The sequence below is a fragment of the Acinetobacter sp. N1-1 genome, from assembly GCF_056711485.1.
In genome coordinates, this window is the sequence record NZ_JBWXUO010000021.1 from 1 (window position 1) to 53,005 (window position 53,005).

Annotated in this window: 52 protein-coding genes and 9 pseudogenes; 16 read left to right on the plus strand and 45 right to left on the minus strand. The window is 32.6% G+C overall.

From position 1 onward, the window contains the following. The 10 genes and pseudogenes from AC1MPL_RS12150 to AC1MPL_RS12195 form a co-directional block, all read right to left on the minus strand. Positions 1–349 (minus strand): annotated as a pseudogene (locus tag AC1MPL_RS12150) (transposase); the annotation flags it as partial. A gap of 53 nt (positions 350–402) precedes the next feature. Further along, positions 403–624, minus strand: coding sequence for a hypothetical protein (locus AC1MPL_RS12155; protein WP_479766291.1), 222 nt, complete (start codon positions 622–624; stop codon positions 403–405). Positions 625–869: 245 nt separating this feature from the next. Beyond that, positions 870–2,035 (minus strand): IS3 family transposase gene (locus AC1MPL_RS12160; RefSeq protein WP_479764079.1). Its coding sequence is split into 2 segments (ribosomal slippage): positions 870–1,777 and positions 1,777–2,035, totalling 1,167 coding nucleotides; the frame shifts between segments, so codons are not numbered across the junction. Next, a complete protein-coding gene (locus AC1MPL_RS12165; protein ID WP_479766292.1) occupies positions 1,998–2,510 on the minus strand; it encodes a hypothetical protein in 513 nt (170 codons plus the stop codon). The genes AC1MPL_RS12160 and AC1MPL_RS12165 overlap by 38 nt, the downstream gene beginning before the upstream one ends. Before the next feature lie 189 nt (positions 2,511–2,699). Continuing rightward, a pseudogene (locus tag AC1MPL_RS12170) lies at positions 2,700–3,392 on the minus strand (IS6 family transposase). A 99-nt stretch (positions 3,393–3,491) separates the two neighbouring features. Beyond that, entirely contained in the window at positions 3,492–3,845 is a 354-nt protein-coding gene (locus AC1MPL_RS12175; RefSeq protein ID WP_479766293.1) for a hypothetical protein, read from the minus strand. A 2-nt stretch (positions 3,846–3,847) separates the two neighbouring features. Next, positions 3,848–4,165, minus strand: a complete 318-nt coding sequence (locus AC1MPL_RS12180) for a type II toxin-antitoxin system Phd/YefM family antitoxin (protein ID WP_479766294.1) — start codon at positions 4,163–4,165, stop codon at positions 3,848–3,850. A gap of 73 nt (positions 4,166–4,238) precedes the next feature. Then, positions 4,239–4,832, minus strand: a complete 594-nt coding sequence (locus AC1MPL_RS12185) for a recombinase family protein (RefSeq protein WP_479766295.1) — start codon at positions 4,830–4,832, stop codon at positions 4,239–4,241. A gap of 145 nt (positions 4,833–4,977) precedes the next feature. After that, positions 4,978–6,137 (minus strand): annotated as a pseudogene (locus tag AC1MPL_RS12190) (IS3 family transposase). A 130-nt stretch (positions 6,138–6,267) separates the two neighbouring features. Next, positions 6,268–6,513, minus strand: coding sequence for a helix-turn-helix domain-containing protein (locus AC1MPL_RS12195; RefSeq protein WP_479766296.1), 246 nt, complete (start codon positions 6,511–6,513; stop codon positions 6,268–6,270). A gap of 144 nt (positions 6,514–6,657) precedes the next feature. Here AC1MPL_RS12195 and AC1MPL_RS12200 point away from each other — a divergent pair, with 144 nt between their 5' ends. The 4 genes from AC1MPL_RS12200 to AC1MPL_RS12215 all read left to right on the plus strand — a co-directional run bounded on the left by AC1MPL_RS12200 (position 6,658) and on the right by AC1MPL_RS12215 (position 12,113). Next, on the plus strand, positions 6,658–6,900 hold the full coding sequence (locus AC1MPL_RS12200) for a hypothetical protein (RefSeq protein ID WP_479766297.1): 243 nt from the start codon (positions 6,658–6,660) through the stop codon (positions 6,898–6,900). A gap of 1,035 nt (positions 6,901–7,935) precedes the next feature. Then, entirely contained in the window at positions 7,936–8,907 is a 972-nt protein-coding gene (locus AC1MPL_RS12205; RefSeq protein ID WP_479766298.1) for a replication initiation protein, read from the plus strand. A gap of 513 nt (positions 8,908–9,420) precedes the next feature. Further along, a complete protein-coding gene (gene mobC, locus AC1MPL_RS12210; protein WP_479766299.1) occupies positions 9,421–10,011 on the plus strand; it encodes a plasmid mobilization relaxosome protein MobC in 591 nt (196 codons plus the stop codon). After that, positions 10,011–12,113, plus strand: a complete 2,103-nt coding sequence (locus AC1MPL_RS12215) for a hypothetical protein (protein ID WP_479766300.1) — start codon at positions 10,011–10,013, stop codon at positions 12,111–12,113. The genes mobC (AC1MPL_RS12210) and AC1MPL_RS12215 overlap by 1 nt, the downstream gene beginning before the upstream one ends. Positions 12,114–12,281: 168 nt before the next feature. Here the strand turns inward: AC1MPL_RS12215 and AC1MPL_RS12220 are convergent. Together AC1MPL_RS12220 and AC1MPL_RS12225 are read right to left on the minus strand one after the other, a co-directional pair. Continuing rightward, positions 12,282–12,908: pseudogene (locus AC1MPL_RS12220) on the minus strand (IS6 family transposase); the annotation flags it as partial. 188 nt (positions 12,909–13,096) lie between these two features. Next, complete coding sequence (locus AC1MPL_RS12225) at positions 13,097–13,801, minus strand: 4'-phosphopantetheinyl transferase family protein (protein ID WP_479766301.1); 705 nt, start codon at positions 13,799–13,801, stop codon at positions 13,097–13,099. Between the two features lie 96 nt (positions 13,802–13,897). Here AC1MPL_RS12225 and AC1MPL_RS12230 point away from each other — a divergent pair, with 96 nt between their 5' ends. Then, positions 13,898–15,133, plus strand: coding sequence for a beta-ketoacyl synthase N-terminal-like domain-containing protein (locus tag AC1MPL_RS12230; RefSeq protein WP_479766302.1), 1,236 nt, complete (start codon positions 13,898–13,900; stop codon positions 15,131–15,133). 65 nt (positions 15,134–15,198) lie between these two features. Here AC1MPL_RS12230 and AC1MPL_RS12235 read toward each other — a convergent pair whose 3' ends face one another. From AC1MPL_RS12235 to AC1MPL_RS12265, 7 genes are read right to left on the minus strand one after another with little or no spacing between them, the layout of a single operon-like run. Beyond that, complete coding sequence (locus tag AC1MPL_RS12235; RefSeq protein ID WP_479766303.1) at positions 15,199–16,098, minus strand: metal-dependent hydrolase; 900 nt, start codon at positions 16,096–16,098, stop codon at positions 15,199–15,201. Between the two features lie 59 nt (positions 16,099–16,157). Next, positions 16,158–17,084 (minus strand): hypothetical protein, encoded by a 927-nt coding sequence (locus tag AC1MPL_RS12240; RefSeq protein ID WP_479766304.1) that lies wholly within the window; start codon positions 17,082–17,084, stop codon positions 16,158–16,160. After that, on the minus strand, positions 17,078–17,803 hold the full coding sequence (locus AC1MPL_RS12245; protein ID WP_479766305.1) for an SDR family NAD(P)-dependent oxidoreductase: 726 nt from the start codon (positions 17,801–17,803) through the stop codon (positions 17,078–17,080). The genes AC1MPL_RS12240 and AC1MPL_RS12245 overlap by 7 nt, the downstream gene beginning before the upstream one ends. 7 nt (positions 17,804–17,810) lie before the next feature. Next, the gene (locus AC1MPL_RS12250; protein ID WP_479766306.1) at positions 17,811–18,563 is read right to left on the minus strand and encodes a MaoC/PaaZ C-terminal domain-containing protein; all 753 of its coding nucleotides are present in this window, start codon (positions 18,561–18,563) and stop codon (positions 17,811–17,813) included. Continuing rightward, complete coding sequence (locus tag AC1MPL_RS12255; protein WP_479766307.1) at positions 18,557–19,816, minus strand: beta-ketoacyl-[acyl-carrier-protein] synthase family protein; 1,260 nt, start codon at positions 19,814–19,816, stop codon at positions 18,557–18,559. Before AC1MPL_RS12255 ends, AC1MPL_RS12250 begins: the two co-directional genes overlap by 7 nt. A 5-nt stretch (positions 19,817–19,821) precedes the next feature. Beyond that, the gene (locus tag AC1MPL_RS12260; protein WP_479766308.1) at positions 19,822–20,058 is read right to left on the minus strand and encodes an acyl carrier protein; all 237 of its coding nucleotides are present in this window, start codon (positions 20,056–20,058) and stop codon (positions 19,822–19,824) included. Between the two features lie 21 nt (positions 20,059–20,079). Beyond that, positions 20,080–20,751: a flavin reductase family protein gene (locus tag AC1MPL_RS12265; protein WP_479766309.1), complete on the minus strand. Its 672-nt coding sequence runs from the start codon at positions 20,749–20,751 to the stop codon at positions 20,080–20,082. A gap of 603 nt (positions 20,752–21,354) precedes the next feature. On the opposite strand from AC1MPL_RS12265, the gene repM (AC1MPL_RS12270) reads away from it, so the two are divergent. From repM (AC1MPL_RS12270) to AC1MPL_RS12280, 3 genes are all read left to right on the plus strand, one after another. After that, positions 21,355–22,299, plus strand: a complete 945-nt coding sequence (repM, locus tag AC1MPL_RS12270) for a replication initiation protein RepM (protein WP_479766310.1) — start codon at positions 21,355–21,357, stop codon at positions 22,297–22,299. A gap of 164 nt (positions 22,300–22,463) precedes the next feature. Next, positions 22,464–23,105 (plus strand): AAA family ATPase, encoded by a 642-nt coding sequence (locus AC1MPL_RS12275; RefSeq protein WP_479766311.1) that lies wholly within the window; start codon positions 22,464–22,466, stop codon positions 23,103–23,105. Continuing rightward, positions 23,105–23,413 (plus strand): hypothetical protein, encoded by a 309-nt coding sequence (locus AC1MPL_RS12280; protein WP_479766312.1) that lies wholly within the window; start codon positions 23,105–23,107, stop codon positions 23,411–23,413. Before AC1MPL_RS12275 ends, AC1MPL_RS12280 begins: the two co-directional genes overlap by 1 nt. Before the next feature lie 304 nt (positions 23,414–23,717). On the opposite strand, the gene AC1MPL_RS12285 is transcribed toward AC1MPL_RS12280, so the two are convergent. The 13 genes and pseudogenes from AC1MPL_RS12285 to AC1MPL_RS12345 all read right to left on the minus strand — a co-directional run bounded on the left by AC1MPL_RS12285 (position 23,718) and on the right by AC1MPL_RS12345 (position 33,230). Further along, positions 23,718–24,131 carry a TIR domain-containing protein gene (locus AC1MPL_RS12285; RefSeq protein ID WP_479766313.1) on the minus strand — a complete coding sequence of 138 codons (414 nt, stop codon included), beginning with the start codon at positions 24,129–24,131 and terminating at the stop codon, positions 23,718–23,720. Beyond that, the gene (locus AC1MPL_RS12290) at positions 24,107–24,949 is read right to left on the minus strand and encodes a RipA family octameric membrane protein (protein ID WP_479766314.1); all 843 of its coding nucleotides are present in this window, start codon (positions 24,947–24,949) and stop codon (positions 24,107–24,109) included. Before AC1MPL_RS12290 ends, AC1MPL_RS12285 begins: the two co-directional genes overlap by 25 nt. A gap of 71 nt (positions 24,950–25,020) precedes the next feature. Next, positions 25,021–25,860 (minus strand): annotated as a pseudogene (locus AC1MPL_RS12295) (IS3 family transposase); the annotation flags it as partial. Positions 25,861–25,900: 40 nt separating this feature from the next. Beyond that, positions 25,901–27,066 (minus strand): IS3 family transposase gene (locus AC1MPL_RS12300; RefSeq protein ID WP_479764079.1). Its coding sequence is split into 2 segments (ribosomal slippage): positions 25,901–26,808 and positions 26,808–27,066, totalling 1,167 coding nucleotides; the frame shifts between segments, so codons are not numbered across the junction. A gap of 53 nt (positions 27,067–27,119) precedes the next feature. Beyond that, a complete protein-coding gene (locus tag AC1MPL_RS12305) occupies positions 27,120–27,341 on the minus strand; it encodes a hypothetical protein (RefSeq protein ID WP_479766291.1) in 222 nt (73 codons plus the stop codon). Between the two features lie 245 nt (positions 27,342–27,586). Further along, positions 27,587–28,752 (minus strand): IS3 family transposase gene (locus AC1MPL_RS12310; RefSeq protein WP_479764079.1). Its coding sequence is split into 2 segments (ribosomal slippage): positions 27,587–28,494 and positions 28,494–28,752, totalling 1,167 coding nucleotides; the frame shifts between segments, so codons are not numbered across the junction. Then, positions 28,715–29,227 (minus strand): hypothetical protein, encoded by a 513-nt coding sequence (locus AC1MPL_RS12315; protein WP_479766292.1) that lies wholly within the window; start codon positions 29,225–29,227, stop codon positions 28,715–28,717. The genes AC1MPL_RS12310 and AC1MPL_RS12315 overlap by 38 nt, the downstream gene beginning before the upstream one ends. A 189-nt stretch (positions 29,228–29,416) precedes the next feature. Beyond that, positions 29,417–30,109 (minus strand): annotated as a pseudogene (locus AC1MPL_RS12320) (IS6 family transposase). A 99-nt stretch (positions 30,110–30,208) separates the two neighbouring features. Beyond that, positions 30,209–30,562 carry a hypothetical protein gene (locus tag AC1MPL_RS12325; protein WP_479766293.1) on the minus strand — a complete coding sequence of 118 codons (354 nt, stop codon included), beginning with the start codon at positions 30,560–30,562 and terminating at the stop codon, positions 30,209–30,211. Between the two features lie 2 nt (positions 30,563–30,564). Further along, positions 30,565–30,882 carry a type II toxin-antitoxin system Phd/YefM family antitoxin gene (locus AC1MPL_RS12330; protein ID WP_479766294.1) on the minus strand — a complete coding sequence of 106 codons (318 nt, stop codon included), beginning with the start codon at positions 30,880–30,882 and terminating at the stop codon, positions 30,565–30,567. Between the two features lie 73 nt (positions 30,883–30,955). Continuing rightward, the gene (locus tag AC1MPL_RS12335; RefSeq protein ID WP_479766295.1) at positions 30,956–31,549 is read right to left on the minus strand and encodes a recombinase family protein; all 594 of its coding nucleotides are present in this window, start codon (positions 31,547–31,549) and stop codon (positions 30,956–30,958) included. A gap of 145 nt (positions 31,550–31,694) precedes the next feature. Next, a pseudogene (locus AC1MPL_RS12340) lies at positions 31,695–32,854 on the minus strand (IS3 family transposase). Between the two features lie 130 nt (positions 32,855–32,984). Continuing rightward, positions 32,985–33,230: a helix-turn-helix domain-containing protein gene (locus tag AC1MPL_RS12345; protein ID WP_479766296.1), complete on the minus strand. Its 246-nt coding sequence runs from the start codon at positions 33,228–33,230 to the stop codon at positions 32,985–32,987. A 144-nt stretch (positions 33,231–33,374) separates the two neighbouring features. Here AC1MPL_RS12345 and AC1MPL_RS12350 point away from each other — a divergent pair, with 144 nt between their 5' ends. The 4 genes from AC1MPL_RS12350 to AC1MPL_RS12365 all read left to right on the plus strand — a co-directional run bounded on the left by AC1MPL_RS12350 (position 33,375) and on the right by AC1MPL_RS12365 (position 38,830). Beyond that, the gene (locus tag AC1MPL_RS12350; protein ID WP_479766297.1) at positions 33,375–33,617 is read left to right on the plus strand and encodes a hypothetical protein; all 243 of its coding nucleotides are present in this window, start codon (positions 33,375–33,377) and stop codon (positions 33,615–33,617) included. 1,035 nt (positions 33,618–34,652) lie between these two features. Beyond that, positions 34,653–35,624: a replication initiation protein gene (locus tag AC1MPL_RS12355; protein WP_479766298.1), complete on the plus strand. Its 972-nt coding sequence runs from the start codon at positions 34,653–34,655 to the stop codon at positions 35,622–35,624. 513 nt (positions 35,625–36,137) lie between these two features. Next, entirely contained in the window at positions 36,138–36,728 is a 591-nt protein-coding gene (gene mobC, locus AC1MPL_RS12360) for a plasmid mobilization relaxosome protein MobC (RefSeq protein WP_479766299.1), read from the plus strand. Continuing rightward, positions 36,728–38,830, plus strand: a complete 2,103-nt coding sequence (locus AC1MPL_RS12365; protein ID WP_479766300.1) for a hypothetical protein — start codon at positions 36,728–36,730, stop codon at positions 38,828–38,830. The genes mobC (AC1MPL_RS12360) and AC1MPL_RS12365 overlap by 1 nt, the downstream gene beginning before the upstream one ends. A gap of 168 nt (positions 38,831–38,998) precedes the next feature. Here the strand turns inward: AC1MPL_RS12365 and AC1MPL_RS12370 are convergent. Beyond that, positions 38,999–39,625, minus strand: a pseudogene (locus AC1MPL_RS12370) (IS6 family transposase); the annotation flags it as partial. Between the two features lie 188 nt (positions 39,626–39,813). After that, positions 39,814–40,518, minus strand: coding sequence for a 4'-phosphopantetheinyl transferase family protein (locus tag AC1MPL_RS12375; protein WP_479766301.1), 705 nt, complete (start codon positions 40,516–40,518; stop codon positions 39,814–39,816). Between the two features lie 96 nt (positions 40,519–40,614). Between AC1MPL_RS12375 and AC1MPL_RS12380 the strand changes: the two genes are divergently transcribed. Next, entirely contained in the window at positions 40,615–41,850 is a 1,236-nt protein-coding gene (locus AC1MPL_RS12380) for a beta-ketoacyl synthase N-terminal-like domain-containing protein (RefSeq protein WP_479766302.1), read from the plus strand. A gap of 65 nt (positions 41,851–41,915) precedes the next feature. Here the strand turns inward: AC1MPL_RS12380 and AC1MPL_RS12385 are convergent, their stop codons facing one another. Genes AC1MPL_RS12385 through AC1MPL_RS12415 form a run of 7 tightly spaced genes read right to left on the minus strand, consistent with a single transcriptional unit; the run spans position 41,916 to position 47,468 of the window. Beyond that, positions 41,916–42,815 carry a metal-dependent hydrolase gene (locus tag AC1MPL_RS12385; protein ID WP_479766303.1) on the minus strand — a complete coding sequence of 300 codons (900 nt, stop codon included), beginning with the start codon at positions 42,813–42,815 and terminating at the stop codon, positions 41,916–41,918. Between the two features lie 59 nt (positions 42,816–42,874). Next, positions 42,875–43,801 carry a hypothetical protein gene (locus tag AC1MPL_RS12390; RefSeq protein ID WP_479766304.1) on the minus strand — a complete coding sequence of 309 codons (927 nt, stop codon included), beginning with the start codon at positions 43,799–43,801 and terminating at the stop codon, positions 42,875–42,877. Then, positions 43,795–44,520 (minus strand): SDR family NAD(P)-dependent oxidoreductase, encoded by a 726-nt coding sequence (locus AC1MPL_RS12395; protein ID WP_479766305.1) that lies wholly within the window; start codon positions 44,518–44,520, stop codon positions 43,795–43,797. The genes AC1MPL_RS12390 and AC1MPL_RS12395 overlap by 7 nt, the downstream gene beginning before the upstream one ends. A gap of 7 nt (positions 44,521–44,527) precedes the next feature. Continuing rightward, positions 44,528–45,280: a MaoC/PaaZ C-terminal domain-containing protein gene (locus tag AC1MPL_RS12400; RefSeq protein WP_479766306.1), complete on the minus strand. Its 753-nt coding sequence runs from the start codon at positions 45,278–45,280 to the stop codon at positions 44,528–44,530. Further along, the gene (locus AC1MPL_RS12405) at positions 45,274–46,533 is read right to left on the minus strand and encodes a beta-ketoacyl-[acyl-carrier-protein] synthase family protein (RefSeq protein ID WP_479766307.1); all 1,260 of its coding nucleotides are present in this window, start codon (positions 46,531–46,533) and stop codon (positions 45,274–45,276) included. Before AC1MPL_RS12405 ends, AC1MPL_RS12400 begins: the two co-directional genes overlap by 7 nt. A gap of 5 nt (positions 46,534–46,538) precedes the next feature. Continuing rightward, on the minus strand, positions 46,539–46,775 hold the full coding sequence (locus AC1MPL_RS12410; RefSeq protein ID WP_479766308.1) for an acyl carrier protein: 237 nt from the start codon (positions 46,773–46,775) through the stop codon (positions 46,539–46,541). 21 nt (positions 46,776–46,796) lie between these two features. Beyond that, positions 46,797–47,468 carry a flavin reductase family protein gene (locus tag AC1MPL_RS12415; protein ID WP_479766309.1) on the minus strand — a complete coding sequence of 224 codons (672 nt, stop codon included), beginning with the start codon at positions 47,466–47,468 and terminating at the stop codon, positions 46,797–46,799. Positions 47,469–48,071: 603 nt separating this feature from the next. Between AC1MPL_RS12415 and repM (AC1MPL_RS12420) the strand changes: the two genes are divergently transcribed. From repM (AC1MPL_RS12420) to AC1MPL_RS12430, 3 genes are all read left to right on the plus strand, one after another. Then, complete coding sequence (gene repM / locus AC1MPL_RS12420) at positions 48,072–49,016, plus strand: replication initiation protein RepM (RefSeq protein ID WP_479766310.1); 945 nt, start codon at positions 48,072–48,074, stop codon at positions 49,014–49,016. 164 nt (positions 49,017–49,180) lie between these two features. Then, a complete protein-coding gene (locus AC1MPL_RS12425) occupies positions 49,181–49,822 on the plus strand; it encodes an AAA family ATPase (protein WP_479766311.1) in 642 nt (213 codons plus the stop codon). Further along, positions 49,822–50,130, plus strand: coding sequence for a hypothetical protein (locus AC1MPL_RS12430; RefSeq protein ID WP_479766312.1), 309 nt, complete (start codon positions 49,822–49,824; stop codon positions 50,128–50,130). The genes AC1MPL_RS12425 and AC1MPL_RS12430 overlap by 1 nt, the downstream gene beginning before the upstream one ends. Before the next feature lie 304 nt (positions 50,131–50,434). On the opposite strand, the gene AC1MPL_RS12435 is transcribed toward AC1MPL_RS12430, so the two are convergent. The 4 genes and pseudogenes from AC1MPL_RS12435 to AC1MPL_RS12450 all read right to left on the minus strand — a co-directional run. After that, positions 50,435–50,848 (minus strand): TIR domain-containing protein, encoded by a 414-nt coding sequence (locus tag AC1MPL_RS12435; protein ID WP_479766313.1) that lies wholly within the window; start codon positions 50,846–50,848, stop codon positions 50,435–50,437. Beyond that, the gene (locus tag AC1MPL_RS12440) at positions 50,824–51,666 is read right to left on the minus strand and encodes a RipA family octameric membrane protein (protein ID WP_479766314.1); all 843 of its coding nucleotides are present in this window, start codon (positions 51,664–51,666) and stop codon (positions 50,824–50,826) included. The genes AC1MPL_RS12435 and AC1MPL_RS12440 overlap by 25 nt, the downstream gene beginning before the upstream one ends. 71 nt (positions 51,667–51,737) lie before the next feature. Further along, a pseudogene (locus AC1MPL_RS12445) lies at positions 51,738–52,577 on the minus strand (IS3 family transposase); the annotation flags it as partial. Between the two features lie 40 nt (positions 52,578–52,617). After that, positions 52,618–53,005: IS3 family transposase (locus AC1MPL_RS12450; protein ID WP_479766315.1), on the minus strand; the 388-nt coding region annotated here is incomplete at its 5' end.

Sequence of the window (53,005 nt, forward strand, 5' to 3'; positions counted from 1 at the left end):
AGCCATCAAAATAATAGGAAATAAGTGTCTTTGCGATTTCATATAGGCGTACCTTACTGACTTTCTTTGGCAAAGTACGCTGCTGCCTTTTTTCGAAATTCACGTTCCATTTCGGCTGTTTTAAGCTGCTGTTTAAGTTTTTTATTTTCTTCGAGTAAAGCATTTAGATCAGGTGAATACTGTTTTTAGTCAAAGTCCCTGCCTTTGCCTTTGTATTCCAGTTCGAAAGGGTTTGCATGGAAATGCCGAGTTCTCTAGCTGTTTGGGATACATTGCCTTGATTGGCTTCTATTGCTTTGATCGCTTCAGCTTTAAATTCTGCCGTATACGTCTTGTGTTTCTTGCTCATGGTAAACTCCTGATGAGTATGTATAGTTTACCAAGTTAAACCCTCCTGTTTTTTCAGCAGACATCATTTAAACGTCTTACCAGTATTTTTAATTTTTCATCATACTTATAATGATATAAAAAAACAGCATCTCTATGTGTAAGACCCTTGGGTAAAATCACAAATTTTAATATGTTTTTTTCTTTTGCGATGTCAATAATTTGCTGGTCATGTGGAAGTAATTTTTTATTAATATCGTCAATTGAATATCGGCAAAGAATTCTTTTAATATCCATGCTATACCCATATAGTGTAATGAATAATAGAAGTGGATGTACTACGAAATCTTTATTATCATATTTAATGTTGATTAATTGATTCCGATCTTTTTCAGAAATTTGATTAAAGTATGATTTAAAATCAAAGGGAGTAGAATGAATTGTACTGTTATAATCAGGGTTTTTTGCAAGCTTTTGAGTTGTTAGTGCTTTATAAATAGTGATGTGTGCTGAATTATCAGGAGACTTTCACTTGGGAGATTTTAGGCAGCCAACTTGCAAAAGTCCTCTGCCATTTGATTTGGTGTCTTAAAATCCAAACCTTTTTGAATTCTTCGTTGATTATAAAATAACTCTATGTATTTTGTAATCTCCGCTTTGGCTTCTTCCCTCGTTTTATAGCTATGATGATGCACCAATTCGTTTTTGAGTATGCCCCAGAAGCTTTCAATCGGTGCATTATCGTAACAATCGCCACGCTTGCTCATTGAACCCTGAAAGCCACATTTTTCAAGTAAGTTTCGATATTCATGACCGCAATATTGGCTGCCTCTGTCTGAATGCACAATGAGGTCCTTAGTTGGTTTTTGATTGCGAATAGCCATATTCAATGCATCACAAACAAGCTTGGCTGTCATACGCTCATTTAAGCTGTAGCCAACCACTTGTTTCGTGTAAAGGTCTTTTACAGCTGCTAAGTACAACCAGCCTTCAGTTGTCCATATATACGTAATATCACTCGACCACGCTTGATTTGGTTTAATCATTGAGAATTGTTGTTCAAGCAAATTTGGATAGATCGCTCGGTTATGGTCACTGTTCGTTGTTCTTTTGAAACGCTTGTGGCGCTTACAATACAGCTGATTTAACTTTTTTATCTGACGAACGGCATAGGCACTAATTTTTACGCCCTGAGCCTGTAAATGCTTGGTTAAACGAATATAGCCATAGCTCTGTTTCGTTTCCTCATGTGCTATTTTGACCAAAATTGCTTGTTGATTTCGCTGAATTGATTGTTTACTCACACCTTGTTTTAGCCAATCATAAAAGCATGAAACTGATACGTGAAGTAAGCGAGCCATCAAAATAATAGGAAATAAGTGTCTTTGCGATTTCATATAGGCGTACCTTACTGACTTTCTTTGGCAAAGTACGCTGCTGCCTTTTTTAGAAATTCACGTTCCATTTCGGCTGTTTTAAGCTGCTGTTTAAGTTTTTTATTTTCTTCGAGTAAAGCATTTAGATCAGGTGAATACTGTTTTGTACCGGCTAAAGTCCCTGCCTTTGCCTTTGTATTCCAGTTCGAAAGGGTTTGCATGGAAATGCCGAGTTCTCTAGCTGTTTGGGATACATTGCCTTGATTGGCTTCTATTGCTTTGATCGCTTCAGCTTTAAATTCTGCCGTATACGTCTTGTGTTTCTTGCTCATGGTAAACTCCTGATGAGTATGTATAGTTTACCAAGTTAAACCCTCCTGTTTTTTCAGCAGACATCATAGAATATATCTCATAATTTTCTGTAACATTTATATCAAACGTTTCTATAGAAAACCTTTCTGTTGATTGTCCATCTTTCCAAATACTACCAAATGGCATTTTATGTAAAAAATTAATAGGAATTGAAATAGTAATATAAGAGTCATATATATTATCTCCTGTAGCATTCATATATATAGGTGCAGTCAAGTCAGCAAGGACTATATCAATATGAACAAGTGAATTATCAGAATTTGTATAAGTTTGTATTTTATGTTTATACCAAAGGACAACATATTCATGTTTAGGATTGTAGTAATAATTTGACTTATATCTTGATATGTTTTCTGTATTTTCCAGTAATTTAGAAAAATTAAAAGAATTTTTATAATATTCACGCTCGTATGCGTTCTCTGCAAAAAAATGCATAATTATGTTCTCGTTAGATTTTTTCTATTTATTTAGAATATTACCATTTATTTGTTATTTTTATACTTGGTGTGCAGTTTAGTTTTCCTAAAATTAACATAATCCTGATTATCTGAATTAAAAATGGAAGTATTAGCGGTTCTGTCACATTAAGGATTTAAAAGCGAATATTAGACTATTTTTGATATTTTACGTCATCAACAGATAGAATAATCTTATGGATGTGATTTCATCTTTGGATGTATTGAGTTGTCCTTTACGAAGCATGTGCATCCATTCAATGCCGGATAAAATAATCTTGGCACACCTGAATGATTTAAATCCTATATGGGTCGAATGCGTCTCTTAATGAGTCGATGATCTTGTTCCTCTCGGTTATTTAAGTATTTATTTTGCCGTATTTTGAGGAGGCTGATCGTCGAATCAGTATTTCGATTCAGATGACGTAATACGGCATGATTTGCTACGCTATGATCAATCGTCACCGTATAGGTGTCCATTGTAACGTATGGCTTGATGGAAGAATCTTAAAGCTGTACGGGTATTGCGCTTAGCTGTCAGCAAGAAGTCGATGGTTTGCCCTTGTGAATTTACTGCCCGATACAAATACCTCCATTGTCCTTTAACCTTGATATAGTTTCCATCCATCCGCCAATGTGTCCCTACTGCTTTTTTATGTTTTTTGAAGGCCTGATCAAGTAAAGGAGTTAAGCGAATAACCCATCTATGCAAGGTTGAATGATCGATATCAGCCCCACGCTCTTTCATTATTTCCTCAAGGTCTCTTAAGCTCAATGCATAGCTCAGATACCAGCGTAAGCATTGTGCAATCACGTCTGTTGGATAATGAAGGCGTTTAAATGCTTGGGAAATAGTGCTCATTGAGTGACTGTAAATTTAATCAGTTTAGCAAACTTTCCTTAATGCGACAGAACCTTAATTCTAGGTAATTCGCAACACACCCTAACACAATCTTAGCACCTAACCTCCTATGACTCGCTGTTTGTAATTTTTAATAAATTCAGCTAAATCTTGAATATCGCGTAAAGTTAATTGGCCCGTAAATTTCCCATATTTCATTACCTCTGTGAGTTCATAGCTTTGACCACTTTTAATATCTATATATGAGGGCACTTTTAAGCCAGCTTGTCTCCAATCCTTAATAGGATAGTACTGTTTCTTAATGAACTCTGATTTGTTGGTATATTTACTCGTAATAGAATCCAATACAACAAGCCCCAGCTTTACCTGACCTACTTCTACTGTATAGCGTTCTTTACCTTCTTTAGTGTTCCCAAAAGCTACAAAAATTTTGTAGATATCTCCTACAGCCATAACTACTTACCTTTGATCTCATGGAATACACCTAAAGCATCTGCTCGCATTTGTTTTAATGGTTGGTTTTCATATACAGATATTTCTAATAAATCAGCAGCCATTTGACGACCAAGCTCTTCCCTACGTGCCATTTCAAGTTCAGCTTGCATTGTTTGAAAATCCTCATAACTTAATACCACAGCTTCAGGAACATTGTTCGTGAATACAAAAACAGGCTTATGTGTTTCTTTTACACCTTGAACAATTTTAGTCCATGATTTGCGAACATCTGTTGCACTTGCTGTTGTACCATTAATAGAGTGCAATATATTTATCATTAAATTTACCTATATATTTATCATCAAATATAGTTTAATTGAAATCTTACTTAAGCGAAAGTAGCAAAAATACTCATATTTTTGCTACCCGATATACCGTTGCCACTCCTACGCCTACTGCTTTTGCAATTTCTTCCTTAGTCATACTATCAAGTGCCAGTAATTGCTTAATACGAGCATGTTTAGCGCGATTAGGAGCTTTTCCTTGAGGTTTATAGCCAGAACGTAGTAAACCCTGCTTAATGCGCTCTTTTCGCTTCTCATTATCCAATCTTGCCATTGTTGCAAGTAAATCAATTAGCATTGAGTTAATTACTGAAAGTATTTCACCTGTAATTCCATCTTGAGACAAATGATGCGTTGTTGGTAAATCAGCAACAACTAGTCTAATACCTTTTGCTTTAATCTGCTGTTTAAGTACATCAAAGTCTTTTTGGGATAACCTAGATAACCGATCTACACTTTCAACTAAGAGAACATCACTATTGTTAGATTCACTCAGTAACTTGTTTAACTCTGGACGAATAAGTTTTGTTCCTGAAAAGTTTTCAACGTATGAACAATAATTAGATGAGTAACTTTTACTGAAATTAATCAGATCATCTAGTGCTCTTTCTGCATCTTGATCTTTGGTAGATGCTCTTACATAAATTCTTACGACACTCATATCAATTAGACTTCAATATTTAAGTTGAGTAATAAAAATAAGATTTTGCATGATTTTTTATATAAATGATAGTCTAACGATAGTTTTTATAAAAATGATGAATTTTCTAACTTGGGTATAATCTAAAGATAAAGTGACAATGATCCTAGACAGAATTGTGGACATTCGATCTCTCTAAAGAGTTCAAATAGTTTTGTTCAAAAACCTCAGGGCTTAACCAACCATTTGCAGAATGTCTTCTAATCCGATTGTAGTAAATTTCAATATACTCAAACAAGACTGAATTGGCCTCTTTTCTTGTAGAAAATACACTGTCATATACAACATGCCCCTTTAATGTGTGGAAGAAACTTTCAGTCACTGCATTATCCCAACAGTTCCCTCGACGCGACATACTTTGGACCGCATCATTTGTCAGCAGTAAGGCTCTAAAATCACGGCTACAGTACTGGCTGCCTTGATCAGAGTGCACCATCATACCTTTAGGATAACCTTGACAGGCAAGTGCGTAGTTAAACGCATCACAGACCAATTGATGATCTATTCGTGTGCTTGTTTGCCAACCCACGATACGTCGACTAAACAATTCCAACATCACGCATAAATACAGCCAACCTTCCTTTGTGTGAATTTACGTAATATCAGTCGTCCAAACCTTATTTGGTTTAGGCACTGCAAATTGATGATTTAACAAGTTTGGTGCTGTTGGTAAACGGTGATTTGAATCCGTTGTATGCTTGTATTTACGGGCGACTTTACTACGTAATCTTAATTTGCTTAACATCCGACCCAAAGTACGCTCACTCATACTGTAGCCTAAATCATGCATATCATGGACAAGAGATGGGGCTCCTAAACGTGCATGGTGCTGCCAATAGGTTGATCTCAGATTATCATAGTCTTGCTTTAACCCATGTGCTCTTTTACGCCAAGCATAATAACCTGAAGGGCTAACAGCTAAACACTGACAAGCAGTCGCTAGAGTAATGCCCTGTATTCTCATCTTGTTAATTACCGTGTACTTTTCTTGGCTTGATCTGTCAGAAAGTACACATGTACTTTTTTTAGGATGTCATTGGCCTCTCTGAGCTGTTTGACTTCTTTTTCTAAATCCCGTATTCGCTATTGTTCAGGGGAAAGCTCTCGTTTCCTTGAGCCTTGAGGATTGGCCACGCGAATCCACTTGTCTAAAGTGGAGTAACCAACACCGAGTTTACCTGCAATTGTTGCTAATGGTTCATGTGCGTTCGCAAGTGCATAATTGATTGCTTGCTGTTTAAATTCCTGATTAAAGCGTCTAGCCATTTGTTCATCTCCAAAGTTAATTTTACGTTAGCTTTAGAGAGACTTTTTGTCCACTTTTTTGTCTAGGATCAAAAAAATAATCCATAAAAATGGGAGCAATTGAACTGCTTCCATTTTTTACACTCAATCTCTATTCAGATTGACTTTCTATACGAGTCTTTTCGTATTCCTGAACCTTTTTAAAAATTGGATAAAAATCAAAACCATCCTCTTTCATTGTTGAAATCAGAGATATAATCACAGCCAAGTGAGATGGTACATAACCAACTTTATTATAGTTAGTAATAGAGTTTGGTCTCATTCCTAATAATTCAGCAAATTCTTTAATTGATAGACCTGCTTTACCGATCAGTCTTTGGAATTCTTCGTAAGGCATGAGATTTAAGTTCAGCAACAAATAAAAGAGAATTATAGCATAAGCATAATATTTACAATAAGCACACAATAAATTGTGCTTAACACATATTTTTATGTGTTTTAATTATCTCTATCAGGTATCTATACCCTTAGGAGGTTTGTTATGAATTATTTTACATCACCCAAATTATTTATATCACCAAAAGTAAAAAAACTTGGTTTAGAGTTGATTCAAGAGTTCTATATTCAACAAACTGCTCGTTTGGCATTTTATTTAGACGTTAATCCTTCTTTTAATGGTCATGAAGCTGTATTTTTTTGGATTAGAAACTATCTAGAGGAATACCCTGAAGCTAGTTTTTCTGAAATTAGAAATCATTTTACTCGTCTAGTACCTCAATATTAGCCATTTTTCACTCCTATTAGCGGTACTTAAGTAAGAATAAGTACCGTTTTAAGATATATTATAGTCCTTCTCTTGTTCATATATTTTTTACGTTCTTAATTTTTAATTTCTTTTCAGTTGCTGCCATTTAGCAAATTTAGCCTCGTAATATGGTTTATCAAGTTAATAGCAATTTTCTGCACGTATACGATTAATTCATATAATTATTTTTCGGTATAACTTAAGCTGTCCATTATCAACTCCTAATACATTTGCAGTCAGTTTCTTAGTACCAACTTTTTAGGGATTCTTAGGATTATGACGTTTAAAAAATTGTTCTGGGTATGATCAATTTTGTCATCATCTCTTCGCTATACATGAAGTGCAATTAGGTTGCCAAGTTTCAGCATGAATATGAATGGATCAGGTGTAAGAAAGTTTATAGTGATCTGAAAGTTCAGTAATAAATCATCAGTAAGCTTAACTTTTTATTTTGTACTAATTCCTTTAGGTAGTGCAATAACTAAACTTGAACTCACGGTCATTTTTTCGTTGATATAAGTTCACAGTTTCCCAAAGTTTCTCAATGCGTGTAAGTACTACAAATGACTATGATCATCAAAACTTATTTTTCATTATTTACTATAAGAAATTTTCTCACTTTAGTACTTCTAAAGCTTTTACATAAAAATCATTTGGTTAATTAACAAACAAATGATTTTTGTTTACTAATTTCAGATTCGCTATTTATAGTGCTCTCCAAGTGCTACAGATGCTTTAATTTACTTGATTATACTTAGCTTTATTTGAAGGAAGTACTATATTTGAACAAGTTTAATTTATGAGTTAATTAAGTCATTGAAAAATATCTACTTCTAATTGAGTTTAAAGTATGCTAAGTTTTTTAATTCAATTTTTAGGTGTAAAAAAAACAGATTAAAAATCTGCTTTTTTTACTTTGTTTCACAGATACGTAAACATCTGAAAAATACAAACTAGAGACTTGCTATTTTAATGATGTTTTATGTATTTGCAACTACTGTGAAGTTGCAGATTATGAATAATATACAATTTTTAGAAGTTTTTTATAAAAACCTCGCACCCAAGCCATACTGTAGCTACGGTAAAGGTACAGCAACCTTTATTCGTTCAAAACATCATGCAATTAAATTTCCACTCATTCAAGTTAATCCACCGCATATCGTCAGATATTTGATTTTTGATATTGATATGCCGGATGCATATTTACATTTTTCGGATGCTCAACTTCCAGTACCCACATGGATTGCTAAAAATAAAGAAAATGGCCATTGCCATATCTGTTATGAGCTAAAAATTCCCGTTTGTAAAACTGAAAATGCGCGATTAAAGCCGTTAGCCTATCTCGCCGCTATTGAGCATAGCTATGCAAATAAACTTGGTGCAGATTTAGAGTATGCTGGCTTACTCACAAAAAATCCAATTGATCGTAAAAACTGGGAAGTTACTTTACTCAATCCTCGACCTTTTGAATTAGATGAACTTGCTGATTATGTCGACTTAGATTACCAACCTAAGAAGATGACTAAAAATGAAATATCTGGGCTTGGACGTAACTGTGCCATGTTCGATAGTGTTCGCTTTTGGGCATATAAAGAAATAGGAGGAAGTATCGACATGGGTTATAAGAGCTGGCATAGCAAAGTTCTTAATACCGCTCAGAGCGTAAATCATACGTTTTTACAGCCACTACCGCATTCAGAAGTTAAAGCAACAGCAGCTAGTGTCGCAAAGTGGGTTTGGCGAAATCATCATAGTGCTGAGTTTCAGGCTAAATTTAGCGAGAAACAAGCGAATAGAGCAAAAATAGGTAATACACAAGGTTCAAATTCAAAAGGTGGAAAAGCTCGTTCATTAAATTATGCGGATTCAAGACAAATGGCACTAAAACTACATATAGAAGGAATGAATAATACGCAAATTGCTGCAAAATTAAATGTAAGTAGAAAATCAATTACGCGTTGGCTAACGGGGAAAATCGTCATTTAAGTGGGACAGTGCCGCCAAATCAGATATTAGCCCGTTTAGCGCTAATAGAGTCGAAACCTTGGATCCTTCAAAGACTTAGCAATTACTCATCTGGTAATGAGTTGGGATCAAAAAACCTATCGTTTAAGTGCGATTATAAGCTCACGACCGATCTTTTCACATATATTTTCATCCATTATTAATTATTTAAAATTGCTTAGAACGCATAACAGTGCTTTTAAATTCCTGACTAAAGCGTCTAGCCATTTGTTCATCTCCAAGGTTAATTTTACGTTAGCTTTAGAGGGAATCTTTGTCCACTTTTTTGTCTAGGATCAAATTAACAGTTATTGAAAGCTGATTAATTTCACTTTAAAGCGATTTTTTCTATTTAAAAAAAGTAAACCTATTTCTTGATTTTTTTCTAAAAAATTTTCAATTCAAATCATTATTCAATACTCTTTTACTTAGGTTGTTAAGTGAGCAAGCATACCTGTGCCCCCAAAAATCTTCGATATTTTGGTATTCAGGAGCTTGTTAGGGGTTCCACCCCTAAGACCCGGAAAAGCAAAAGCTGGAGCGAAAATGAAGAATGAAATAGCTACTCAGAAACAGCAATATCAAAAGCAAAAGCAGGTCAGGAACATTATAAAAAAGTACAGATTTAATCAATTTGAGCTTGAGCAAATCGACGTAATTTTAAAAATGAGAAATCAGTCTTTAACTGATTTTTTACGAAAAGCGATTCAGTCAGAAATCCAGCGTAGTTCTTTTTATGTTCCGACATTGAAAGAACTTAAAAACAGTTTTGTTCTTAAACCAAAACATATTAAAAAAACAGAGATTCAAATTGTTAAACGCTATCAAAATATAGATCCGAAATTACTGCTCGAATTAAGCAGAATCGGTAATAACATTAATCAAGTTGCGCGTGCATTAAATATTATAAAAAAGGATTCGGTAACAGAACTTACAAAGTATGACTTCTTGCAATGCCAAATCATTTTAAAAAACTTTCAAAATGATTTTCAAAGTTTATTGCCAAGATTGCCCAAAATTCAACGCTCAGAAAAAGCGATCGAAAAAAGAAAAGCACAATTAGAAAAAAAAGGTTTGGAGCTCTAATGTTAATCAAGTTCTTAGAACATGGAAAAGGAGCTGCAAACAGAGCATCAGCTTATGTTCTAGATTCTGTTGATCATTTAAATCGAGCTAGAGCTGGCGTTGATGTACTACGTGGAGATCCAATTACATTTACTTCTATCTGTGATTCTAGTCCTCATCTTTGGAAATATACGAGCGCAGTGATTGCCTGGGCAAAAGATGACAATCCAAGTGATGTACAGATACAAGAGGTTTTGAATGAATTTGAAAAACATGCTTTCGCTGGACTTGAAACCCATCAATATCATTTATTTGCGACTCAACATATAGAAGATGACGGCTCAAAACACATTCATATACTTGTGCCTCGATTCGAACTTGAAACAGGAAAGAGCTTAAATATCGCACCACCTGGGCATGAAAACTATTACGCACCACTACGGGATTATTTTAATTATAAGTACAACTGGTCCCGCCCGGATGATCCCCTTCTTAGAGCAACAACCAAAGCACCGCATCACGTTGAAAAAATTACCGCACAAGTAAAAAAAATATTGGATCAAGAATCCTTTGAACTGCTCAAAAAAGCGCAGTTTTGCAGAATGATTGATAACTACGTGAAAGTGTTACTAGAGAGTACCTTTGTTCAAAACAGAACAGATATTGCAAAGTGTTTGCGAGAGCTCAATGGAATTAAATCAGTTAAAGAAGGGAAAAACTATTTAACAGTGACATTAAATGATGAAAAAAAACACAGACTAAAAGGCAATTATTACAATGACGAATTCGAAATTAACGCTTACAGAGAGCATCTCAAATCAGCAGAATATGCTCGAGAAGCTGCAAATGGAAATAAGCAGCATGCAAAAGACGCTCGAAAACTTTGTGAGCGTGCTAGAGCATCAAGAACAGAATATAACACAAACAATTACAAGAGTAAGCATACAGACAGAACAGGCAGAAACCGTATCGAATCGAATATCGACATTGATGTACGCAATCAACAAAGCGAGTCCGACGAAAATTCTCGAAGTGAACAACGAAATCAAATCAGAAATGAACAACTTACTTTTGACACTAAAGACACTCGATACAACGACAGTCACTACACTCAAAAAGGACATAGAGAGTCTGAATCTCAAAATCAAACAAGCAAAACAAATGATATTACAAGATCTGAAAATCGATACGCAGAAGATCGAGGATCAATTTTACTCAATAGTGATCGGAGCAGCAGAACAATCGATACCGAAGATCAAACACATCACCGAAGAAAAAATGGAGACAAAACTCAAGGAATTATTGCTATCAGAAAGATCGATTTGGATGATCTATGGGTTAATAGTTTTCTTGATATTTCTACTGCTTATGAGTTCATTTTTAGCGTATCAAATCTTTGCAAACACAAAACAGATCGAGATGCAAAGAAGCGAAATTCTTCAAAATACTGGGATTTTGAACTCGCAAATCGTACAGATGCAGAACCAGTCAAGTTACTTACAACAGATGGTGAAACACAGGAGATAGAAGATGGCGATAACAATGAGCGAAATCGACAAATATATCTTGAATCAGCTCGAATTATTGAAGAACGAAAACGCATTGCTGAAAACGTACAACAAAACATTGATCGAGCAGATCGAGCAACAAGAGAATATCAGCTTAGAACAAATGAAATTATTATCGAGTCTCAACGATATCAAGAAAACACTCGACGCAGAAAATCAACAACTAGTGGAACATCGTATCAGCTTAGAGAATACATTAATCAGCTCAAGAAGCGATTTTATGAACAGTTTAGAAAAAGAATTGCCTCAGTTTTTAATAAAGTTCAAGCAGTCTTTGCAAGAAAGTTTCATACAAGACATGAGAGCATACACGACATCAGAAGAAATCAAAGAGACAATTCAATTGTTGATTTCAGTAGAAATGATGAAGCAAAAGCAGGAATTTCTCGAAGAGATCCAACACGAGGTCGAATCGGTGAACAATTATCACGACGAATTCAAGATATTGATACAACAACTCTCAGCAAAGCTGTAGCGCAAATTGAGCTTAAAAATAAAGAGAAATCGGCGCAGAAAAAGTATGAAAAAGACAACAGCTCAAAATTCGAATGGTGATTACAAAACTGCAGCACTGAAGTTTACATCTTCTTTTCAATTGGGCCTAAACTTTAATAAAGTTCAATGATTTAGTTTAGTTAGTTTACTTAATTTAGTCAGTTTAGTTAGTTTGAAAAAAGGAATGTTTTATGAGAAAGTTAAAGAAAGCGGTGACGAAAGAATAAGTTTTTGAAGCATGTGTATCCATTCAATGCCGGATAAAATAATCTTGGCACACCTGAATGATTTAAATCCTATATGGGTCGAATGCGTCTCTTAATGAGTCGATGATCTTGTTCCTCTCGGTTATTTAAGTATTTATTTTGCCGTATTTTGAGGAGGCTGATCGTCGAATCAGTATTTCGATTCAGATGACGTAATACGGCATGATTTGCTACGCTATGATCAATCGTCACCGTATAGGTGTCCATTGTAACGTATGGCTTGATGGAAGAATCTTAAAGCTGTACGGGTATTGCGCTTAGCTGTCAGCAAGAAGTCGATGGTTTGCCCTTGTGAATTTACTGCCCGATACAAATACCTCCATTGTCCTTTAACCTTGATATAGTTTCCATCCATCCGCCAATGTGTCCCTACTGCTTTTTTATGTTTTTTGAAGGCCTGATCAAGTAAAGGAGTTAAGCGAATAACCCATCTATGCAAGGTTGAATGATCGATATCAGCCCCACGCTCTTTCATTATTTCCTCAAGGTCTCTTAAGCTCAATGCATAGCTCAGATACCAGCGTAAGCATTGTGCAATCACGTCTGTTGGATAATGAAGGCGTTTAAATGCTTGGGAAATAATGCTCATTGAATGACTGTAAATTTAATCAGTTTAGCAAACTTTCCTTAATGCGACAGAACCCATATTTATGCAACTTTGATTGCTTATTAATGTACTGCAACTAAACCTAAAGTTCAGGACTTGTAAATGATTTCTTATCCGTGATTCGGGTTATATAAATTAGTTTAGATATTAACTCTTTTTACAAAAAATCCTTAGAAATCCACTATACCTGTAAAAATGTAGTCATTTCTATAGTGATAAAATCCTGAAAATTTCTGTCCCATAGTTACTTTTTCTGAAAGTGATTTTCTAATACAAATTAAGAATGTTCCACTATTATTAGTACCATAAATTTCTGTAATAGAAATAGCATCAAAGTAGAAGCTAAAATTAATTTTTGGATATAATAATTTGAATAAACTCTCTTTAGCAGAAAATATAATATGCTGAAATATACATTTATCTATTATATTGTTTTTTAAAATTAATTTTTTTTCATCTAAATTTAATACTCCACTTTCAAATATTTTAATATTCTTACTATTTAAATATTCAATATCTATTCCAACAGATTTTATTTTATTTTTTTTACCGACTAAAGATACAGTTCTATCTTTAGAGTGAGAAATAGAACCAAAAAAACCTACTGGCCAAATAGGTTGCCCATGTTCACCTATATTAATCTTATGATTATATATCTCTAAATTTTTTAGATTAGATAAGCTACAATATCTACCAGAAAAAAAATCTGATTTTCTCTTTTTAGTAGAATCCTTGATCTTTTCTGGCAAAAAAATATCAAACTTTGTGAATAGGTTATCATTGTAATTTTCAAGGTTAGTATGGAGTATACTAAATGATATCTCATTACTTATTATTAGAGTTTTATTTTTTATAAAGTATGAATTTTTATTCATTATAAGCCAATGTTAAGTTAATGATAATGGACTATAATACCATTATTATAAGTAAATCATTTTAATATTGTATTAAGATAATTAGGAGAAATAAAAATGCAAAGAGTTGTAATTACTGGTATGGGGATTAACTCATGTATAGGAAATACTTTGGATCAAGTGACAGAGTCACTAAGATTAGGTAGGTCAGGTATTACTTTTAATGAAAAATATGCACAATTAAATCTTAAAAGTCAAGTTAGTGGTTATACTCCAAAATACTTTATGGGTATTAATGAAAAATTTAAAAGATCTATGGGTATATGTGCCATGTATGCTTATAATTCTGCTATCAATGCAATTGAAAATGCTAATTTAGATATCGCAGAATTAGCAAATAATCCAAGATATGGCATTATTGGTGGAACAGGAGGTAGTTCAACAGCTTCTATCATTGAAATGAAAGATACTTTGACAGAGTATGGTGCTAGAAAAATATCGCCAAATTTAGCACCTCGTTATATAAATAATACAATTAGTTCTAATATTGCTTTAGCTTTAAAATTACAAGGTATTACACAATCTATTGCTAGTGCTTGTGCAACATCGGCAGATGCAATTGGGTACGCCTATAATCTAATTGCTTTAGGTAAACAAGATTTAATGTTAGCAGGTGGAGGAGAAGAAGATCATTGGTCTCAAAGTGTTTTATTTGATGCTATGGGCGCATTAAGTTCTAAACATAATTCAGTTCCAAGTACAGCCTCTCGTCCTTATTCAAAAGATAGTGATGGTTTTGTTATAGCTAGTGGAGGAGGAATAGTTATATTAGAATCATTAGAACATGCTCTTAATAGAAAAGCTCCAATATTAGCCGAATTAGTTGGCTATGCAGCCAATAGTGATGGTCATGATATGGTTTCACCTAGTGGAGAAGGCGCTACTAGATGTATTAGATTAGCAGTTGATGAAGCTAAAAGGACCCATAATATCCGTAAAATTGATTATATTAATACTCATGGAACTTCAACTCCTGCTGGAGATATTCCAGAGTTGCTTGCGATTGAAAGAGCCTTTAATAATATAGAGAAAGTACCTCCATTAAGTTCAACAAAATCAATGACTGGGCATAGTTTAGGTGCTGCGGGAGTTCATGAAGCAATTTATTCTATTCTAATGTTAAAAAATAATTTTATTGCTCCAAGTATTAATATTACAGAGCTAAGAGAGGATGCCAAAAAGTTTGACATTGTACAGCAGATGAGAGAAATTGAACTTAATACTATAATGAGTAACAGTTTTGGATTTGGTGGAGTGAATACTTGCCTAATTTTTAACAAATGGAAAGACTAATATATTATATAACTTTAGAAAAGGCGTAGATTAATTTGCGCCTTTATTAAAAGTAAATTATAACTTTAGATTTCATTCATTAGAATTTTTTTTCTTAGTTCAGGTTCCCAGTAGTTATCCCATTGATCAACTATATAGTTTCTTTTCTGTAGGATATTAGATGAATTTAGGTTAAAATCTTCTTTAATATACTTATTTTGTAAAGACTTGGTTTCTTTTATGAAAGGAGATTGAGCAAATGTTTCATAGGTAATAGTCTTTCTAAAAAAATTTCCACAATAAATAGCAGAGACTATTGCTTCATCATCATCTTTTGTAAATTCTTGAATTTCCGATTTAATCGTATCTTTTGTCCATAGTTTATTGCCGGAAATTGTTTCGTAAATATCTACAGCTACATCACAGTGTTCTATTTCCTCTGTAAAATGATACGCCAACAAGTAAAGAAAACTAAGGTTTTGTGAAATATTTAGAGTTCTCTTAAAGTTTCTTCCAAAAAAAAATTGTTCAAAAAAAACAAAACTGGAGATACAATTTTTACTTTCAAAAATAGCTATTTTTCTTAAAGCATAACATAATGCTTCATGTGAACCACATTGAACTTCTTTTATAAGGTGATTGTAGTTTTTTTGATGTATATCTTGATAAAATGAATAAACCCTTGGGTGCCCCAAATTTGTTTTAATAACTTTTTCACATAAAAAAGCATTAACTATTTTATGATATCTAGCATGATGCATCTCTTGTTTAATAAATATATCATCTTTAGCCTTTAAATTTAAATTTATAAGATACTTATTATAATGGTTGCTAATAAACTTGCAGAAATACTCTATATGTTCAAGATAAAAAGAATATCCTAATCCTATTAAAGATGTTATTTCATCAAATGCCCAATTATAATTTAAATTATTATCTTTGATAATTGTCGACTTTAGGTCGAAAGGTATACGTCTAATTTTCATTTATTAAATCACTTAATTATTTACAGTGTTATAGAGGGCTTTAAATAAAGCCCTTACAATTACAAGAAAAGAATATTATCTTCAGCTTCTTTTGAAAAAACAGCTCGATTTTGACCTATACCTTTAACAAGGAATTTAATATGTTGTTCTTTAATTTGTTCATCTGTATAAGGATTTTTTTTACCAAATATAGTATTCATAATTTGACTCTTCTTTTTAATGATTCTATCAACAGCACCTTGTCCTCTCTTTGCTGGTAAAAACAATTTCATGAGCTTATTTTGACCTTCAAAATATGTTTCGTGCACCATTGCATTATGATATGTAAGGCCAACACTAATTGTTTCCAAAGCACGTTTCATATGATATTCATCTGATTTAATTAAATCAGTAATAACTGCTAACCATGCTTGAGTATGCCTTGCCTCATCTTTCATGATATTAGTAATTAGTTCTTGTAATTTTGTATGATGAACTTGTGAACGAAGATCTCGATATAATTCTGTATTCACGACTTCACCAAATAGATGAGCGAAAGTATAACTATATAAATCCCAATATTTTCTATCTAGATAACACCATATATATTTATTAGAATATTCTTGTACCGATAGTGTTTCTGTATACTTAAGATTTCCAGTTTGCACATAATGATTTGCTGTTGATAGTGCAATACCATGGCGCATTTCTTCATATGCAATAATATTCACATAAGCTAGAATTTGTCCCCAATCATTTTCCTTTCCTTTAGGATAACCATTTCTAATTTCTGTAAGAAGTAAATCATGAAATTGTACAGAAGAGGCTTGTCCTGAGTATTCACCTTCAGATAAACAGTCTAATAATTTAACAATTTTCCTATCATGGTCATCTAATTCTTTTAACCATTCCCAATCATAATAATTTGCATTCCAACGTTGTTCATCTGAAAGGCAACCAAAATGTACAATTGTATTTATACCTTTAGAAATATCTGTTTTTAGCATGATAGACCACCATCAACAATTAAATTTTGTCCTGTTATATAATCACTATCTCTACTTAATAAATAAGAAACTAGCCCTGAAATATTTTCAGGCTTACCAAATTTACGTAGAGGGATTGTTTTTTTTAAACTCATTTTATTTTCAATTTTATCAGTCATATCACTTTCAATAAAACCAGGTAAAATATTATTAACAGTAACATTAAATCTAGCAACTTCTAAAGATAATGACTTTACTAAACCATTTAGTGCTGATTTTGTTGATGAGTATCCAGTCTGTCCAATATTTCCTTTAATACTAGCAATTGAACTAATATTAATTATACGGCCTTCTGAATTTTCCATCATAGATGGTAGAAAGGCTCTGGTAATATTTAGTGTTGGAAATAAATTGTTTTCAAATAATGAAAAAATACTATTTTCTGTAGTATTTATAAATAATTGATCTATATTAATTCCAGAATTATTGATAACAGCATAAGGAGCTCCATACTCTTGTACTAAGTATGTACAAAGCTGTGAAATACTATTAGAGTCTGAGCTATCACATTTATATGATTGTACATCTAATCCTTCTTTCTGCATTGATGTAACAATTTCTTTTGCTCTATCTTCGCTTTTTTTATATGTAAAAATTACTTTATAATCTTGAGAGAGACGATCTACAATAGCCTTACCAATACCTCTAGTACCACCTGTAATAAAAACCCACTTTTTCATAAAAATCTCAAAATAATTTGGCTAAAAGTCCCATTTCTGTCGTAATAATAAGTTCATCCTTATCGTATAAATTCAATAAAACTGATGCATAAATATTATTATCGACTCTAACTAAATCTTTTCCTAAACAACTATATGAAAATTCATCAAAATTAAATTTTTCTTGAATCTTATCAGAATACACAGTTAAACTATGATTAACTTGATATACAACATAAGACTCTGGATTTAGTCCTTCATCTTGTAAGAATTTGCTTACATTATGTGCTAGCGGTGATTTTCTATTATTTTGAATATATATTGAGAATAATATACCATCCCAGAATATCAAGTTATTATTATCAGTACCTTTTATCTTTCTAAATAGCTGATATTTTTTACGTAAGATTTCTTCTGTAAAAAAAGATAAAATAGGATATTTTTTCAGTAAACTATAGTCAGAAGATTTTATGCTCTTAGTTTTTCCTAAATATAAGCATTTATTTTCATATTTTAATGAAATCTTATCGTTAAGATATAAAAACTCTAATGTTTCATTCATTGGTACTGAGTTTTTTAAAGTAATTTGAATGCTATTAGCATTAGTATCTAGATTTTTTAAAAATATAGATTTCATAGGTAACATAGCAAGCATGCCATGTACAATACATCCATCTAATCCATTACTTAAAGCAAACTCACTATCAAAATGGATAGGATTTCTATCTCCTGAAAAATCAGCCCATAGTTCTAAATCCTCTTGATTATAACTAATCAACATTCTGGATACCCTCTAATAATTAGAGAACTATTTGTTCCACCAAATCCATAATTAATATTTAATACATTATTTACTTTATCTAACCTTCTATGTTTATTAGGTATATAATCTAAATCACAATCTGGATCCTGATCATTTAGATTTATTGTTGCTGGAGCAATCTTCTCTTTTAATGTTTGCAAACAGAAAATAGTTTCCATGGCACCTGCAGCACCTATTAAATGTCCTGTATATGATTTAGTACTAGAGATAGGGATATTGTAAATTTTTTGGTGAAAGACTTTTTTCAAGGTCTTTGTTTCATTCAAATCATTCAAAGGTGTAGAAGTACCATGTGCATTAATATAATCAATATCATCAGCATCTAATTGAGCTTCTTCCATTGCTCTAATCAATGAAGTGTACCGTCCCATTAAATCATCTGCTGGAGCTGTTATATCAAAAGCATCAGAGCAGTTAGCATAACCAGTAATTTCTCCATAAATATGAGCACCACGTTCAAGAGCACTATCTAAAGTTTCTAAAACTACAGCAGCACTTCCTTCTGACAAAATAAATCCCGATCTATTACTATCAAAAGGACAACATGCTTTACTTTGGTACTTTTGTTCTTTACTTAATGCACCTAAAATGTCTACGGACCAAACATTATACCTACCTCTAATACTCTCACTACCACCTGCTAGCATACATTTAACTTTACCGTTTTTAATTAACTCGTATGCATCGCCAATAGCAATATTTCCCGTAGCACAAGCAGCTACATGAGTGTTCTGATAACCTCTCATATTCCACAACATGGAGGCTGCTCCACTAAGTACGCTATGCATAGAAAAGATTGTACTGAAAGGTGATGCAAAACCAGAGGAAACATATAAATCATTATTTTCAATTGTTGAATCTACACCTCCCCATCCCGTACCAAAAATGATACCTCGATCAAAAGGTGAATATAATTTATCTAATGTTTCACAAGGATTTTTACCAAAAGCAGATTCCATAGCTTCGAGTGAAGCTATCATTCCTAACTTTGCAAATCTAGGTAAAAGCTTTAATATCTTTTTTGGTATATTTTTAGATGGTAATGGATCCTCTACAACTCCAAAGAATTTAGATACTATTGATGGATCATCACTAGGTATATATTCATACCCCATCTTATAATCTAAAATGGATTGCCAAATTTCATTTACATTTGAACCTAATGAACAAATACCACCTATACCAGTAATTACAACTCTATTATTATTCATAATTATTATTCAAATGACTTACAGAAAGTATAAAAATCACCCATAGTTGTAGGTTTTTGCTCAGATAGTTTATTTAAATCGATATTTATTCCTAATTCTTTTTTTAGTGCTACCTGAATACTTACATAATCTAGGCTTGCCAAATCAAGATCTTCAACTAATGTATTATTACTAAGACGATTAATATCAAAATCTGTGAGATCTTCAATTAAGTTGTTAACAATTTGTTCTATACCACTCATGACTTTATCCTTCTATTTAAATTAAAGTAAATTAGCACTACCAGACATAATTTCATTCATAATTTTTTTAACTTCATCAGTCATTGGTACTTCCATTGAGAAAGTATTATTAATAACTGTGTAATCAATATAACCCATTCTTCCTATTGGTTTAATTTTCGCTATATCGAGTAATCCTTTAGAAGTAATATAATTATCATCAATATGTATACGCATAACTTGGCCAATTATCATATCGACTGTACCCACATCACCATGACCAGGTATTGTAGTTGTTGATATGTATTTACATTCCATTTTACAAGGACTATCTTTTACCATTGGCACATTAGATAGTTCAGCTTTCTCTTTAATAATATTAGCAAGTTCAAATTCGTCTTCATTTGAAGGAACAATCATTGCGGATATATTCATAGCATCTTTTAAGTCTTCTGTAGCCATATTCCATACAAACCATCCTGTATCTTCAGCATTTACTGCTGAATCTTTTCTTTTGCCTCTAGGATAATGATTTGCACAGAACATAACTGTAGGCGGGTCAAATGTAATAATCCCACATTGACTAAATGGAGCTAAATTATGGTTGCCTCTTTTATCTGTTGTAGAAATCCAAGCAATAGGCCGAGGAATTACACAACTTCTAAATGGTGTATAAGGCAATGGACAGTTATTTTCTTGTGGATCATATTTCATATTAAAAGTCTGTGTTTTTTCTTATTTAAACACATTTTTTTTTGTAAAAAAATATTTTATACAGATATGTCTGTATATTAATAAATTATTTAAATACATATACTTAAATTACAATTATATACATTTAGTTATATTATTTTCTACTAACAGAGATTTAATTTTTATTAATATTCAAAAAAATTAGATAAAATAAACTATTTAACCCAAATCACGGATAATTATTTAAAATTTCTAAATACTAGGTTTTGTCGCAGTACATTGATGAGCAATCAAAGCCGTATAATCAAATGATAGATAAGATTAACCACTAATACTTTTGTTTAAATAATAATCCGTAAAAAGATTAAAAGTGTTTTTAAAAATAAGAGTAAAAAATAGAAAATATGCTTTTAATGTTTTTATTAATCTTTTAATGCTTTTAGACAAGCTCAATCTCCTGTGTGGCATATCCTGTAGCAGATATATCACTACAAATTCTTTGTTATATCACTACAAATTCTTTGTTATATCACTACAAATTCTTTGTTATATCACTACAAATTCTTTGTTATATCACTACATTAAATGATAATATAGTTGAATATAATTTTAGGTCATATAAATATGAAGAATAAACTTGTTGTAAAAGATAATATTTTAATTAATGCAAGCTACAATCTAGAATTAACAGAACAGCGTTTAATACTCCTTGCTATTGTTGATGCAAGGGAATCAACAGTAGAGCTAACATCGGATACCGTAATTCAAATTGAAGCAAAAAAATATGCAAAATCATTTAATACAACAAATGAAGCAGCGTATGCAGCATTAAAAAGTGCAGTAAACAGTTTTTTTGAAAGAAAGTTCTCATATAAAGAATATCGTGGAAGTGCAAACAAAGAGTTTATAGTGAAATCACGGTGGGTATCAACAATTGCATATTCAGACAATCTAGGGATACTTGAAATTACCTTTGCACCCAAAGTAATTCCTTTAATTACTCGGTTAGAAAAACACTTTACTAGCTATCAGCTCAAACAAATATCACAACTTTCCAGTAAATATGCAATACGTCTCTATGAGTTACTAATATCATGGCGTGAAGTTAAACAAACACCAATTTTAAAAATACTAGACTTTAGAGGAAAAATGGGTTTAGAAGAATATGAATACTCAAGAATGGATAACTTAAAACGAATTGTTATTGAGCCAGCAATTAAACAAATTAACAAATATACAGATATAAAAGTTGAATATGAACAATTTAAGGAAGGTCGCACCATCTCTGGTATAAAGTTCACATTTAAAGAAAAAATCATACATAAGAAAATAGAAATAACTAAAGAAAAAGGCAGAGATACTCCAGACTTATTTTCAAATATGACAGAAAAGCAAATTAGTTTTTTTGCCAAAAAATTAGCTTATGATGAGGCTTTCTCAAGCAAATATGCAAAAATTGGGGAAAATTATTCTGATTTTGAAGCCCGTTTAATCAAACAATTAAATGATATAAACTTTGTAAACAACCATTTAAGCGATCTACAAAAAGTAGGTTTTTTACTCAAATAGAACAATATATACTTTTAACTTATGTAACTTATGTAACTTATGTAACTTATGTAACTTATGTAACTTATGTAACTTATGTAACTTATGTAACTTATGTAACTTATGTAACTTATGTAACTTATGTGGTATACTTGATAGATAACTTTACTAGGGTTAAAAGAAAAATGATAATATTAGTTGGTGGTGAAAAAGGTGGTTCAGGCAAAAGCTGTTTAGCTCAAAACCTAGCAGTTTACTTACAAGCAAATAATCGAGACATATTATTGTTGGATGCAGACCCACAAGGAACAACAACCGACTGGGTAAAAGAACGTGACGAAAACACAACTGTAACAAATATTCCATCTGTTCAAGCAGCAGGAAATATAAGACAAGTACTCATAGATCTATCTAAACGCTATCAAGACATTATTATTGATGCAGGTGGGCAAGACTCAGAAGCACTTCGTTCTGCAATGACAATAGCAACACACATGCTTTTACCTTTCAGACCAAAAAGACGAGACTTAAAAACATTAGTTCATGTAGAAAAACTAATTCAGTTAGCAAAAGCAGTAAATCCTCAAATATATACACGAGCAGTCATTACACAGTGTCCAACACTGCCTAATCAGGCACAACGTATCTTAGATGCAAAGGACGCATGTGAGTCATTTGACCTAGTGACACTAAACCACTTTACATGCAATCGAAATATCTATGACGATGCAGACGAAAACGGTTTATCTGTTTTTGAAATGCCTGCTTCAGAAAAAGCAAAACAAGAAATTGAGGAAATTGCAAAAGAGTTTTTAGGAGAAATTTAATGGCTTTGAACGGTTTAAAAAAAGAACCACCTGTAAACAAAGATGATGTTGCTGTAAACGCTTTTATTTCAGGTGCAACGAAAGCGATAGATCAACTGACTCCACATCCAGTATCAAATGCTAAATTTAAGCGATATACCTTTTCCTTAACCGATGATGTGAGTATTGAGATAGATAATTTAAAATTAAGATGTCAGGTAGCTAAGGCCAACCGTTCTATTATTCTTAAAGCAGCAATAATGCAATTAACAAATTTATCAGACCAAGAGCTACAGAAGCTAATTACTCAAGAAGTAAAAGCGAAATAACAAAAAACAGGGTATTAGCCCTGTTTTTATTTAAAACCATACTGACCATGCAGCCACATCGTAAACTTTCTACAACAAAAATTAGTATGGATTAATAATGGTATAAAGTATTTTCATCGACACGATGTAAATTTTAAAAGCTTAAAGAGGCTAAATATTTATATGAGATGAGCCTAGAGAATGATCAACTTATGATTGTAGAAATAGATGATATTGGCTTCAATTTACCAAAATTTGAGCTTGGTTTTTTATAATTGTAAAGAAGCAATAAGTTAGTTCTTTACAAAATTGAAGTGAGGATGATTTATGTAATTTTCTCTGCTTTGATTGCATTCACCACAGATAAACCATTCCAAAAAACAATTTTCGTAGCATTGTTTTTAACAAATTCTGAGGTTCTTTCAGCCCTCCAAGGTTGAATCGCAATAATTTTTTTATTCATTTTTTTTGCCAATTCTACTTCAATTCTAATCCATTTACTATAGGTTGAATACACCCCTGCTAATACAATAATATTGGCACATTTATGCATTTGCGCTCTAATAGCTGCTTCTAATTCTTCATCGTTGTCTGCATCATGAACAGGATCATCTTTTGGAACACTAAAATTAGTGTAATCAAAATCTTCATCAACTTGATCATCAAGTAGTTTAATTAGCCGATCGTACTCATCACCGTACTTCCAACTGTGGCTTAAAAATAAATTATAATGTGACATAGTGTATATATACTCGTTTTTATGATTACTTCTTTATAAAATATGTATAATAAATATGCAAGTGATAAAGTAAGTATAAATTTCAGAACAGTATTAAATATATTTATAATTTGTTTTTCTACAACTGTGGTTGATTGATATTTAAGTTCATTCTGTAATATATCCCACTCTTCCTGAAAATGGTTGATACGTAGCTTTTTTTCTAATTTATAAATAATTTTAAATTTCCCCCTATTCAATATTCCGTAAGATTCAACCAGTTTTTCCCAAGAGTAAACTAAAAATAATGCAATTAACGTAATAAAAATAATAGCAATAACACCAGAGGGGCTAAAACTCGTTGACTTAAGAATTAAAAGACTAAGAGTCATTAATGATGCTAAGAGAGTAAAAAATAAAGTATGAATTTTACTTCTTTGATCAGTTACTTTTTCGGTTGAACTTACAAAAATTTTATAACTTTCTAAATTAATTTTTGTTATTTCAGTAAATTCAGATTGAGAAATAGAATTAAACTGCTCAATAGAATCTAATAATGGATACTGCAAAGAAAAAGAATTAGTTTCTTGCGTAGCGATAAAAGTAGGAAGTTTACAGCCAAATATAGGAAGATTAGCTTTGGTAGCCTCTTTAAGTTCCCACTTAATGTTTGCATTTTTAAGTGTATTTTCGCCTATCATGACAACAAAAAAATCGCTATTTATCAATTTTTCTTGTACTTTTTTTTTCCAATCACTTGATGAAATTCGTTCTTGTAGAATACAGTGTTCCTGATTTAAATCCTTTAATTGATGAAGTAAAGGGTCTACTAAATTCATTTCTTTAGATAAGTTTGCTACAAAACATCTGATGTGTGCTGAATTATCAGGAGACTTTCACTTGGGAGATTTTAGGCAGCCAACTTGCAAAAGTCCTCTGCCATTTGATTTGGTGTCTTAAAATCCAAACCTTTTTGAATTCTTCGTTGATTATAAAATAACTCTATGTATTTTGTAATCTCCGCTTTGGCTTCTTCCCTCGTTTTATAGCTATGATGATGCACCAATTCGTTTTTGAGTATGCCCCAGAAGCTTTCAATCGGTGCATTATCGTAACAATCGCCACGCTTGCTCATTGAACCCTGAAAGCCACATTTTTCAAGTAAGTTTCGATATTCATGACCGCAATATTGGCTGCCTCTGTCTGAATGCACAATGAGGTCCTTAGTTGGTTTTTGATTGCGAATAGCCATATTCAATGCATCACAAACAAGCTTGGCTGTCATACGCTCATTTAAGCTGTAGCCAACCACTTGTTTCGTGTAAAGGTCTTTTACAGCTGCTAAGTACAACCAGCCTTCAGTTGTCCATATATACGTAATATCACTCGACCACGCTTGATTTGGTTTAATCATTGAGAATTGTTGTTCAAGCAAATTTGGATAGATCGCTCGGTTATGGTCACTGTTCGTTGTTCTTTTGAAACGCTTGTGGCGCTTACAATACAGCTGATTTAACTTTTTTATCTGACGAACGGCATAGGCACTAATTTTTACGCCCTGAGCCTGTAAATGCTTGGTTAAACGAATATAGCCATAGCTCTGTTTCGTTTCCTCATGTGCTATTTTGACCAAAATTGCTTGTTGATTTCGCTGAATTGATTGTTTACTCACACCTTGTTTTAGCCAATCATAAAAGCATGAAACTGATACGTGAAGTAAGCGAGCCATCAAAATAATAGGAAATAAGTGATGTGTGCTGAATTATCAGGAGACTTTCACTTGGGAGATTTTAGGCAGCCAACTTGCAAAAGTCCTCTGCCATTTGATTTGGTGTCTTAAAATCCAAACCTTTTTGAATTCTTCGTTGATTATAAAATAACTCTATGTATTTTGTAATCTCCGCTTTGGCTTCTTCCCTCGTTTTATAGCTATGATGATGCACCAATTCGTTTTTGAGTATGCCCCAGAAGCTTTCAATCGGTGCATTATCGTAACAATCGCCACGCTTGCTCATTGAACCCTGAAAGCCACATTTTTCAAGTAAGTTTCGATATTCATGACCGCAATATTGGCTGCCTCTGTCTGAATGCACAATGAGGTCCTTAGTTGGTTTTTGATTGCGAATAGCCATATTCAATGCATCACAAACAAGCTTGGCTGTCATACGCTCATTTAAGCTGTAGCCAACCACTTGTTTCGTGTAAAGGTCTTTTACAGCTGCTAAGTACAACCAGCCTTCAGTTGTCCATATATACGTAATATCACTCGACCACGCTTGATTTGGTTTAATCATTGAGAATTGTTGTTCAAGCAAATTTGGATAGATCGCTCGGTTATGGTCACTGTTCGTTGTTCTTTTGAAACGCTTGTGGCGCTTACAATACAGCTGATTTAACTTTTTTATCTGACGAACGGCATAGGCACTAATTTTTACGCCCTGAGCCTGTAAATGCTTGGTTAAACGAATATAGCCATAGCTCTGTTTCGTTTCCTCATGTGCTATTTTGACCAAAATTGCTTGTTGATTTCGCTGAATTGATTGTTTACTCACACCTTGTTTTAGCCAATCATAAAAGCATGAAACTGATACGTGAAGTAAGCGAGCCATCAAAATAATAGGAAATAAGTGTCTTTGCGATTTCATATAGGCGTACCTTACTGACTTTCTTTGGCAAAGTACGCTGCTGCCTTTTTTAGAAATTCACGTTCCATTTCGGCTGTTTTAAGCTGCTGTTTAAGTTTTTTATTTTCTTCGAGTAAAGCATTTAGATCAGGTGAATACTGTTTTGTACCGGCTAAAGTCCCTGCCTTTGCCTTTGTATTCCAGTTCGAAAGGGTTTGCATGGAAATGCCGAGTTCTCTAGCTGTTTGGGATACATTGCCTTGATTGGCTTCTATTGCTTTGATCGCTTCAGCTTTAAATTCTGCCGTATACGTCTTGTGTTTCTTGCTCATGGTAAACTCCTGATGAGTATGTATAGTTTACCAAGTTAAACCCTCCTGTTTTTTCAGCAGACATCATTTAAACGTCTTACCAGTATTTTTAATTTTTCATCATACTTATAATGATATAAAAAAACAGCATCTCTATGTGTAAGACCCTTGGGTAAAATCACAAATTTTAATATGTTTTTTTCTTTTGCGATGTCAATAATTTGCTGGTCATGTGGAAGTAATTTTTTATTAATATCGTCAATTGAATATCGGCAAAGAATTCTTTTAATATCCATGCTATACCCATATAGTGTAATGAATAATAGAAGTGGATGTACTACGAAATCTTTATTATCATATTTAATGTTGATTAATTGATTCCGATCTTTTTCAGAAATTTGATTAAAGTATGATTTAAAATCAAAGGGAGTAGAATGAATTGTACTGTTATAATCAGGGTTTTTTGCAAGCTTTTGAGTTGTTAGTGCTTTATAAATAGTGATGTGTGCTGAATTATCAGGAGACTTTCACTTGGGAGATTTTAGGCAGCCAACTTGCAAAAGTCCTCTGCCATTTGATTTGGTGTCTTAAAATCCAAACCTTTTTGAATTCTTCGTTGATTATAAAATAACTCTATGTATTTTGTAATCTCCGCTTTGGCTTCTTCCCTCGTTTTATAGCTATGATGATGCACCAATTCGTTTTTGAGTATGCCCCAGAAGCTTTCAATCGGTGCATTATCGTAACAATCGCCACGCTTGCTCATTGAACCCTGAAAGCCACATTTTTCAAGTAAGTTTCGATATTCATGACCGCAATATTGGCTGCCTCTGTCTGAATGCACAATGAGGTCCTTAGTTGGTTTTTGATTGCGAATAGCCATATTCAATGCATCACAAACAAGCTTGGCTGTCATACGCTCATTTAAGCTGTAGCCAACCACTTGTTTCGTGTAAAGGTCTTTTACAGCTGCTAAGTACAACCAGCCTTCAGTTGTCCATATATACGTAATATCACTCGACCACGCTTGATTTGGTTTAATCATTGAGAATTGTTGTTCAAGCAAATTTGGATAGATCGCTCGGTTATGGTCACTGTTCGTTGTTCTTTTGAAACGCTTGTGGCGCTTACAATACAGCTGATTTAACTTTTTTATCTGACGAACGGCATAGGCACTAATTTTTACGCCCTGAGCCTGTAAATGCTTGGTTAAACGAATATAGCCATAGCTCTGTTTCGTTTCCTCATGTGCTATTTTGACCAAAATTGCTTGTTGATTTCGCTGAATTGATTGTTTACTCACACCTTGTTTTAGCCAATCATAAAAGCATGAAACTGATACGTGAAGTAAGCGAGCCATCAAAATAATAGGAAATAAGTGTCTTTGCGATTTCATATAGGCGTACCTTACTGACTTTCTTTGGCAAAGTACGCTGCTGCCTTTTTTAGAAATTCACGTTCCATTTCGGCTGTTTTAAGCTGCTGTTTAAGTTTTTTATTTTCTTCGAGTAAAGCATTTAGATCAGGTGAATACTGTTTTGTACCGGCTAAAGTCCCTGCCTTTGCCTTTGTATTCCAGTTCGAAAGGGTTTGCATGGAAATGCCGAGTTCTCTAGCTGTTTGGGATACATTGCCTTGATTGGCTTCTATTGCTTTGATCGCTTCAGCTTTAAATTCTGCCGTATACGTCTTGTGTTTCTTGCTCATGGTAAACTCCTGATGAGTATGTATAGTTTACCAAGTTAAACCCTCCTGTTTTTTCAGCAGACATCATAGAATATATCTCATAATTTTCTGTAACATTTATATCAAACGTTTCTATAGAAAACCTTTCTGTTGATTGTCCATCTTTCCAAATACTACCAAATGGCATTTTATGTAAAAAATTAATAGGAATTGAAATAGTAATATAAGAGTCATATATATTATCTCCTGTAGCATTCATATATATAGGTGCAGTCAAGTCAGCAAGGACTATATCAATATGAACAAGTGAATTATCAGAATTTGTATAAGTTTGTATTTTATGTTTATACCAAAGGACAACATATTCATGTTTAGGATTGTAGTAATAATTTGACTTATATCTTGATATGTTTTCTGTATTTTCCAGTAATTTAGAAAAATTAAAAGAATTTTTATAATATTCACGCTCGTATGCGTTCTCTGCAAAAAAATGCATAATTATGTTCTCGTTAGATTTTTTCTATTTATTTAGAATATTACCATTTATTTGTTATTTTTATACTTGGTGTGCAGTTTAGTTTTCCTAAAATTAACATAATCCTGATTATCTGAATTAAAAATGGAAGTATTAGCGGTTCTGTCACATTAAGGATTTAAAAGCGAATATTAGACTATTTTTGATATTTTACGTCATCAACAGATAGAATAATCTTATGGATGTGATTTCATCTTTGGATGTATTGAGTTGTCCTTTACGAAGCATGTGCATCCATTCAATGCCGGATAAAATAATCTTGGCACACCTGAATGATTTAAATCCTATATGGGTCGAATGCGTCTCTTAATGAGTCGATGATCTTGTTCCTCTCGGTTATTTAAGTATTTATTTTGCCGTATTTTGAGGAGGCTGATCGTCGAATCAGTATTTCGATTCAGATGACGTAATACGGCATGATTTGCTACGCTATGATCAATCGTCACCGTATAGGTGTCCATTGTAACGTATGGCTTGATGGAAGAATCTTAAAGCTGTACGGGTATTGCGCTTAGCTGTCAGCAAGAAGTCGATGGTTTGCCCTTGTGAATTTACTGCCCGATACAAATACCTCCATTGTCCTTTAACCTTGATATAGTTTCCATCCATCCGCCAATGTGTCCCTACTGCTTTTTTATGTTTTTTGAAGGCCTGATCAAGTAAAGGAGTTAAGCGAATAACCCATCTATGCAAGGTTGAATGATCGATATCAGCCCCACGCTCTTTCATTATTTCCTCAAGGTCTCTTAAGCTCAATGCATAGCTCAGATACCAGCGTAAGCATTGTGCAATCACGTCTGTTGGATAATGAAGGCGTTTAAATGCTTGGGAAATAGTGCTCATTGAGTGACTGTAAATTTAATCAGTTTAGCAAACTTTCCTTAATGCGACAGAACCTTAATTCTAGGTAATTCGCAACACACCCTAACACAATCTTAGCACCTAACCTCCTATGACTCGCTGTTTGTAATTTTTAATAAATTCAGCTAAATCTTGAATATCGCGTAAAGTTAATTGGCCCGTAAATTTCCCATATTTCATTACCTCTGTGAGTTCATAGCTTTGACCACTTTTAATATCTATATATGAGGGCACTTTTAAGCCAGCTTGTCTCCAATCCTTAATAGGATAGTACTGTTTCTTAATGAACTCTGATTTGTTGGTATATTTACTCGTAATAGAATCCAATACAACAAGCCCCAGCTTTACCTGACCTACTTCTACTGTATAGCGTTCTTTACCTTCTTTAGTGTTCCCAAAAGCTACAAAAATTTTGTAGATATCTCCTACAGCCATAACTACTTACCTTTGATCTCATGGAATACACCTAAAGCATCTGCTCGCATTTGTTTTAATGGTTGGTTTTCATATACAGATATTTCTAATAAATCAGCAGCCATTTGACGACCAAGCTCTTCCCTACGTGCCATTTCAAGTTCAGCTTGCATTGTTTGAAAATCCTCATAACTTAATACCACAGCTTCAGGAACATTGTTCGTGAATACAAAAACAGGCTTATGTGTTTCTTTTACACCTTGAACAATTTTAGTCCATGATTTGCGAACATCTGTTGCACTTGCTGTTGTACCATTAATAGAGTGCAATATATTTATCATTAAATTTACCTATATATTTATCATCAAATATAGTTTAATTGAAATCTTACTTAAGCGAAAGTAGCAAAAATACTCATATTTTTGCTACCCGATATACCGTTGCCACTCCTACGCCTACTGCTTTTGCAATTTCTTCCTTAGTCATACTATCAAGTGCCAGTAATTGCTTAATACGAGCATGTTTAGCGCGATTAGGAGCTTTTCCTTGAGGTTTATAGCCAGAACGTAGTAAACCCTGCTTAATGCGCTCTTTTCGCTTCTCATTATCCAATCTTGCCATTGTTGCAAGTAAATCAATTAGCATTGAGTTAATTACTGAAAGTATTTCACCTGTAATTCCATCTTGAGACAAATGATGCGTTGTTGGTAAATCAGCAACAACTAGTCTAATACCTTTTGCTTTAATCTGCTGTTTAAGTACATCAAAGTCTTTTTGGGATAACCTAGATAACCGATCTACACTTTCAACTAAGAGAACATCACTATTGTTAGATTCACTCAGTAACTTGTTTAACTCTGGACGAATAAGTTTTGTTCCTGAAAAGTTTTCAACGTATGAACAATAATTAGATGAGTAACTTTTACTGAAATTAATCAGATCATCTAGTGCTCTTTCTGCATCTTGATCTTTGGTAGATGCTCTTACATAAATTCTTACGACACTCATATCAATTAGACTTCAATATTTAAGTTGAGTAATAAAAATAAGATTTTGCATGATTTTTTATATAAATGATAGTCTAACGATAGTTTTTATAAAAATGATGAATTTTCTAACTTGGGTATAATCTAAAGATAAAGTGACAATGATCCTAGACAGAATTGTGGACATTCGATCTCTCTAAAGAGTTCAAATAGTTTTGTTCAAAAACCTCAGGGCTTAACCAACCATTTGCAGAATGTCTTCTAATCCGATTGTAGTAAATTTCAATATACTCAAACAAGACTGAATTGGCCTCTTTTCTTGTAGAAAATACACTGTCATATACAACATGCCCCTTTAATGTGTGGAAGAAACTTTCAGTCACTGCATTATCCCAACAGTTCCCTCGACGCGACATACTTTGGACCGCATCATTTGTCAGCAGTAAGGCTCTAAAATCACGGCTACAGTACTGGCTGCCTTGATCAGAGTGCACCATCATACCTTTAGGATAACCTTGACAGGCAAGTGCGTAGTTAAACGCATCACAGACCAATTGATGATCTATTCGTGTGCTTGTTTGCCAACCCACGATACGTCGACTAAACAATTCCAACATCACGCATAAATACAGCCAACCTTCCTTTGTGTGAATTTACGTAATATCAGTCGTCCAAACCTTATTTGGTTTAGGCACTGCAAATTGATGATTTAACAAGTTTGGTGCTGTTGGTAAACGGTGATTTGAATCCGTTGTATGCTTGTATTTACGGGCGACTTTACTACGTAATCTTAATTTGCTTAACATCCGACCCAAAGTACGCTCACTCATACTGTAGCCTAAATCATGCATATCATGGACAAGAGATGGGGCTCCTAAACGTGCATGGTGCTGCCAATAGGTTGATCTCAGATTATCATAGTCTTGCTTTAACCCATGTGCTCTTTTACGCCAAGCATAATAACCTGAAGGGCTAACAGCTAAACACTGACAAGCAGTCGCTAGAGTAATGCCCTGTATTCTCATCTTGTTAATTACCGTGTACTTTTCTTGGCTTGATCTGTCAGAAAGTACACATGTACTTTTTTTAGGATGTCATTGGCCTCTCTGAGCTGTTTGACTTCTTTTTCTAAATCCCGTATTCGCTATTGTTCAGGGGAAAGCTCTCGTTTCCTTGAGCCTTGAGGATTGGCCACGCGAATCCACTTGTCTAAAGTGGAGTAACCAACACCGAGTTTACCTGCAATTGTTGCTAATGGTTCATGTGCGTTCGCAAGTGCATAATTGATTGCTTGCTGTTTAAATTCCTGATTAAAGCGTCTAGCCATTTGTTCATCTCCAAAGTTAATTTTACGTTAGCTTTAGAGAGACTTTTTGTCCACTTTTTTGTCTAGGATCAAAAAAATAATCCATAAAAATGGGAGCAATTGAACTGCTTCCATTTTTTACACTCAATCTCTATTCAGATTGACTTTCTATACGAGTCTTTTCGTATTCCTGAACCTTTTTAAAAATTGGATAAAAATCAAAACCATCCTCTTTCATTGTTGAAATCAGAGATATAATCACAGCCAAGTGAGATGGTACATAACCAACTTTATTATAGTTAGTAATAGAGTTTGGTCTCATTCCTAATAATTCAGCAAATTCTTTAATTGATAGACCTGCTTTACCGATCAGTCTTTGGAATTCTTCGTAAGGCATGAGATTTAAGTTCAGCAACAAATAAAAGAGAATTATAGCATAAGCATAATATTTACAATAAGCACACAATAAATTGTGCTTAACACATATTTTTATGTGTTTTAATTATCTCTATCAGGTATCTATACCCTTAGGAGGTTTGTTATGAATTATTTTACATCACCCAAATTATTTATATCACCAAAAGTAAAAAAACTTGGTTTAGAGTTGATTCAAGAGTTCTATATTCAACAAACTGCTCGTTTGGCATTTTATTTAGACGTTAATCCTTCTTTTAATGGTCATGAAGCTGTATTTTTTTGGATTAGAAACTATCTAGAGGAATACCCTGAAGCTAGTTTTTCTGAAATTAGAAATCATTTTACTCGTCTAGTACCTCAATATTAGCCATTTTTCACTCCTATTAGCGGTACTTAAGTAAGAATAAGTACCGTTTTAAGATATATTATAGTCCTTCTCTTGTTCATATATTTTTTACGTTCTTAATTTTTAATTTCTTTTCAGTTGCTGCCATTTAGCAAATTTAGCCTCGTAATATGGTTTATCAAGTTAATAGCAATTTTCTGCACGTATACGATTAATTCATATAATTATTTTTCGGTATAACTTAAGCTGTCCATTATCAACTCCTAATACATTTGCAGTCAGTTTCTTAGTACCAACTTTTTAGGGATTCTTAGGATTATGACGTTTAAAAAATTGTTCTGGGTATGATCAATTTTGTCATCATCTCTTCGCTATACATGAAGTGCAATTAGGTTGCCAAGTTTCAGCATGAATATGAATGGATCAGGTGTAAGAAAGTTTATAGTGATCTGAAAGTTCAGTAATAAATCATCAGTAAGCTTAACTTTTTATTTTGTACTAATTCCTTTAGGTAGTGCAATAACTAAACTTGAACTCACGGTCATTTTTTCGTTGATATAAGTTCACAGTTTCCCAAAGTTTCTCAATGCGTGTAAGTACTACAAATGACTATGATCATCAAAACTTATTTTTCATTATTTACTATAAGAAATTTTCTCACTTTAGTACTTCTAAAGCTTTTACATAAAAATCATTTGGTTAATTAACAAACAAATGATTTTTGTTTACTAATTTCAGATTCGCTATTTATAGTGCTCTCCAAGTGCTACAGATGCTTTAATTTACTTGATTATACTTAGCTTTATTTGAAGGAAGTACTATATTTGAACAAGTTTAATTTATGAGTTAATTAAGTCATTGAAAAATATCTACTTCTAATTGAGTTTAAAGTATGCTAAGTTTTTTAATTCAATTTTTAGGTGTAAAAAAAACAGATTAAAAATCTGCTTTTTTTACTTTGTTTCACAGATACGTAAACATCTGAAAAATACAAACTAGAGACTTGCTATTTTAATGATGTTTTATGTATTTGCAACTACTGTGAAGTTGCAGATTATGAATAATATACAATTTTTAGAAGTTTTTTATAAAAACCTCGCACCCAAGCCATACTGTAGCTACGGTAAAGGTACAGCAACCTTTATTCGTTCAAAACATCATGCAATTAAATTTCCACTCATTCAAGTTAATCCACCGCATATCGTCAGATATTTGATTTTTGATATTGATATGCCGGATGCATATTTACATTTTTCGGATGCTCAACTTCCAGTACCCACATGGATTGCTAAAAATAAAGAAAATGGCCATTGCCATATCTGTTATGAGCTAAAAATTCCCGTTTGTAAAACTGAAAATGCGCGATTAAAGCCGTTAGCCTATCTCGCCGCTATTGAGCATAGCTATGCAAATAAACTTGGTGCAGATTTAGAGTATGCTGGCTTACTCACAAAAAATCCAATTGATCGTAAAAACTGGGAAGTTACTTTACTCAATCCTCGACCTTTTGAATTAGATGAACTTGCTGATTATGTCGACTTAGATTACCAACCTAAGAAGATGACTAAAAATGAAATATCTGGGCTTGGACGTAACTGTGCCATGTTCGATAGTGTTCGCTTTTGGGCATATAAAGAAATAGGAGGAAGTATCGACATGGGTTATAAGAGCTGGCATAGCAAAGTTCTTAATACCGCTCAGAGCGTAAATCATACGTTTTTACAGCCACTACCGCATTCAGAAGTTAAAGCAACAGCAGCTAGTGTCGCAAAGTGGGTTTGGCGAAATCATCATAGTGCTGAGTTTCAGGCTAAATTTAGCGAGAAACAAGCGAATAGAGCAAAAATAGGTAATACACAAGGTTCAAATTCAAAAGGTGGAAAAGCTCGTTCATTAAATTATGCGGATTCAAGACAAATGGCACTAAAACTACATATAGAAGGAATGAATAATACGCAAATTGCTGCAAAATTAAATGTAAGTAGAAAATCAATTACGCGTTGGCTAACGGGGAAAATCGTCATTTAAGTGGGACAGTGCCGCCAAATCAGATATTAGCCCGTTTAGCGCTAATAGAGTCGAAACCTTGGATCCTTCAAAGACTTAGCAATTACTCATCTGGTAATGAGTTGGGATCAAAAAACCTATCGTTTAAGTGCGATTATAAGCTCACGACCGATCTTTTCACATATATTTTCATCCATTATTAATTATTTAAAATTGCTTAGAACGCATAACAGTGCTTTTAAATTCCTGACTAAAGCGTCTAGCCATTTGTTCATCTCCAAGGTTAATTTTACGTTAGCTTTAGAGGGAATCTTTGTCCACTTTTTTGTCTAGGATCAAATTAACAGTTATTGAAAGCTGATTAATTTCACTTTAAAGCGATTTTTTCTATTTAAAAAAAGTAAACCTATTTCTTGATTTTTTTCTAAAAAATTTTCAATTCAAATCATTATTCAATACTCTTTTACTTAGGTTGTTAAGTGAGCAAGCATACCTGTGCCCCCAAAAATCTTCGATATTTTGGTATTCAGGAGCTTGTTAGGGGTTCCACCCCTAAGACCCGGAAAAGCAAAAGCTGGAGCGAAAATGAAGAATGAAATAGCTACTCAGAAACAGCAATATCAAAAGCAAAAGCAGGTCAGGAACATTATAAAAAAGTACAGATTTAATCAATTTGAGCTTGAGCAAATCGACGTAATTTTAAAAATGAGAAATCAGTCTTTAACTGATTTTTTACGAAAAGCGATTCAGTCAGAAATCCAGCGTAGTTCTTTTTATGTTCCGACATTGAAAGAACTTAAAAACAGTTTTGTTCTTAAACCAAAACATATTAAAAAAACAGAGATTCAAATTGTTAAACGCTATCAAAATATAGATCCGAAATTACTGCTCGAATTAAGCAGAATCGGTAATAACATTAATCAAGTTGCGCGTGCATTAAATATTATAAAAAAGGATTCGGTAACAGAACTTACAAAGTATGACTTCTTGCAATGCCAAATCATTTTAAAAAACTTTCAAAATGATTTTCAAAGTTTATTGCCAAGATTGCCCAAAATTCAACGCTCAGAAAAAGCGATCGAAAAAAGAAAAGCACAATTAGAAAAAAAAGGTTTGGAGCTCTAATGTTAATCAAGTTCTTAGAACATGGAAAAGGAGCTGCAAACAGAGCATCAGCTTATGTTCTAGATTCTGTTGATCATTTAAATCGAGCTAGAGCTGGCGTTGATGTACTACGTGGAGATCCAATTACATTTACTTCTATCTGTGATTCTAGTCCTCATCTTTGGAAATATACGAGCGCAGTGATTGCCTGGGCAAAAGATGACAATCCAAGTGATGTACAGATACAAGAGGTTTTGAATGAATTTGAAAAACATGCTTTCGCTGGACTTGAAACCCATCAATATCATTTATTTGCGACTCAACATATAGAAGATGACGGCTCAAAACACATTCATATACTTGTGCCTCGATTCGAACTTGAAACAGGAAAGAGCTTAAATATCGCACCACCTGGGCATGAAAACTATTACGCACCACTACGGGATTATTTTAATTATAAGTACAACTGGTCCCGCCCGGATGATCCCCTTCTTAGAGCAACAACCAAAGCACCGCATCACGTTGAAAAAATTACCGCACAAGTAAAAAAAATATTGGATCAAGAATCCTTTGAACTGCTCAAAAAAGCGCAGTTTTGCAGAATGATTGATAACTACGTGAAAGTGTTACTAGAGAGTACCTTTGTTCAAAACAGAACAGATATTGCAAAGTGTTTGCGAGAGCTCAATGGAATTAAATCAGTTAAAGAAGGGAAAAACTATTTAACAGTGACATTAAATGATGAAAAAAAACACAGACTAAAAGGCAATTATTACAATGACGAATTCGAAATTAACGCTTACAGAGAGCATCTCAAATCAGCAGAATATGCTCGAGAAGCTGCAAATGGAAATAAGCAGCATGCAAAAGACGCTCGAAAACTTTGTGAGCGTGCTAGAGCATCAAGAACAGAATATAACACAAACAATTACAAGAGTAAGCATACAGACAGAACAGGCAGAAACCGTATCGAATCGAATATCGACATTGATGTACGCAATCAACAAAGCGAGTCCGACGAAAATTCTCGAAGTGAACAACGAAATCAAATCAGAAATGAACAACTTACTTTTGACACTAAAGACACTCGATACAACGACAGTCACTACACTCAAAAAGGACATAGAGAGTCTGAATCTCAAAATCAAACAAGCAAAACAAATGATATTACAAGATCTGAAAATCGATACGCAGAAGATCGAGGATCAATTTTACTCAATAGTGATCGGAGCAGCAGAACAATCGATACCGAAGATCAAACACATCACCGAAGAAAAAATGGAGACAAAACTCAAGGAATTATTGCTATCAGAAAGATCGATTTGGATGATCTATGGGTTAATAGTTTTCTTGATATTTCTACTGCTTATGAGTTCATTTTTAGCGTATCAAATCTTTGCAAACACAAAACAGATCGAGATGCAAAGAAGCGAAATTCTTCAAAATACTGGGATTTTGAACTCGCAAATCGTACAGATGCAGAACCAGTCAAGTTACTTACAACAGATGGTGAAACACAGGAGATAGAAGATGGCGATAACAATGAGCGAAATCGACAAATATATCTTGAATCAGCTCGAATTATTGAAGAACGAAAACGCATTGCTGAAAACGTACAACAAAACATTGATCGAGCAGATCGAGCAACAAGAGAATATCAGCTTAGAACAAATGAAATTATTATCGAGTCTCAACGATATCAAGAAAACACTCGACGCAGAAAATCAACAACTAGTGGAACATCGTATCAGCTTAGAGAATACATTAATCAGCTCAAGAAGCGATTTTATGAACAGTTTAGAAAAAGAATTGCCTCAGTTTTTAATAAAGTTCAAGCAGTCTTTGCAAGAAAGTTTCATACAAGACATGAGAGCATACACGACATCAGAAGAAATCAAAGAGACAATTCAATTGTTGATTTCAGTAGAAATGATGAAGCAAAAGCAGGAATTTCTCGAAGAGATCCAACACGAGGTCGAATCGGTGAACAATTATCACGACGAATTCAAGATATTGATACAACAACTCTCAGCAAAGCTGTAGCGCAAATTGAGCTTAAAAATAAAGAGAAATCGGCGCAGAAAAAGTATGAAAAAGACAACAGCTCAAAATTCGAATGGTGATTACAAAACTGCAGCACTGAAGTTTACATCTTCTTTTCAATTGGGCCTAAACTTTAATAAAGTTCAATGATTTAGTTTAGTTAGTTTACTTAATTTAGTCAGTTTAGTTAGTTTGAAAAAAGGAATGTTTTATGAGAAAGTTAAAGAAAGCGGTGACGAAAGAATAAGTTTTTGAAGCATGTGTATCCATTCAATGCCGGATAAAATAATCTTGGCACACCTGAATGATTTAAATCCTATATGGGTCGAATGCGTCTCTTAATGAGTCGATGATCTTGTTCCTCTCGGTTATTTAAGTATTTATTTTGCCGTATTTTGAGGAGGCTGATCGTCGAATCAGTATTTCGATTCAGATGACGTAATACGGCATGATTTGCTACGCTATGATCAATCGTCACCGTATAGGTGTCCATTGTAACGTATGGCTTGATGGAAGAATCTTAAAGCTGTACGGGTATTGCGCTTAGCTGTCAGCAAGAAGTCGATGGTTTGCCCTTGTGAATTTACTGCCCGATACAAATACCTCCATTGTCCTTTAACCTTGATATAGTTTCCATCCATCCGCCAATGTGTCCCTACTGCTTTTTTATGTTTTTTGAAGGCCTGATCAAGTAAAGGAGTTAAGCGAATAACCCATCTATGCAAGGTTGAATGATCGATATCAGCCCCACGCTCTTTCATTATTTCCTCAAGGTCTCTTAAGCTCAATGCATAGCTCAGATACCAGCGTAAGCATTGTGCAATCACGTCTGTTGGATAATGAAGGCGTTTAAATGCTTGGGAAATAATGCTCATTGAATGACTGTAAATTTAATCAGTTTAGCAAACTTTCCTTAATGCGACAGAACCCATATTTATGCAACTTTGATTGCTTATTAATGTACTGCAACTAAACCTAAAGTTCAGGACTTGTAAATGATTTCTTATCCGTGATTCGGGTTATATAAATTAGTTTAGATATTAACTCTTTTTACAAAAAATCCTTAGAAATCCACTATACCTGTAAAAATGTAGTCATTTCTATAGTGATAAAATCCTGAAAATTTCTGTCCCATAGTTACTTTTTCTGAAAGTGATTTTCTAATACAAATTAAGAATGTTCCACTATTATTAGTACCATAAATTTCTGTAATAGAAATAGCATCAAAGTAGAAGCTAAAATTAATTTTTGGATATAATAATTTGAATAAACTCTCTTTAGCAGAAAATATAATATGCTGAAATATACATTTATCTATTATATTGTTTTTTAAAATTAATTTTTTTTCATCTAAATTTAATACTCCACTTTCAAATATTTTAATATTCTTACTATTTAAATATTCAATATCTATTCCAACAGATTTTATTTTATTTTTTTTACCGACTAAAGATACAGTTCTATCTTTAGAGTGAGAAATAGAACCAAAAAAACCTACTGGCCAAATAGGTTGCCCATGTTCACCTATATTAATCTTATGATTATATATCTCTAAATTTTTTAGATTAGATAAGCTACAATATCTACCAGAAAAAAAATCTGATTTTCTCTTTTTAGTAGAATCCTTGATCTTTTCTGGCAAAAAAATATCAAACTTTGTGAATAGGTTATCATTGTAATTTTCAAGGTTAGTATGGAGTATACTAAATGATATCTCATTACTTATTATTAGAGTTTTATTTTTTATAAAGTATGAATTTTTATTCATTATAAGCCAATGTTAAGTTAATGATAATGGACTATAATACCATTATTATAAGTAAATCATTTTAATATTGTATTAAGATAATTAGGAGAAATAAAAATGCAAAGAGTTGTAATTACTGGTATGGGGATTAACTCATGTATAGGAAATACTTTGGATCAAGTGACAGAGTCACTAAGATTAGGTAGGTCAGGTATTACTTTTAATGAAAAATATGCACAATTAAATCTTAAAAGTCAAGTTAGTGGTTATACTCCAAAATACTTTATGGGTATTAATGAAAAATTTAAAAGATCTATGGGTATATGTGCCATGTATGCTTATAATTCTGCTATCAATGCAATTGAAAATGCTAATTTAGATATCGCAGAATTAGCAAATAATCCAAGATATGGCATTATTGGTGGAACAGGAGGTAGTTCAACAGCTTCTATCATTGAAATGAAAGATACTTTGACAGAGTATGGTGCTAGAAAAATATCGCCAAATTTAGCACCTCGTTATATAAATAATACAATTAGTTCTAATATTGCTTTAGCTTTAAAATTACAAGGTATTACACAATCTATTGCTAGTGCTTGTGCAACATCGGCAGATGCAATTGGGTACGCCTATAATCTAATTGCTTTAGGTAAACAAGATTTAATGTTAGCAGGTGGAGGAGAAGAAGATCATTGGTCTCAAAGTGTTTTATTTGATGCTATGGGCGCATTAAGTTCTAAACATAATTCAGTTCCAAGTACAGCCTCTCGTCCTTATTCAAAAGATAGTGATGGTTTTGTTATAGCTAGTGGAGGAGGAATAGTTATATTAGAATCATTAGAACATGCTCTTAATAGAAAAGCTCCAATATTAGCCGAATTAGTTGGCTATGCAGCCAATAGTGATGGTCATGATATGGTTTCACCTAGTGGAGAAGGCGCTACTAGATGTATTAGATTAGCAGTTGATGAAGCTAAAAGGACCCATAATATCCGTAAAATTGATTATATTAATACTCATGGAACTTCAACTCCTGCTGGAGATATTCCAGAGTTGCTTGCGATTGAAAGAGCCTTTAATAATATAGAGAAAGTACCTCCATTAAGTTCAACAAAATCAATGACTGGGCATAGTTTAGGTGCTGCGGGAGTTCATGAAGCAATTTATTCTATTCTAATGTTAAAAAATAATTTTATTGCTCCAAGTATTAATATTACAGAGCTAAGAGAGGATGCCAAAAAGTTTGACATTGTACAGCAGATGAGAGAAATTGAACTTAATACTATAATGAGTAACAGTTTTGGATTTGGTGGAGTGAATACTTGCCTAATTTTTAACAAATGGAAAGACTAATATATTATATAACTTTAGAAAAGGCGTAGATTAATTTGCGCCTTTATTAAAAGTAAATTATAACTTTAGATTTCATTCATTAGAATTTTTTTTCTTAGTTCAGGTTCCCAGTAGTTATCCCATTGATCAACTATATAGTTTCTTTTCTGTAGGATATTAGATGAATTTAGGTTAAAATCTTCTTTAATATACTTATTTTGTAAAGACTTGGTTTCTTTTATGAAAGGAGATTGAGCAAATGTTTCATAGGTAATAGTCTTTCTAAAAAAATTTCCACAATAAATAGCAGAGACTATTGCTTCATCATCATCTTTTGTAAATTCTTGAATTTCCGATTTAATCGTATCTTTTGTCCATAGTTTATTGCCGGAAATTGTTTCGTAAATATCTACAGCTACATCACAGTGTTCTATTTCCTCTGTAAAATGATACGCCAACAAGTAAAGAAAACTAAGGTTTTGTGAAATATTTAGAGTTCTCTTAAAGTTTCTTCCAAAAAAAAATTGTTCAAAAAAAACAAAACTGGAGATACAATTTTTACTTTCAAAAATAGCTATTTTTCTTAAAGCATAACATAATGCTTCATGTGAACCACATTGAACTTCTTTTATAAGGTGATTGTAGTTTTTTTGATGTATATCTTGATAAAATGAATAAACCCTTGGGTGCCCCAAATTTGTTTTAATAACTTTTTCACATAAAAAAGCATTAACTATTTTATGATATCTAGCATGATGCATCTCTTGTTTAATAAATATATCATCTTTAGCCTTTAAATTTAAATTTATAAGATACTTATTATAATGGTTGCTAATAAACTTGCAGAAATACTCTATATGTTCAAGATAAAAAGAATATCCTAATCCTATTAAAGATGTTATTTCATCAAATGCCCAATTATAATTTAAATTATTATCTTTGATAATTGTCGACTTTAGGTCGAAAGGTATACGTCTAATTTTCATTTATTAAATCACTTAATTATTTACAGTGTTATAGAGGGCTTTAAATAAAGCCCTTACAATTACAAGAAAAGAATATTATCTTCAGCTTCTTTTGAAAAAACAGCTCGATTTTGACCTATACCTTTAACAAGGAATTTAATATGTTGTTCTTTAATTTGTTCATCTGTATAAGGATTTTTTTTACCAAATATAGTATTCATAATTTGACTCTTCTTTTTAATGATTCTATCAACAGCACCTTGTCCTCTCTTTGCTGGTAAAAACAATTTCATGAGCTTATTTTGACCTTCAAAATATGTTTCGTGCACCATTGCATTATGATATGTAAGGCCAACACTAATTGTTTCCAAAGCACGTTTCATATGATATTCATCTGATTTAATTAAATCAGTAATAACTGCTAACCATGCTTGAGTATGCCTTGCCTCATCTTTCATGATATTAGTAATTAGTTCTTGTAATTTTGTATGATGAACTTGTGAACGAAGATCTCGATATAATTCTGTATTCACGACTTCACCAAATAGATGAGCGAAAGTATAACTATATAAATCCCAATATTTTCTATCTAGATAACACCATATATATTTATTAGAATATTCTTGTACCGATAGTGTTTCTGTATACTTAAGATTTCCAGTTTGCACATAATGATTTGCTGTTGATAGTGCAATACCATGGCGCATTTCTTCATATGCAATAATATTCACATAAGCTAGAATTTGTCCCCAATCATTTTCCTTTCCTTTAGGATAACCATTTCTAATTTCTGTAAGAAGTAAATCATGAAATTGTACAGAAGAGGCTTGTCCTGAGTATTCACCTTCAGATAAACAGTCTAATAATTTAACAATTTTCCTATCATGGTCATCTAATTCTTTTAACCATTCCCAATCATAATAATTTGCATTCCAACGTTGTTCATCTGAAAGGCAACCAAAATGTACAATTGTATTTATACCTTTAGAAATATCTGTTTTTAGCATGATAGACCACCATCAACAATTAAATTTTGTCCTGTTATATAATCACTATCTCTACTTAATAAATAAGAAACTAGCCCTGAAATATTTTCAGGCTTACCAAATTTACGTAGAGGGATTGTTTTTTTTAAACTCATTTTATTTTCAATTTTATCAGTCATATCACTTTCAATAAAACCAGGTAAAATATTATTAACAGTAACATTAAATCTAGCAACTTCTAAAGATAATGACTTTACTAAACCATTTAGTGCTGATTTTGTTGATGAGTATCCAGTCTGTCCAATATTTCCTTTAATACTAGCAATTGAACTAATATTAATTATACGGCCTTCTGAATTTTCCATCATAGATGGTAGAAAGGCTCTGGTAATATTTAGTGTTGGAAATAAATTGTTTTCAAATAATGAAAAAATACTATTTTCTGTAGTATTTATAAATAATTGATCTATATTAATTCCAGAATTATTGATAACAGCATAAGGAGCTCCATACTCTTGTACTAAGTATGTACAAAGCTGTGAAATACTATTAGAGTCTGAGCTATCACATTTATATGATTGTACATCTAATCCTTCTTTCTGCATTGATGTAACAATTTCTTTTGCTCTATCTTCGCTTTTTTTATATGTAAAAATTACTTTATAATCTTGAGAGAGACGATCTACAATAGCCTTACCAATACCTCTAGTACCACCTGTAATAAAAACCCACTTTTTCATAAAAATCTCAAAATAATTTGGCTAAAAGTCCCATTTCTGTCGTAATAATAAGTTCATCCTTATCGTATAAATTCAATAAAACTGATGCATAAATATTATTATCGACTCTAACTAAATCTTTTCCTAAACAACTATATGAAAATTCATCAAAATTAAATTTTTCTTGAATCTTATCAGAATACACAGTTAAACTATGATTAACTTGATATACAACATAAGACTCTGGATTTAGTCCTTCATCTTGTAAGAATTTGCTTACATTATGTGCTAGCGGTGATTTTCTATTATTTTGAATATATATTGAGAATAATATACCATCCCAGAATATCAAGTTATTATTATCAGTACCTTTTATCTTTCTAAATAGCTGATATTTTTTACGTAAGATTTCTTCTGTAAAAAAAGATAAAATAGGATATTTTTTCAGTAAACTATAGTCAGAAGATTTTATGCTCTTAGTTTTTCCTAAATATAAGCATTTATTTTCATATTTTAATGAAATCTTATCGTTAAGATATAAAAACTCTAATGTTTCATTCATTGGTACTGAGTTTTTTAAAGTAATTTGAATGCTATTAGCATTAGTATCTAGATTTTTTAAAAATATAGATTTCATAGGTAACATAGCAAGCATGCCATGTACAATACATCCATCTAATCCATTACTTAAAGCAAACTCACTATCAAAATGGATAGGATTTCTATCTCCTGAAAAATCAGCCCATAGTTCTAAATCCTCTTGATTATAACTAATCAACATTCTGGATACCCTCTAATAATTAGAGAACTATTTGTTCCACCAAATCCATAATTAATATTTAATACATTATTTACTTTATCTAACCTTCTATGTTTATTAGGTATATAATCTAAATCACAATCTGGATCCTGATCATTTAGATTTATTGTTGCTGGAGCAATCTTCTCTTTTAATGTTTGCAAACAGAAAATAGTTTCCATGGCACCTGCAGCACCTATTAAATGTCCTGTATATGATTTAGTACTAGAGATAGGGATATTGTAAATTTTTTGGTGAAAGACTTTTTTCAAGGTCTTTGTTTCATTCAAATCATTCAAAGGTGTAGAAGTACCATGTGCATTAATATAATCAATATCATCAGCATCTAATTGAGCTTCTTCCATTGCTCTAATCAATGAAGTGTACCGTCCCATTAAATCATCTGCTGGAGCTGTTATATCAAAAGCATCAGAGCAGTTAGCATAACCAGTAATTTCTCCATAAATATGAGCACCACGTTCAAGAGCACTATCTAAAGTTTCTAAAACTACAGCAGCACTTCCTTCTGACAAAATAAATCCCGATCTATTACTATCAAAAGGACAACATGCTTTACTTTGGTACTTTTGTTCTTTACTTAATGCACCTAAAATGTCTACGGACCAAACATTATACCTACCTCTAATACTCTCACTACCACCTGCTAGCATACATTTAACTTTACCGTTTTTAATTAACTCGTATGCATCGCCAATAGCAATATTTCCCGTAGCACAAGCAGCTACATGAGTGTTCTGATAACCTCTCATATTCCACAACATGGAGGCTGCTCCACTAAGTACGCTATGCATAGAAAAGATTGTACTGAAAGGTGATGCAAAACCAGAGGAAACATATAAATCATTATTTTCAATTGTTGAATCTACACCTCCCCATCCCGTACCAAAAATGATACCTCGATCAAAAGGTGAATATAATTTATCTAATGTTTCACAAGGATTTTTACCAAAAGCAGATTCCATAGCTTCGAGTGAAGCTATCATTCCTAACTTTGCAAATCTAGGTAAAAGCTTTAATATCTTTTTTGGTATATTTTTAGATGGTAATGGATCCTCTACAACTCCAAAGAATTTAGATACTATTGATGGATCATCACTAGGTATATATTCATACCCCATCTTATAATCTAAAATGGATTGCCAAATTTCATTTACATTTGAACCTAATGAACAAATACCACCTATACCAGTAATTACAACTCTATTATTATTCATAATTATTATTCAAATGACTTACAGAAAGTATAAAAATCACCCATAGTTGTAGGTTTTTGCTCAGATAGTTTATTTAAATCGATATTTATTCCTAATTCTTTTTTTAGTGCTACCTGAATACTTACATAATCTAGGCTTGCCAAATCAAGATCTTCAACTAATGTATTATTACTAAGACGATTAATATCAAAATCTGTGAGATCTTCAATTAAGTTGTTAACAATTTGTTCTATACCACTCATGACTTTATCCTTCTATTTAAATTAAAGTAAATTAGCACTACCAGACATAATTTCATTCATAATTTTTTTAACTTCATCAGTCATTGGTACTTCCATTGAGAAAGTATTATTAATAACTGTGTAATCAATATAACCCATTCTTCCTATTGGTTTAATTTTCGCTATATCGAGTAATCCTTTAGAAGTAATATAATTATCATCAATATGTATACGCATAACTTGGCCAATTATCATATCGACTGTACCCACATCACCATGACCAGGTATTGTAGTTGTTGATATGTATTTACATTCCATTTTACAAGGACTATCTTTTACCATTGGCACATTAGATAGTTCAGCTTTCTCTTTAATAATATTAGCAAGTTCAAATTCGTCTTCATTTGAAGGAACAATCATTGCGGATATATTCATAGCATCTTTTAAGTCTTCTGTAGCCATATTCCATACAAACCATCCTGTATCTTCAGCATTTACTGCTGAATCTTTTCTTTTGCCTCTAGGATAATGATTTGCACAGAACATAACTGTAGGCGGGTCAAATGTAATAATCCCACATTGACTAAATGGAGCTAAATTATGGTTGCCTCTTTTATCTGTTGTAGAAATCCAAGCAATAGGCCGAGGAATTACACAACTTCTAAATGGTGTATAAGGCAATGGACAGTTATTTTCTTGTGGATCATATTTCATATTAAAAGTCTGTGTTTTTTCTTATTTAAACACATTTTTTTTTGTAAAAAAATATTTTATACAGATATGTCTGTATATTAATAAATTATTTAAATACATATACTTAAATTACAATTATATACATTTAGTTATATTATTTTCTACTAACAGAGATTTAATTTTTATTAATATTCAAAAAAATTAGATAAAATAAACTATTTAACCCAAATCACGGATAATTATTTAAAATTTCTAAATACTAGGTTTTGTCGCAGTACATTGATGAGCAATCAAAGCCGTATAATCAAATGATAGATAAGATTAACCACTAATACTTTTGTTTAAATAATAATCCGTAAAAAGATTAAAAGTGTTTTTAAAAATAAGAGTAAAAAATAGAAAATATGCTTTTAATGTTTTTATTAATCTTTTAATGCTTTTAGACAAGCTCAATCTCCTGTGTGGCATATCCTGTAGCAGATATATCACTACAAATTCTTTGTTATATCACTACAAATTCTTTGTTATATCACTACAAATTCTTTGTTATATCACTACAAATTCTTTGTTATATCACTACATTAAATGATAATATAGTTGAATATAATTTTAGGTCATATAAATATGAAGAATAAACTTGTTGTAAAAGATAATATTTTAATTAATGCAAGCTACAATCTAGAATTAACAGAACAGCGTTTAATACTCCTTGCTATTGTTGATGCAAGGGAATCAACAGTAGAGCTAACATCGGATACCGTAATTCAAATTGAAGCAAAAAAATATGCAAAATCATTTAATACAACAAATGAAGCAGCGTATGCAGCATTAAAAAGTGCAGTAAACAGTTTTTTTGAAAGAAAGTTCTCATATAAAGAATATCGTGGAAGTGCAAACAAAGAGTTTATAGTGAAATCACGGTGGGTATCAACAATTGCATATTCAGACAATCTAGGGATACTTGAAATTACCTTTGCACCCAAAGTAATTCCTTTAATTACTCGGTTAGAAAAACACTTTACTAGCTATCAGCTCAAACAAATATCACAACTTTCCAGTAAATATGCAATACGTCTCTATGAGTTACTAATATCATGGCGTGAAGTTAAACAAACACCAATTTTAAAAATACTAGACTTTAGAGGAAAAATGGGTTTAGAAGAATATGAATACTCAAGAATGGATAACTTAAAACGAATTGTTATTGAGCCAGCAATTAAACAAATTAACAAATATACAGATATAAAAGTTGAATATGAACAATTTAAGGAAGGTCGCACCATCTCTGGTATAAAGTTCACATTTAAAGAAAAAATCATACATAAGAAAATAGAAATAACTAAAGAAAAAGGCAGAGATACTCCAGACTTATTTTCAAATATGACAGAAAAGCAAATTAGTTTTTTTGCCAAAAAATTAGCTTATGATGAGGCTTTCTCAAGCAAATATGCAAAAATTGGGGAAAATTATTCTGATTTTGAAGCCCGTTTAATCAAACAATTAAATGATATAAACTTTGTAAACAACCATTTAAGCGATCTACAAAAAGTAGGTTTTTTACTCAAATAGAACAATATATACTTTTAACTTATGTAACTTATGTAACTTATGTAACTTATGTAACTTATGTAACTTATGTAACTTATGTAACTTATGTAACTTATGTAACTTATGTAACTTATGTAACTTATGTGGTATACTTGATAGATAACTTTACTAGGGTTAAAAGAAAAATGATAATATTAGTTGGTGGTGAAAAAGGTGGTTCAGGCAAAAGCTGTTTAGCTCAAAACCTAGCAGTTTACTTACAAGCAAATAATCGAGACATATTATTGTTGGATGCAGACCCACAAGGAACAACAACCGACTGGGTAAAAGAACGTGACGAAAACACAACTGTAACAAATATTCCATCTGTTCAAGCAGCAGGAAATATAAGACAAGTACTCATAGATCTATCTAAACGCTATCAAGACATTATTATTGATGCAGGTGGGCAAGACTCAGAAGCACTTCGTTCTGCAATGACAATAGCAACACACATGCTTTTACCTTTCAGACCAAAAAGACGAGACTTAAAAACATTAGTTCATGTAGAAAAACTAATTCAGTTAGCAAAAGCAGTAAATCCTCAAATATATACACGAGCAGTCATTACACAGTGTCCAACACTGCCTAATCAGGCACAACGTATCTTAGATGCAAAGGACGCATGTGAGTCATTTGACCTAGTGACACTAAACCACTTTACATGCAATCGAAATATCTATGACGATGCAGACGAAAACGGTTTATCTGTTTTTGAAATGCCTGCTTCAGAAAAAGCAAAACAAGAAATTGAGGAAATTGCAAAAGAGTTTTTAGGAGAAATTTAATGGCTTTGAACGGTTTAAAAAAAGAACCACCTGTAAACAAAGATGATGTTGCTGTAAACGCTTTTATTTCAGGTGCAACGAAAGCGATAGATCAACTGACTCCACATCCAGTATCAAATGCTAAATTTAAGCGATATACCTTTTCCTTAACCGATGATGTGAGTATTGAGATAGATAATTTAAAATTAAGATGTCAGGTAGCTAAGGCCAACCGTTCTATTATTCTTAAAGCAGCAATAATGCAATTAACAAATTTATCAGACCAAGAGCTACAGAAGCTAATTACTCAAGAAGTAAAAGCGAAATAACAAAAAACAGGGTATTAGCCCTGTTTTTATTTAAAACCATACTGACCATGCAGCCACATCGTAAACTTTCTACAACAAAAATTAGTATGGATTAATAATGGTATAAAGTATTTTCATCGACACGATGTAAATTTTAAAAGCTTAAAGAGGCTAAATATTTATATGAGATGAGCCTAGAGAATGATCAACTTATGATTGTAGAAATAGATGATATTGGCTTCAATTTACCAAAATTTGAGCTTGGTTTTTTATAATTGTAAAGAAGCAATAAGTTAGTTCTTTACAAAATTGAAGTGAGGATGATTTATGTAATTTTCTCTGCTTTGATTGCATTCACCACAGATAAACCATTCCAAAAAACAATTTTCGTAGCATTGTTTTTAACAAATTCTGAGGTTCTTTCAGCCCTCCAAGGTTGAATCGCAATAATTTTTTTATTCATTTTTTTTGCCAATTCTACTTCAATTCTAATCCATTTACTATAGGTTGAATACACCCCTGCTAATACAATAATATTGGCACATTTATGCATTTGCGCTCTAATAGCTGCTTCTAATTCTTCATCGTTGTCTGCATCATGAACAGGATCATCTTTTGGAACACTAAAATTAGTGTAATCAAAATCTTCATCAACTTGATCATCAAGTAGTTTAATTAGCCGATCGTACTCATCACCGTACTTCCAACTGTGGCTTAAAAATAAATTATAATGTGACATAGTGTATATATACTCGTTTTTATGATTACTTCTTTATAAAATATGTATAATAAATATGCAAGTGATAAAGTAAGTATAAATTTCAGAACAGTATTAAATATATTTATAATTTGTTTTTCTACAACTGTGGTTGATTGATATTTAAGTTCATTCTGTAATATATCCCACTCTTCCTGAAAATGGTTGATACGTAGCTTTTTTTCTAATTTATAAATAATTTTAAATTTCCCCCTATTCAATATTCCGTAAGATTCAACCAGTTTTTCCCAAGAGTAAACTAAAAATAATGCAATTAACGTAATAAAAATAATAGCAATAACACCAGAGGGGCTAAAACTCGTTGACTTAAGAATTAAAAGACTAAGAGTCATTAATGATGCTAAGAGAGTAAAAAATAAAGTATGAATTTTACTTCTTTGATCAGTTACTTTTTCGGTTGAACTTACAAAAATTTTATAACTTTCTAAATTAATTTTTGTTATTTCAGTAAATTCAGATTGAGAAATAGAATTAAACTGCTCAATAGAATCTAATAATGGATACTGCAAAGAAAAAGAATTAGTTTCTTGCGTAGCGATAAAAGTAGGAAGTTTACAGCCAAATATAGGAAGATTAGCTTTGGTAGCCTCTTTAAGTTCCCACTTAATGTTTGCATTTTTAAGTGTATTTTCGCCTATCATGACAACAAAAAAATCGCTATTTATCAATTTTTCTTGTACTTTTTTTTTCCAATCACTTGATGAAATTCGTTCTTGTAGAATACAGTGTTCCTGATTTAAATCCTTTAATTGATGAAGTAAAGGGTCTACTAAATTCATTTCTTTAGATAAGTTTGCTACAAAACATCTGATGTGTGCTGAATTATCAGGAGACTTTCACTTGGGAGATTTTAGGCAGCCAACTTGCAAAAGTCCTCTGCCATTTGATTTGGTGTCTTAAAATCCAAACCTTTTTGAATTCTTCGTTGATTATAAAATAACTCTATGTATTTTGTAATCTCCGCTTTGGCTTCTTCCCTCGTTTTATAGCTATGATGATGCACCAATTCGTTTTTGAGTATGCCCCAGAAGCTTTCAATCGGTGCATTATCGTAACAATCGCCACGCTTGCTCATTGAACCCTGAAAGCCACATTTTTCAAGTAAGTTTCGATATTCATGACCGCAATATTGGCTGCCTCTGTCTGAATGCACAATGAGGTCCTTAGTTGGTTTTTGATTGCGAATAGCCATATTCAATGCATCACAAACAAGCTTGGCTGTCATACGCTCATTTAAGCTGTAGCCAACCACTTGTTTCGTGTAAAGGTCTTTTACAGCTGCTAAGTACAACCAGCCTTCAGTTGTCCATATATACGTAATATCACTCGACCACGCTTGATTTGGTTTAATCATTGAGAATTGTTGTTCAAGCAAATTTGGATAGATCGCTCGGTTATGGTCACTGTTCGTTGTTCTTTTGAAACGCTTGTGGCGCTTACAATACAGCTGATTTAACTTTTTTATCTGACGAACGGCATAGGCACTAATTTTTACGCCCTGAGCCTGTAAATGCTTGGTTAAACGAATATAGCCATAGCTCTGTTTCGTTTCCTCATGTGCTATTTTGACCAAAATTGCTTGTTGATTTCGCTGAATTGATTGTTTACTCACACCTTGTTTTAGCCAATCATAAAAGCATGAAACTGATACGTGAAGTAAGCGAGCCATCAAAATAATAGGAAATAAGTGATGTGTGCTGAATTATCAGGAGACTTTCACTTGGGAGATTTTAGGCAGCCAACTTGCAAAAGTCCTCTGCCATTTGATTTGGTGTCTTAAAATCCAAACCTTTTTGAATTCTTCGTTGATTATAAAATAACTCTATGTATTTTGTAATCTCCGCTTTGGCTTCTTCCCTCGTTTTATAGCTATGATGATGCACCAATTCGTTTTTGAGTATGCCCCAGAAGCTTTCAATCGGTGCATTATCGTAACAATCGCCACGCTTGCTCATTGAACCCTGAAAGCCACATTTTTCAAGTAAGTTTCGATATTCATGACCGCAATATTGGCTGCCTCTGTCTGAATGCACAATGAGGTCCTTAGTTGGTTTTTGATTGCGAATAGCCATATTCAATGCATCACAAACAAGCTTGGCTGTCATACGCTCATTTAAG

Excerpts from the sequence above, each read along its gene's own strand:
- AC1MPL_RS12155 (WP_479766291.1), bottom strand. The coding sequence starts at position 624 with ATGGATATTAAAAGAATTCTTTGCCGATATTCAATTGACGATATTAAT.
- AC1MPL_RS12165 (WP_479766292.1), bottom strand. The coding sequence starts at position 2,510 with ATGCATTTTTTTGCAGAGAACGCATACGAGCGTGAATATTATAAAAAT.
- AC1MPL_RS12175 (WP_479766293.1), bottom strand. The coding sequence starts at position 3,845 with ATGGCTGTAGGAGATATCTACAAAATTTTTGTAGCTTTTGGGAACACT.
- AC1MPL_RS12180 (WP_479766294.1), bottom strand. The coding sequence starts at position 4,165 with ATGATAAATATATTGCACTCTATTAATGGTACAACAGCAAGTGCAACA.
- AC1MPL_RS12185 (WP_479766295.1), bottom strand. The coding sequence starts at position 4,832 with ATGAGTGTCGTAAGAATTTATGTAAGAGCATCTACCAAAGATCAAGAT.
- AC1MPL_RS12195 (WP_479766296.1), bottom strand. The coding sequence starts at position 6,513 with ATGCCTTACGAAGAATTCCAAAGACTGATCGGTAAAGCAGGTCTATCA.
- AC1MPL_RS12200 (WP_479766297.1), top strand. The coding sequence starts at position 6,658 with ATGAATTATTTTACATCACCCAAATTATTTATATCACCAAAAGTAAAA.
- AC1MPL_RS12205 (WP_479766298.1), top strand. The coding sequence starts at position 7,936 with ATGAATAATATACAATTTTTAGAAGTTTTTTATAAAAACCTCGCACCC.
- AC1MPL_RS12215 (WP_479766300.1), top strand. The coding sequence starts at position 10,011 with ATGTTAATCAAGTTCTTAGAACATGGAAAAGGAGCTGCAAACAGAGCA.
- AC1MPL_RS12225 (WP_479766301.1), bottom strand. The coding sequence starts at position 13,801 with ATGAATAAAAATTCATACTTTATAAAAAATAAAACTCTAATAATAAGT.
- AC1MPL_RS12230 (WP_479766302.1), top strand. The coding sequence starts at position 13,898 with ATGCAAAGAGTTGTAATTACTGGTATGGGGATTAACTCATGTATAGGA.
- AC1MPL_RS12235 (WP_479766303.1), bottom strand. The coding sequence starts at position 16,098 with ATGAAAATTAGACGTATACCTTTCGACCTAAAGTCGACAATTATCAAA.
- AC1MPL_RS12240 (WP_479766304.1), bottom strand. The coding sequence starts at position 17,084 with ATGCTAAAAACAGATATTTCTAAAGGTATAAATACAATTGTACATTTT.
- AC1MPL_RS12245 (WP_479766305.1), bottom strand. The coding sequence starts at position 17,803 with ATGAAAAAGTGGGTTTTTATTACAGGTGGTACTAGAGGTATTGGTAAG.
- AC1MPL_RS12250 (WP_479766306.1), bottom strand. The coding sequence starts at position 18,563 with ATGTTGATTAGTTATAATCAAGAGGATTTAGAACTATGGGCTGATTTT.
- AC1MPL_RS12255 (WP_479766307.1), bottom strand. The coding sequence starts at position 19,816 with ATGAATAATAATAGAGTTGTAATTACTGGTATAGGTGGTATTTGTTCA.
- AC1MPL_RS12260 (WP_479766308.1), bottom strand. The coding sequence starts at position 20,058 with ATGAGTGGTATAGAACAAATTGTTAACAACTTAATTGAAGATCTCACA.
- AC1MPL_RS12265 (WP_479766309.1), bottom strand. The coding sequence starts at position 20,751 with ATGAAATATGATCCACAAGAAAATAACTGTCCATTGCCTTATACACCA.
- repM (WP_479766310.1), top strand. The coding sequence starts at position 21,355 with ATGAAGAATAAACTTGTTGTAAAAGATAATATTTTAATTAATGCAAGC.
- AC1MPL_RS12275 (WP_479766311.1), top strand. The coding sequence starts at position 22,464 with ATGATAATATTAGTTGGTGGTGAAAAAGGTGGTTCAGGCAAAAGCTGT.
- AC1MPL_RS12280 (WP_479766312.1), top strand. The coding sequence starts at position 23,105 with ATGGCTTTGAACGGTTTAAAAAAAGAACCACCTGTAAACAAAGATGAT.
- AC1MPL_RS12285 (WP_479766313.1), bottom strand. The coding sequence starts at position 24,131 with ATGTCACATTATAATTTATTTTTAAGCCACAGTTGGAAGTACGGTGAT.
- AC1MPL_RS12290 (WP_479766314.1), bottom strand. The coding sequence starts at position 24,949 with ATGAATTTAGTAGACCCTTTACTTCATCAATTAAAGGATTTAAATCAG.
- AC1MPL_RS12305 (WP_479766291.1), bottom strand. The coding sequence starts at position 27,341 with ATGGATATTAAAAGAATTCTTTGCCGATATTCAATTGACGATATTAAT.
- AC1MPL_RS12315 (WP_479766292.1), bottom strand. The coding sequence starts at position 29,227 with ATGCATTTTTTTGCAGAGAACGCATACGAGCGTGAATATTATAAAAAT.
- AC1MPL_RS12325 (WP_479766293.1), bottom strand. The coding sequence starts at position 30,562 with ATGGCTGTAGGAGATATCTACAAAATTTTTGTAGCTTTTGGGAACACT.
- AC1MPL_RS12330 (WP_479766294.1), bottom strand. The coding sequence starts at position 30,882 with ATGATAAATATATTGCACTCTATTAATGGTACAACAGCAAGTGCAACA.
- AC1MPL_RS12335 (WP_479766295.1), bottom strand. The coding sequence starts at position 31,549 with ATGAGTGTCGTAAGAATTTATGTAAGAGCATCTACCAAAGATCAAGAT.
- AC1MPL_RS12345 (WP_479766296.1), bottom strand. The coding sequence starts at position 33,230 with ATGCCTTACGAAGAATTCCAAAGACTGATCGGTAAAGCAGGTCTATCA.
- AC1MPL_RS12350 (WP_479766297.1), top strand. The coding sequence starts at position 33,375 with ATGAATTATTTTACATCACCCAAATTATTTATATCACCAAAAGTAAAA.
- AC1MPL_RS12355 (WP_479766298.1), top strand. The coding sequence starts at position 34,653 with ATGAATAATATACAATTTTTAGAAGTTTTTTATAAAAACCTCGCACCC.
- AC1MPL_RS12365 (WP_479766300.1), top strand. The coding sequence starts at position 36,728 with ATGTTAATCAAGTTCTTAGAACATGGAAAAGGAGCTGCAAACAGAGCA.
- AC1MPL_RS12375 (WP_479766301.1), bottom strand. The coding sequence starts at position 40,518 with ATGAATAAAAATTCATACTTTATAAAAAATAAAACTCTAATAATAAGT.
- AC1MPL_RS12380 (WP_479766302.1), top strand. The coding sequence starts at position 40,615 with ATGCAAAGAGTTGTAATTACTGGTATGGGGATTAACTCATGTATAGGA.
- AC1MPL_RS12385 (WP_479766303.1), bottom strand. The coding sequence starts at position 42,815 with ATGAAAATTAGACGTATACCTTTCGACCTAAAGTCGACAATTATCAAA.
- AC1MPL_RS12390 (WP_479766304.1), bottom strand. The coding sequence starts at position 43,801 with ATGCTAAAAACAGATATTTCTAAAGGTATAAATACAATTGTACATTTT.
- AC1MPL_RS12395 (WP_479766305.1), bottom strand. The coding sequence starts at position 44,520 with ATGAAAAAGTGGGTTTTTATTACAGGTGGTACTAGAGGTATTGGTAAG.
- AC1MPL_RS12400 (WP_479766306.1), bottom strand. The coding sequence starts at position 45,280 with ATGTTGATTAGTTATAATCAAGAGGATTTAGAACTATGGGCTGATTTT.
- AC1MPL_RS12405 (WP_479766307.1), bottom strand. The coding sequence starts at position 46,533 with ATGAATAATAATAGAGTTGTAATTACTGGTATAGGTGGTATTTGTTCA.
- AC1MPL_RS12410 (WP_479766308.1), bottom strand. The coding sequence starts at position 46,775 with ATGAGTGGTATAGAACAAATTGTTAACAACTTAATTGAAGATCTCACA.
- AC1MPL_RS12415 (WP_479766309.1), bottom strand. The coding sequence starts at position 47,468 with ATGAAATATGATCCACAAGAAAATAACTGTCCATTGCCTTATACACCA.
- repM (WP_479766310.1), top strand. The coding sequence starts at position 48,072 with ATGAAGAATAAACTTGTTGTAAAAGATAATATTTTAATTAATGCAAGC.
- AC1MPL_RS12425 (WP_479766311.1), top strand. The coding sequence starts at position 49,181 with ATGATAATATTAGTTGGTGGTGAAAAAGGTGGTTCAGGCAAAAGCTGT.
- AC1MPL_RS12430 (WP_479766312.1), top strand. The coding sequence starts at position 49,822 with ATGGCTTTGAACGGTTTAAAAAAAGAACCACCTGTAAACAAAGATGAT.
- AC1MPL_RS12435 (WP_479766313.1), bottom strand. The coding sequence starts at position 50,848 with ATGTCACATTATAATTTATTTTTAAGCCACAGTTGGAAGTACGGTGAT.
- AC1MPL_RS12440 (WP_479766314.1), bottom strand. The coding sequence starts at position 51,666 with ATGAATTTAGTAGACCCTTTACTTCATCAATTAAAGGATTTAAATCAG.